Genomic DNA, 56658 nt, shown 5'->3' on the forward strand with positions numbered 1-56658 from the left:
CCTCGCCTTTCCTGAGTGTGTTCAGCTCTCCGCGTGTGGAATCGTCCGGCCGCCGCCCGACATGGAACAGGCCCGGCTCGCGTCGGGGGCGAGCCGGGCCCATTTGCGGAGAACTGCGGCCTACTACCGCCGTTCCCGGATGCGCCTGTTGGGGATCTCCAGATCTTCGGTCTCGATTCCGCCGACCTCACGGCCGTCCGGCAGGGTGACCGGCGTGGTCTTCACTCCCTTGATCTTGATTCCCTGGGCTTCGACGCTGGGTTTGCGTTGACGACCCATTTGCTCTCTCCCTTCTTGCGTTGGCGCTCGCCACGATTGATGCGCCGACGCGTACCGTCCGGAGCGCGGGGCCGTTCGCAAGTATGGGAGGCGATCCCTGCGGGCGGGCATGGGAAAGCCCGACGAAGGACTGGGCCGTTCGTCGGGCGGGATGGGTCGGTTTGTGACGGGGCGTGGCAGGCGGCGACGTCCCGTGGCGTAGGTTCCGTCAGGTCAGACGGTCTAGGTGCTCTCGTCGGCGGTGACGGGCTTGCCGCTGCGGGTGCGGCGACGGCGGCGGGTGCGGCGGGGCTCGGTGGCCACGGCCTGCACCACGTTGTCCGCGGCCTCGTCGGGTCGGTCGGACGCGGGCCGATCACTGGACGCGGGACGCTCACCGGACGGCGAGGCGTCGTCGTGCCCGCCCGCCGAGTCGACCGGCTGGCCGGCGCGGGTGCGGACGCGGTTGCGCTTGCGGCGCCGCGGGCGCGGACGCTCGCGGTCACGGTCACGGTCACGGTCACGGTCGCGGTCGCGCACCGCCGAACGGGTGCGGCCGGTCTCGCCGATGTCCTCCAGCTCCTCGGCGGCCAGCCCGGCGCGCTCGCCACGCTGCTCCTTGGGCAGCGTGCCGGTGACGCCCTTGGGGATGCCGAGGGCCTCGTAGAGGTGCTCGGAGGTGGAGTAGGTCTCCTCCGGCGCGGCGAACGGCAGGTCGAGCGTGCCGTTGATCAGCTTCCAGCGCTGCAGGTCGGCCCAGTCGACCAGGGTGACGGCCGTGCCGGTGCGGCCCGCGCGGCCGGTGCGGCCGATGCGGTGCACGTAGGTGTCGGCGCTGTCGGGGCACTCGTAGTTGACCACGTGGGTGACGTCGTCGACGTCGAGCCCGCGGGCCGCCACGTCCGTGGCCACCAGCACGTCGATCTTGCCGTTGCGGAACGCGCGCAGTGCCCGTTCCCGCTGGCCCTGGCCGAGGTCGCCGTGCACGGCGGCCGCGGCGAACCCGCGGTGCGACAGGTCGCTCGCGACGCGGTCGCAGGCCCGCTTGGTCTGGCAGAACACCATGGTGAGCCCGCGGCCCTCGGCCTGCAGCACGCGGGCCAGCACCTCGGGACGGTCCAGCTGGTGGGTCTGCCACACGTGCTGCACCACCTGCGGCGTGGCGTCCGGCTCGGAGTGCGCCTCGGCCCGCACGTTGGTGGGGCGGCGCAGGTAACGGCGCGACAGCGCGACGATCTCGCCGGGCATGGTGGCCGAGAACAGCATGGTCTGCCGCGCCTGCGGCAGCAGGTCGACGATGCGCTCGATGTCGGGCAGGAAGCCCAGATCGAGCATGCGGTCGGCCTCGTCCAGCACCAGCACGTCGATGCGGGACAGGTCCAGGTGCCGCTGCTTGACCAGGTCCAGCAGGCGTCCCGGGGTGCCGACGACGACGTCGACGCCCTCGCGCAGCGCCTCGATCTGCGGCTCGTAGGCCCGCCCGCCGTACACCGGCAGCACTCGCGTGCCCAGCTTGCCGCCGGCGACCAGCAGGTCGTCGGTGACCTGCATGGCCAGCTCGCGGGTGGGGGTCAGCACCAGCCCGCGCGGCCGGGTGCCGCCGTGCTCGATGCGCTGCAGGACCGCCACGCCGAACGCCAGCGTCTTGCCGGTGCCGGTGCGGGCCTGCCCGATGATGTCGTGCCCGCCCAGCGCGATCGGCAGGGCGAGCTCCTGGATGGGAAACGCGTCGACGATGCCCTCGGCTGCGAGGGCATCGGCTATCTCGGGGACGACCCCGAGTTCGTGGAACGTAGTCAGGGCTTCCAGCCTCCAAAGTGCGGGGTCGACGCTCGCTCGCGCGGCGCAGCTGCAGAAGCCACGATCCGCACCGGCCGGGCGGTGCCCCGCCGGTCGTGTCGCGTGGCCGCGCGCTCGCGCGGGAGGGACCAGCCGTCAGTCAAAATTTCCCCGGTGACCGCGACAGGGGTAGCGCAGTCACTCGCTGTGGCTGCGTGCGGTCACACTCCGCGACGCAGTGTACCGACCATGGTTTCTCTACACCAATAGCCGATCTGAAGTGGCAACACCGTGCACTCCCGCGAATATTCCCGGGTCGTCGGCATCGTCCAAGATCGGACGTGCCGCGGACCCGGAGTAAACCCCCGCGGACTGGCCAGGAACGGACAGTCCCGGGACGCGGGAGGAAAGGGCGAAGCCCCCGCCGGGCAGGTGCGGGGGCTTCGCCGGAACGCCGGAGGGCGGCCGTTCGCGGGGGTCGGCTGGTCCTCCGGCTCAGGTGGCTCCGGGGGGCGGCGGACCGTCAGTACGTGCGCCGCCCGGTGCGCCACCGGCCGCGGCCACCGCCGCCGGTGAAGGTTCCGCTGATCAGCGCCACCGCGATCGCGGCGATCACCACCGCGAAGATGAAGGCGATCACGGATCCGGCCCCGAGGGCGTTGGACACCATGCCGCCGAGGATCGCACCGGCGATCCCGACGAGGATCGTCAGCAGGATGCCCATCGGGTTGCGCCCGGGCACCAGCAGCCGGGCCAGGGCACCGATCACGGCACCGATGACGATGAACCAGAGAATCGTCAGCATTCTCGATCACCATTTCGTCGTCCTGGGCCGCTGCGGCGCGGCCCGCGGTCGGTGGTCGATGTGCCCGTCATGAGCGTTTCAAACAAAGCCCAGGTGACCGGGCCCAGGCGCGAGGAGGCCGGACCCCGGAAACGACGAGGCCCCTGTTCGCAAGCCGACGGCTTGCGAACAGGGGCCTCCATCTGTCGACGGCGCGCCCGGTGCGCTCAGGTGTACTGCGAGCCGAACCCGACGGCGCGGTTCTCCTCCTCGCTGATCTCCAGGTAGCCGACCCGGTCGGCCGGGACGACCACCCGCCCGCCCCGCTGGTCCGTCAGCACGAACACGCCGGCGTCGTCGGCCAGCGCGTCGGCCAGCGCCTGCTGCACCTCGTCGGCCGACTGCGCGGTCTCGACCACGAGTTCCTTGGGGACGGACTGGACACCGATGCGTACCTGCACGCGTTTCGCTCCCTCGAAGAGGTGTGTGGGGGTCAGCTGGTGCGGGGGAAGCCGGAGATGCCGCGCCAGGCCAGGCGGGCGATGATCTTCTCGGCGGTGTCCTTGGGGATGGCCCGGTGCTGCGACAGCCAGTACCGCGCGCTGACCTCGGCCATGCCGACCAGGCTCATGCCGAGCAGATGGGCCTCGTCCGGCGGCGCGTCGGTGTCCTCGGAGATCACCTGGGCGATCAACTCGGCGCACTGCTGGTTGGTGCGCTCCACCCGGGCCCGCACCGGCGCCACGTTGCGCAGGTCCGACTCGAACACCAGGCGGTACGCCTCGCCCTCGCCGGCCACGAAGTCGTAGAAGGCGGCGATGACCGCCTGCACGCGCTGCTTGTTGTCCGTGGTGGACTCCAGCGCGTCGCGCACCGTGCGCACCAGGGCCTCGGCGTGCTCGTCCAGCAGCGCCAGGTACAGCTCCAGCTTGCCGGGGAAGTGCTGGTAGAGCACGGGCTTGCTGACGCCGGCGCGCTCGGCGATCTCGTCCATCGCCGCGGCGTGGTAGCCCTGGGCGACGAACACCTCCTGGGCCGCGCCGAGCAGCTGTCTGCGGCGCGCCAGCCGCGGCAGCCGCGTGCCGCGGGGGCGGGCGTCCGGGGTCGCGGTCACCACACTCTCCGATCACCGATCGATGCGACGGCGGGGCGGTCGGCCCCTGGGTCGTCGCTGGACGTTGATCCCATCATCGTACGCGCCGGTAACCTCAGGGGTCACGGTCGACGCCAAGCACGATCGTACGCTCACGCTCAGCGGTATTCGTCCTCGTCGAACTCGACCTCCAGGCTCTGTTCGGTGGCGTCGGCCTCGTTGGCGTCCAGCGGCACCTGCGGCGGCCACTGCGGCCGCTCGTCGTCCTCGCGCAGCGCGGCGCGCTGCTCGGCGGCGTCGGCCTCCGGCTCCTCGTCGCGCAGAACCGGCTCGGGGCCGTTGGTCTCGGTCATGGCAGACTCCTTCCCATCGATCCCCATCCCGATCGACGTCCCCATCGACATCGACATCGGCGTCACAGCCGCCCCGCCAGCTCCCGCAGCGGCGCCTCCAGCGCCTCGCCGAACGTCGGAAAGGCGTGCACGACGTCGGTGAGCAGCCCCAGAGGCGTCTGCGCCCGGATGGCCAGGGCGATCTCGCTCATCCACTCCTCAGCGTAGAGCCCGACGGCGGCCGCGCCGATCAGCAGCCCGCGCGAACGGTCGGCGTACAGCTCGACCCGGCCGCGGTCGTCGGCCTCGACCGCCGCGCGGGTGGTGGCCGCGAGGTCGTACCCGGCGGTGAGCAGATCCATGCCGCGTTCCTCGGCCTGGGCGGGCGACAGGCCGACCGCGTAGACGGCCGGGGTCGTGTAGACGACGCGGGGCACCGCCCGGTAGTCGGCCTCGCGGCGCTTGCCGAGCACGTTGGACACCACCACGCGGGCCTGGTAGCGGGCGGCGTGGGCGGTGCGCGCCACGCCCGTCACGTCGCCCGCGGCCCACAGCCCGCCCGGCAGGTCCGGCGTGTCCGTCTCCTGGTCGCCGTCGCCGAGCGTGACCGCGCAGGTCTCGTCCACCGCGAGGGGCTGACCGGGCGTGACGGCGACGCCCAGGTTCTCCAGGCCGAGCCCCTCGACGCGGGGCCGCCGCCCGGACGCCAGCAGGATGCGGTCGGCCGCGAGCACGCCGCCGTCCGCCAGCCACAGCCGGGCCCCGGCGCCGCCGTCGCCGCGCGCGACGCGGACGACCTCGGACCCGAGCCGCAGGTCCACGCCGATCCGGCGCAGCGCGTCGGCCAGGATCTCGCCGGTGAACGCCGCCTCGGCGGTCAGCAGCCGCCCGGCCGGCTCGACCAGCGTGACCTGGGAGCCGAACGCCGCGTACACCTGCGCCATCTCGCAGCCGACGGGGCCGCCGCCGAGCACCACCAGGCGGCGCGGCAGGTCCGGCACGGTCAGCGCCTCGTCGCTGGTCCAGGTGGGGGCGTCGGCCAGGCCCGGCACGGCCGGGACGACCGGTTCGCTGCCGGTGCTGACCACCAGGTCGGTGTAGCCGTGCTCGGCGCCGTCCACCTCGATCGTTCCAGGACGCGTGACGCGGCCCCAGCCGCGCAGGACGGTCACGCCGTCCTCGGCCATGCGCGCCACGACGCGGTCGTCGTCGAGGTGGCCGGTGACCTCGTCGCGCCGGGCGATCGCCAGCTCCCAGGTCTCGCCCCGCCGGGCCGACAGCAGCAGCGACTTGGACGGCACGCAGGCGAAGTACGGGGACTCGCCCCCGACCAGGCGGTTCTCCACGAGCGCGACGTCGCGTCCGCTCTGGGCGAGTTCGGTGGCCACCAGCTCGCCCGCGGTGCCCCCGCCCAGCACCACGACGTCGTAGTGATGGTTGCGCTCCAACTGTCATCCCTCCACGCCGGTCACGATGTCCCCCATCGCATCCATGGTGGCGGAAGCCGGTATCCCTGCGTGCCGGTTCGAACACATAGGGCTCCGGGCAGGGGCTCCCGGCGTCCGGGCGGGGGCTCGCGGCGTTCAGGGCAGGGGCTGGCGGCGCTCCAGGAGGGGTTCGAGCAGGTCCCCGTGCTTGTCGACGCGTTCGAGGACCTCCTCGGGCGTGAACGCCAGGTCGTCGGGCTTGCGGGCGTCCTCCAGCTCGTCCCAGGTGACCGGGGCCGACACCGACGGCCGGTGCGCGGCGCGCAGCGAGTACGGGGCGACCGTGGTCTTGGCCGGGTTGTTCTGGCTCCAGTCGACGAACACCTTGCCCCCGCGCAGCCGCTTGTCCATCTTGCTCACCACCAGGTCGGGGTGGTCGGAGGCCAGGATCTGCGCGGCGCGCTTGGCGTACTCGGACGTGCGGTCGTCTTCCTTGATCGGCACGTAGAGGTGCAGCCCCTTCTTGCCGCTGGTCTTGGGGTAGGACTCCAGTTCGTCGGCGGCCAGCAGGTCGCGCAGCAGGCACGCCACCCGGCAGGCGTCGACGACCGTGGCGGGCGGGCCGGGGTCCAGGTCGAACACCATCAGGTCGGGGCTGTGCTGCCTGCCGCGCGGCCCGACCTTCCACTGCGGCACGTGCAGTTCCAGCGCGGCCAGGTTGGCGCACCACACCAGCGTGGGCAGGTCGTCGACCACCACGTAGTCGATGGTGTCGCGGCCGCGCGAGCTGCCCGGCGAGGAGATCGTGGCGGTGCGGATCCAGCCGGGCGTGTAGGACGGGGCGCTCTTCTCGAAGAACGACTCGCCGTCCACGCCGTCGGGGTACCGGATGCGGGTGAGGGGACGGTCCTTCAGATGCGGCAGCAGCACCGGCGCGACGCGCGCGTAGTAGTCGAGGACCTCGCCCTTGGTGAACTCGGGATACAGGTTCTTGTCCAGATTGGACAGCCGCAGGTCGCGGCCCTCCACGTGCACGCCGAGCTTCTTAGGGGTCACGGATCACCTCTAGTGGGTCCTTGTCGTCACGCAGCCCGCGCCAGGACGGGAAGCGCAGCCGCCCGTCACGCGTGCGCAGGCTGTAGGCCACCTCCCCGACCAGCCGCGGTTCAACCCACTGGGCGTCGCGGGCGTACTCGCGGGGAATCGCCTCGTCGAACGGGCTGGTGGGACGGCGCAGCGGCCACAGCGTCCCGTACAGCTCGTCCAGGGCCCGGTCGGTGAAACCGGTGCCGACGTGCCCGACGAAGCACAGTCGTCCCTTGCCGTCGTACTCGCCGAGCAGCAGCGACCCCAGGCCCCCCTCGCGCCGTCCCCGGCCCGGCTTCCACCCGCAGACGACGACATCGCGGGTCTGGAAGTGCTTGACCTTGCGCCAGAAGTCGACGCGGCGGCCCGGCCGGTAGGCGGAGTCGAGCCGTTTGGCCATCAGCCCTTCGAGCCGCTGCTCGCGGGTGAACTCCAGCAGCTCGGCGACCTGGGCGGCGTCGCCGCCGTGCAGGTAGGGCGGCGCCTCGACGGGGCCGGCGGTGGTCAGGTCCAGCTCGGCCAGCAGCGCGCGCCGCTCGGCGTAGGGCCGGTCGTACAGCACATGCCCGTCCAGGTACAGCAGGTCGAACACCACGTACCGGACCGGCACCTCGCGGATCAGCCGGGGGTCGGGACGGCTGACGTGCATGCGCCGCTGCAGCCGTTCGAAGCTGGGACGGCCGCGGTCGAACGCGACCACCTCGCCGTCCAGCACCACGTCGTGGTGCGGCAGCAGGTCGGCCAGCCCGGTCAGCTCGGGGTAGCGGCGGATGAGCTCGGTGGCGCGCCGTCCGGTGGCCCGCACGCCGTCGGCGGACACGTAGGCGATGACGCGGACGCCGTCCCACTTGATCTCCAGAGCCCACCGCCCGGTGTCCTCGGGCAGGTTCCCGGTCTCGGCCATCATCGGCCGGACCGGCCACGGCATCGTCATACCCGCGTCTTACCCGGGGCCGACCGGACGGAAAAGGATCAGTGCGCCGGGACGGCGGGTGTTCGGCACGCCGGAAGAAGCGGGGCGCCGGGCGCCGGACGGCACGTGCGGAGTGGAGGGGCCCTGGCGCAAACCGGGGGTCCTTGCGACGCTAGTGCGGAGATCTCGGGGTAAGGACTGGTCATGCGCAGTATCTGGAAGGGCGCCATCTCGTTCGGTCTGGTGACGATCCCGGTCAAGGTGTACTCGGCGACCGAGCAGCGGGACGTCTCCTTCCACCAGGTGCATCGCACCGACGGCGGACGCATCCGGTACCGCCGGGTGTGCACCGTCGACGGCGAGGAGGTCCCGTACGCCGACATCGCCAAGGGGTACGAGCTGCCCAGCGGAGAGATCGTCGTGCTGACCGACGAGGACTTCGCCGAGCTGCCACTGTCCACCAGCCGCCGCATCGACGTGCTGCAGTTCGTGGCGGAGGAGGAGGTGGACCCCATCTACTTCGCCAAGTCGTACTATCTGGAGCCGGACGCCCAGGGCACCAAGCCGTACGTGCTGCTGCGCGACGCGCTGGAGGAGTCGGGCCGGGTGGCGCTGGTGAAGGTGGCGCTGCGCCAGCGCGAGTCGCTGGCGACGCTGCGCGTGCGCGACGGGGTGTTCGTCCTGGAGACCATGCTGTGGCCGGACGAGATCCGCACCCCCGACTTCCCGTTCCTGGAGGAGGACATCGAGGTCCGCAAGCAGGAGCTGGCGATGGCGACGTCCCTCATCGAGACCATGGAGGGCGACTTCGACCCGACCGAGTACAAGGACGCCTACCGCGAGGCGCTGCAGGCGGTCATCGAGGCCAAGGTGGAGGGCCGTGAGGTGACGCGGCCGGAGGAGGCCGCCGAGGAGGAGCCCGCCGCCGACCTGCTCAGCGCGCTGCGCGCCAGCGTCGAGGCGGCCAAGAAGAGCCGCGGGGAGAAGAAGGCGCCCGAGCCGGGGAAGAAGGCGGCGTCGTCCGGCGGCCGGACGGCCAAGGCCGCGTCCGCCAAGAGCACGTCCGCCAAGAGCACGTCGGGCAAGAGCGCGCCGGGCAAGGGAACGGGCAAGAAGACGGCGGCCAAGCCGTCGTCGCGGAGCCGCAAGAGCGCCTAGCCGCGACGGGCCTGGCCGCCGCCGTCCGGGACGGGCCCGGTCAGATCAGAACGGGACGTTCGTGCAGACGAGCCGGTCGCCCGCGTCTCCGGTCCGGTGGTTGGTCGGCTTGGCGTGGATCACGATCGATCCGGCGTGGCCCTTGCCGACCCGCCACGGCACCCTGGCCATGGAGCGCGCCGTGCCGTCGCGCCGGACCTTGAAGTCCAGCCAGATCTCCTTGGCGCGCACCGGCGTGCCGCGCCCGGCCCTGGGGTGCTGGTAGTGCGGGCCCGCCGCGGCGGGCTTGCGGCCGCACTTGTTCTTGTGGACGTGGACGCCCAGCGTCCTGCCCACGGCCTTCCTCGGCAGCCCGGCCGCCTGGAGCCGCACGGTGGTCGAGCGCTTGCCGTACGACACCTGCGCCCAGGTCTTCGTCTTGGCGTAGCGGGGATCCTTGTAGACGTACGTCGGGCCCTGGGCCCGGATGTCTCGCACCTTCGCGTCGGCGAGGGCCGGGGCCGTCAGCAGGCCCAGCGCGACCCCCGCCGCGGTGAGCGTGACGGCCGTGCGCCGCACCAGTGTCATGGTCGTCTCCCTGTTCACCCTGTGTTGTCGTGACGTCACGCAGACGTCACACGCAGACCTGATCATGCCCCCGACGACAAGATCAATGCATGCATCCGAGGGGGTGGCGGATCGTGTCGTCCACCGAGCCGAGCTGGGAAAACGTCCTGTTTGTGGTGCGGCGTCCGGCGTATCCGGGCATGGCCCCGGGGCCGGTCAGGTGCCGGCGGGCTCCAGCGGGCGGACGGCGGGGGCCGGGCCGTCCTCCTCGCGTATGCCGTAGCGGCGGTAGACGCGGGCGAGCGGTCCGGGAGCCCACCAGTTGGCGCGGCCGAGCAGCCGCATGGCGGCCGGGACGAGCAGCCCCCGCACGATGGTGGCGTCGATGAGCACCGCGGTGACCATGCCCACGCCGGTCATCTTGATGAACGAGATGCCCGAGGTGGAGAACGCGCCCATGACCACGATGAACAGCAGCGCCGCGCCGGTGATCACCCCGGCGCTGCGCTGCAGGCCGGAGGCGACCGCGGCGGTGTTGTCGCCGGTGGCGTCGTAGCGTTCGCGGATCCGCGACAGCAGGAACACCTCGTAGTCCATGGTCAGCCCGAACAGCATGGCCAGCATGAGGATCGGCATCGCCGGGTCGAGCGCGCCGGTGGCGGTGAAGCCGAGCGGGCCGGACAGGTGCCCCTCCTGGAAGATCCACACGATGACGCCGAAGGTGGCCGACAGCGACAGCATGTTGGTGACCATCGCTTTGAGCGGTAGCACCACCGAGCCGAACGCCAGGAACAGCAGCACGAACGTGGCGCCGCCGACCGTCACCGCCAGCAGCGGCATGCGCGCGCCCAGGCCGGACAGTTGGTCGACCAGCGCGGCGGTCTGCCCGCCCACGTACACCCGCGTCCCCGGCGGGGCGGGCACGTCGCGCACCCGCTCGACCAGGTCGCGGGCCTGCGTGGACATCGGGTCGCCGGTGTAGCGCAACGAGATCTTCGCCGTGGTGCCGGCGGCGCCGGTGACGGCGGCCTGGGTCACGCCGGGAACCTGGCCGAGCCGCCGCGCGTACGCGGCCGGGTCGGTGCGTCCGGACACGACCACCTCGATGGGGGCGGTGGCGTTGCGCGGGAAGTCGCGTTCGAGCGTCTCGGTGACGACGCGCGCCTCCGTGCCCGCCGGCAGGGCCTTGCCGCCGACGCCGCCCCAGCTGATGCCGAGGAACGGGGCGCCCAGCGACAGCAGCACGACCATGGCCCCCACCAGGTACAGAACGGGACGCCGCATCACGCTCTGGGCGAGCCGGTACCAGCCGCCGCCCCCGCCGGCGGCCCGTGCCGGCGTCCGGCGGCGGCGCCGGATCGGCAGGGCGTTGACCCGGGGGCCGAGGACGGCCAGCAGCGCGGGCAGCACGGTCAGCGCGGCGACCATGCAGACCACGACGGTGGCGACGCCGCCGAAGCCCATCGAGCGCAGGAACATCTGCGGGAACAGCGTCAGCCCGGCCAGCGACACCGCGACGGTGACGCCCGAGACGGCGACGGTGCGTCCGGCGGTGGCCATCGTCCGCGCCAGCGCCTCCTCGGTGCCGCGGCCCGCGGCGAGTTCCTCGCGGAACCGGCCGACGACGAACAGCCCGTAGTCGATCGCCAGGCCGAGGCCGAGGAACGTGGTGATGTTGACCGCGAAGATCGACACGTCCGTGCCCAGGGTGAGCATCCGCAGGGCGGCGAACGAGCCCAGAATCGCGATCCCGCCGACGACCAGCGGCAGGCCTGCCGCCACCACCCCGCCGAAGATCACCGTCAGCAGGACCAGCAGCACCGGCATGGACAGCATCTCGGCGCGGGCGATGTCCTCGCTCACCCGGTCGTTGATGGCGACCTCGGTGGCGACCGCGCCGCCCAGCCGCGCGGTGCCCGCCGCGCCCGCCGGGTGGCGCAGCGCGTCCTCGACGTCGGCGAAGTTCTCGGCGCGCCGCTCGGAGTCGGCGCCCGCCAGCCGCAGCACGGCGTAGGTGGCGGTGCGGTCGCGGCTGACCAGGTCGGGCGAGCCGGTGGACCAGTGCGTGACGACGCCCGCGACCTTGTCCTTGGGAAGGACGGCCAGGGCGCCGGTCACCGCGTTCCGGAAGGCCGGATCTTCGATCGTGCGGCCTTGCGGCGCCCTGTACAGGACGACGACGTCGGCCTCGTCGCGGCCGAGGTCACGTTCGGCGATCTCCGCGGCGCGGGCGCTCTCGCTGCCGGGGGTCTCGAAGCCGCCCGCGCCGGTGAGGGCGCCGAACACGCCGGTGCCCCAGACCGCCGCGGCCACCAGGGCGAGGGCGCCCAGCACGAGCACGGGCCGCCGGCGCCGGTACGCCAGCCTGCCCCACCGTTCCAACATGGGATGCCTCCTCGCCGTGACTGAGCGTCACTTCAATGAACGGTGTTAACTAGTGAACGGCGTTAATCTTGCATACAGCGTTAACTATCGTCAAGGCTGTTCATGCGACATCATCGAAGGGACAGCGGACGGCGGGCGGAGGGAGACGAGGACAGTGGGTGAGACCCGGCGCGACCGGCTGCGCGCGGCGACCGTGGCGGAGATCTCGCAGAACGCGCGCCGCATCCTCGTCGAGCAGGGGCCGCACGCGCTGACGCTGCGCGCCATCGCCCGTGAGATGGGCATGACCGCGCCGGCGCTCTACCGCTACTTCGACAGCCGCGACGAGCTGGTCCGGCACGTCGTGGGCGACATGTTCCAGGACCTGACCGACGAGCTGCACAAGGCCATCCACTGCGCCGGCGACCTGGACGGCCAGTTCCTGGCCGCCTCCCGCGCGTTCCGCCGCTGGGCGCTGGACCACCGGCGCGAGTACGAGCTGCTGTTCGGCGCCCCCGTGCCCGGCGTGGCGCGCAGCCAGGACGCCGACTTCGCCGAGGAGTGCGCCCGGGCGTTCGGCTGGACGTTCGTCAACCTGTTCCTGGAGCTGTGGCGCAAGCGCCCGTTCCCCGTCCCGGCCGACGAGGAGGTCCGTCCCGACCTGCGCGAGCAGCTGCGCCGCTACAACGAGGAGGCGCTGGGCGGGGTGAGCCTGCCGGTCGGCGTCATCCAGCGGTTCCTGCAGTGCTGGGTCCGCCTGCAGGGCAGCGTCAGCCTGGAGGTCTTCGGCCACCTGGACTTCGCCCTGGACGACCCCGAGCCGATGTTCGAGCTGATGCTGGAGGAGCTGGCGCCCTCGCTCGGCCTGAAGTACAGCCCGCCGTCCCGTCAGTGACCGCGCGTAGCCTGCTGCGGGTGAAGTACATGTTGTTGATCTGCGGTGACGAGTCCGCGGCGGCGCACGCCGAGGAGGGCTGCGGCGGCTGGTCGGAGGAGATGCGGCGCCGCGGGGTGGTGCGCGGCGGCGCCGGGCTGCGACCGCCCGCCGAGGCCACCACGGTGCGGGTGCGCGACGAGCGGGTGCTGCTCACCGACGGCCCGTTCGCCGAGACCCGCGAGCAGGTCGGCGGCTTCTGCCTGATCGAGTGCGCCGACCTGGACGAGGCCGTGGAGATCGCCGCGAAGCATCCGGCCGCCGGGTACGGCTCGATCGAGATCCGTCCGCTCTGGCCGCAGTGAGCGCCGAGCCCGGCCCGGCCGCCGGCCCGGACCCGGCCGACCGGGGCGCCGCGGTCGTCCACGGCGCGGTCGACCGGGCGTTCCGGGACGAGTGGGGCCAGGTGGTGGCGACCCTCATCCGGCTCACCGGCGACTGGGACCTGGCCGAGGAGTGCGCCCAGGACGCCTTCGCCGCCGCCCTGCGGACCTGGCCGCGCGAGGGCGTGCCGCGCCGTCCGGGTGCCTGGCTGACCACGGCCGCGCGCAACCGCGCCGTCGACCGCCTGCGCCGCGAGGCCGTCGGCGCCGCCAAGCTGCGCCAGGTCGCCGCCGCGCCGCCGCCGGAGCCGGGACGCGACGACGGCGGCTTCCCTGACGACCGGTTGCGGCTCATGTTCACCTGCTGCCATCCCGCGCTGGCCCCGGAGGCGCGGGTGGCGCTGGCGCTGCGCACGCTGACGGGCCTGACCACCGCCGAGATCGCCCGGGCGTTCCTCGTCGCCGAGCAGACGATGGCCAAGCGCCTGGTGCGCGCCAAGCAGAAGATCCGGCACGCGGGCGTCCCGTACCGGGTCCCGCCCCCGCACCTGCTGCCCGAGCGGCTGCCCGCCGTGCTGGCCGTGCTGTACCTGCTGTTCACCGAGGGGTACGCGGCCACCGCCGGGGACGACCTGATCCGCCGGGACCTGTGCGCGGAGGCGATCCGCCTGGGCCGCCTGCTCGTCCGGCTGCTGCCCGGCGAGCCCGAGGCCGAGGGGCTGCTGGCGCTGATGCTGCTGCACGACGCCCGCCGTCCCGCCCGCCTGGACGACGCCGGGCGCCTGGTCACCCTGGAGGAGCAGGACCGCACCCGCTGGGACGCCGGCGAGATCGCCGAGGGCGTGCGCGTGCTGGACGCGGCGCTGCCGCGCGGCCGTCCCGGCCCCTACCAGGTGCAGGCCGCCATCGCCGCCTGCCACGCGACCGCCGCCACGCCCGCCGACACCGACTGGCGCCAGATCGCGGCCCTGTACGCGCGCCTGGCGCGCATGGCGCCGTCGCCGGTGGTGGAGCTCAACCGGGCCGTCGCCGTCGGCATGGCCGAGGGCCCGGCCGCCGGGCTCGCCGTGGCCGACGCGCTGGCCGCGTCCGGCCGCCTGGCCGGCTACCACCTGCTGCCCGCCACCCGCGCCGACCTGCTGCGCCGTCTCGGCCGGTCCGCCGAGGCCGCGGCCGCCTACCGCGAGGCGCTCGCCCTGGCGCCCACCGCCGCCGAACGGAACTTTCTCCAAAACCGTCTCCGCGAGGTGTCCTCCTGAGCCGTCCGCGCTCGTCGGTGGGGTGCCACCCATCGAAAGACGGAAGGAGAGCGACGGTGGACATCAGGGAACTGATCGCGGCCGAGCGCCGCGACCTGGCCGACGTCCTGGACGGGCTCGGCGACGGGCAGTGGGACGCGCCGAGCCTGTGCGCGGGCTGGCGGACGCGGGAGGTGGCGGCGCACATCACGATGCCGTTCCGGCCCGTGCCGGAGGACTTCGCGGCCGAGATGCAGCGGGCCGCCGGCGACGTAGAGCGGATCAACCGGGTGCTGGACGAGGCCGCCCGGCGGGACGCGGCCAAGGTGCCGGCCGCCGAGCTGGTCGCCGCGCTGCGCGACAACGCCGAGACCGATTGGGCGCCGCCGGGCGGCGACCTCGTGGCCGCCTTCAACCACGACGTGATCCACGGGCTGGACATCACCGTGGCGCTGGGGGTCGACCGGCGCGTTCCGCGGGACCGGATGCGCGTCATCCTGGACGGTCTCCAGCCGCACGCCGTCGCGTTCTTCGGCGTGGACCTGACCGGGATCGAGCTGCGCGCCGACGACCTGGACTGGTCGTACGGCGAGGGCGAGCCGCTGACCGGCGCGGCCCAGGACCTGCTGCTGGTGATCTGCGGCCGGCGGCTGCCCGCCGGGCACCTGCGCGGCAGGGACGCCGCCCGCTTCACCGCCTGAACCCACGAGGGCCCCGCCTGAACGCGCGAGGGCCCCGCCTGAACGCGCGAGGGCCCCGCCTGAACGCGCGAGGGCCCCGCCTGAACGCGTGCGGGCCCCGGACCGGCCGGTCCGGGGCCCTCACGTCCCGGCCGGAACCGGGCTCAGGAGTTCAGGGGGCAGGGGTCAGGCGTCAGTACGACGGCAGGCTCGGGTCGATCTGGTTGACCCAGGCCACGATGCCGCCGCCGACGTGCACCGCGTCGGCGAACCCGGCGTTCTTGACCACGGCCAGCGCCTCGGCGCTGCGCACGCCCGACTTGCAGTGCAGGACGATCTTCTTGTCCTGCGGCAGCCTCTCCAGGGCGTTGCCGTTGAGGAACTCGCCCTTGGGGATCAGCGTCGCGCCGGGGATCGAGGCGATCTCGAACTCGTTGGGCTCGCGCACGTCCACCAGGAAGATGTCGTCCCCGCGGTCCTGCATGGCCTTCAGCTCGTGCACCGAGATGGTGGAGTCCTTGGCGGCCTCGGCGGCCTCGTCGGACACCGCGCCGCAGAACGCCTCGTAGTCCTCCAGCAGCTCGGTCTGGGTCGGGTTCTTGCCGCACAGCGTGCATTCGGGGTCCTTGCGGACCTTGACCGACCGGTAGGTCATCTCCAGCGCGTCGTAGATCATCAGCCGGCCGACCAGCGGCTCGCCGATGCCCGCGATCAGCTTGATGGCCTCGTTGACCTGGATGGAGCCGATCGAGGCGCACAGCACGCCGAGCACCCCGCCCTCGGCGCAGGACGGCACCATGCCGGGCGGCGGCGGCTCGGGGTACAGGCAGCGGTAGCAGGGGCCGTGCTCGGCCCAGAACACCGCGGCCTGGCCGTCGAACCGGTAGATCGACCCCCACACGTACGGCTTGCCGAGCAGCACCGCCGCGTCGTTGACCATGTAGCGGGTGGCGAAGTTGTCCGTCCCGTCGAGGATCAGGTCGTACTGGGCGAAGATGTCCATGATGTTGTCGCGGTCCAGCGCGGTGTTGTGGACCACGACATCGATCAGCGGGTTGATCTCGCGCACGGTGGCGGCGGCCGACTCGGCCTTGGGCTGCCCGAGGCTGGACTGCCGGTGGATCACCTGCCGCTGCAGGTTGGACTCATCGACGACGTCGAAGTCGATGATGCCCAGGGTGCCCACGCCGGCGGCGGCCAGGTACATCAGGGCCGGAGAACCGAGCCCGCCCGCGCCCACGCACAGGACCTTGGCGTTCTTCAGACGCTTCTGCCCGGCCATCCCGACGTCGGGGATGATCAGGTGTCGCGAGTAACGGTTGACCTCGTCGCGGGTGAGCTCCGCTGCGGGCTCGACCAGAGGTGGCAACGACACGGTGGGTGCTCCTGTGCTGACGCTCGGCTGTACCAGGGGCGGACGTCCCGTCGCGGAACCCTGCCGTGGACCGGCCGCGAACCTCGCCGGGAACGTCCTCCCACCGCACAACCTTGCCATGTCCGTCCGAATTCCCGCACCGCGCCGCACGTCACAGCCGCCGCCCGCATGAACGGCCGCGGATCGGGGACACCGCCGTCACAAAGGAGGCGATCATGCGACTCTTGGGACGTTCGGGGCGCACGCGACAGGCGGGACGGAAGGCGGCGCGACGCCGCGCGCCCAGTTTCCGGGAAATGCGCGCGCGGCTGCGCACCGAGAAGGCCGAGGCCAGGCTGCTGGAGACGCAGGCCCGCATCCATCAGGAGGCTGCGCGCATTCGCGTGGACCTGCGTTCGCGGGGTTAGCCGCCTCTGGCTCGCGCCCGGCCGCGACACTGCCGCGCCGGTGGCGCGCATAGATCGCCATAACGCGGGCAAACGTGGCACGTACGACCCCGTACCGAAGGAGGAACCGTGGGTTTCCTCGACAAGCTCAAGAACAAGACACAGCGGGCCAAGGGCCGCGCCAAGGAAGAGGCCGGCCACCAGACCCGTGATCCCTACCTTGAGTCCGAGGGCACGAAGGACCGCGTCGCCGGTGGCGCCAAGCAGGCCGGCGAGCAGGTCAAGGACGCCGCCAAGGAAGTCCGTCGCACTATGGAGCGCTGACCACAGCGACAACTTCGTCAACACCGGCCCCGGCCGCCCTCTGTGAGGGTTGACCCGGCCAGGTAAAAAATACGATCCGTTCTCCGCGCGGCGAGTGACCGCGCGGTGGGGGAGGAAGCCGCGCCCGAAAGCCTTGCGCGGTGGGGAGAAAGGGCCTCTCGTCCGAGGGGCCCTTTTCCCTGCTCACGTGTTGCGTGCGGTAGTGGTCCCCGTCAAGACAGGGCAGAACATGGCAAAGCACAGTTAATCTGTCCGTTTGTGGCGTTCCTGCCTCCAGTCAACCGGCCGCCCGCCCAGCCCGACCCGCCGGCGGCCCCGTACAGTGATCCTCCCCGGCGGCCGACCGTGCTGGGCCTGCACGGCCGCCAGTGGATGATCGTCGCCGTGGTCGTGGGCTGCTGCTACCTGGCGATGACCTTCGCCGCGCTCGCCGGCGCCTGGGCCACGCTGAACCGCGAGCCGACCACCGCCGAGATGCAGCGGGCGGCCGGCGCCGAGGTCGCCCGCCGGTGGCAGGCATGGCCCGCGCAGCGGATCTTCCCCGAGCGGCTGCCCTACAACCCGGGCGGCGGACGCAGCGAGTACGCCTCCCTGCAGGGCATCTCCTCGGCGACCGCCTGCGACACGGCGGTGGACCAGGAGATCGCCGCGGTGCTGCGCCGCCACGGCTGCCGCGCCGTGCTGCGCGCCACCTACGCCGACCAGCTCCAGGGCGTGGTGGTGACGGTCGGCGTGGTCGCCTTCGCCGACCCCTTCAAGGCCGACCGGGCCCTGCGCGAGCTGCCCGCCACGCCGCTGCCGGACCGTTCCCACGGCGTCCGGCCCGCGCTGCGCGCCGCCGCCTTCCCCGGCACGGCCGCCGCTCGCTTCACCGACTCCGCCCGCCAGGACCGCAGCAGCGACCGGGGCGGCCCCTACGTCGTGCTCACCACCTCCGGCCAGTCCGACGGACGGCCCGCCGCCGCGATCACCAAGAAGCGCCCCGGCGCGCCGTTCGCCCTGGCCCCCCAACTCGGCCGCCACATCGCCAAGGCGCTGTCCACCCAGGCGCTGCCCGACTGCTCGTCCCGCGAGTGGCGGTGCTGAGGCGACTCACCGGAGTGCTGTGCTGATGACGCTTGTTCGGCGAACCGCCGCGATCCTCCTTGCCCTGACCCTGGGGGCCGGCCCGGCCCTCGTGCCCGCCGCCGCGCACGCCGACGGCGTCCGCGACCGGCAGCGGCCGATGATCCAGACACTGGAGCTGGAGGACGCCTGGAAGGTGACGCGCGGCCGCGGCGTGACGGTCGCCGTCGTCGACTCCGGTGTGGACCCGCGCCAGCAGGACCTCGCCGGGGCGGTCACCACCGGCCCCAACATGCTGGCCGAGGTGGACCGCGACTCCCGGCCCGCCCGCATGCACGGCACCGGCATGGCGTCGCTGATCGCCGGGCGCGGGCACGGCCCGGGCGGACGGGACGGCGTGATCGGCGTCGCGCCGGAGGCCCGCATCCTGGGGATCCGCGCGATCGGCGAGGAGGAGGACCCCAGCTACGCCCGCTACACCGAGTCGGACGAGGCCGAGGACGCGGTGGCGCGCGGCATCCGCTACGCCGCCGACCACGGCGCCGACGTGATCAACCTGTCGCTCGGCAAGGACGACGAGAACCCGAAGGAACGGGAGGCCATCGCCTACGCCATCGGCAAGGGCGTGGTGGTGGTGTCGGCCGTCGGCAACGACGGGGAGTCCAAGAAGCGCCTGGACCGCGACGGGTTCGCCCCCTACTCCTACCCGGCCGCCTACCCCGGCGTCATCGCGGTCGCCGCGACCGACCCCGACCACGGGCGCGCCGCGTACTCCAACCGCAACTACTCGGTGCTGCTGTCCGCGCCGGGCACCGCGATCCCGGTCGCGGCGCCGGGCGGCGACTACTACGTCACCGACGGCACCAGCGACTCCAGCGCGCTGGTGTCGGGCATCGCGGCGCTGATCCGCAGCCGCCATCCCAAGCTGCCCCCGGCGCTGGTCACGCAGGCGCTGCTGAACAGCGCCCGGCACGGGCCGTCCGCCACCTACGACCCCAACGTGGGGTTCGGCGAGGTCAGCGCGGCCCGCGCCGTCCGCGCGGCGGACGCGCTCGTGGCGCCGCGCCAGACGGTGGGCCAGCCGCCGTGGCAGCGGTTCGGGGCGGACGACCCCGGCCCGGTCGCGGTGATCGACCGGCCCGCCTGGGTCCGCCCGCTCATCCTGTTCGTCACGGTCCTGGGCATCGCCGGAGCGGTGATGGCGGTCGTGGTCGCGGTCACCCTGGCCCGCCGCCACCCCCGGGACCGGCCGTCGCCCGAACCGCAGGCGGCGCCCTTCGAAGCCTAGGCAGGGCACACTTCTGGGTGCATCCGCCCCTGGACACGACGGAGTCACCCTTGGCCTCTGAGAAGCCGCCCGACACGCTGGACGACTACGCCGACGCGGTGCTGGACGTGGTGGAGCGCATCCCGCCCGGCCGCGTCCTGGCGTACGGGGACGTCGCCGAGATGCTCGGCGCGGGCGGGCCGCGGCAGGTCGGCCGTGTCATGGCCCGGTACGGCGGCGGTGTGCCCTGGTGGCGGGTACTGCGCGCCGACGGCAGCCCCCCGCCCGGCCACGAGGTGCGGGCACTGGAGGAGTACCGCGTCGAGGGCACGCCCCTGCGCCCGGACGGTCGCCGCGTCGACATGCGCCGCGCCCGCTGGGACGGCCGCCCCTGAGCCCCGGCCGCGCGACCCCGCCGCGCGTGGCGGGCTGACGGAGCTGTAGCACGGCCGTAACAGTTGAGGCGTTTTCCTCGAACATCCGGTTCGTAGCATGTGCGGTGTGAGGGTCGCCGAGCTGCTCGAGGATCCGGAACTGCGGCTGCGCCCGCTCGCCTGCCGCGACCGGCTGGATCGTCCCGTGCGGCAGGTGTTCGTCACCGACCTGCCCGACCCCAGCCGCTACCTGGACGGCGGCGAGCTGGTCCTGACCGGGCTGATGTGGCGGCGCGGCCCCTACGACTCGGCGCCCTTCGTCGCCGCGCTGGTCGCCAAGCAGGTCGCCGCCCTGGGCGCGGGCGAGGCCGTGCTGCCCGTGCCGGACGACCTGGTGGCCGCCTGCGACCGCTACGGCCTGCCGCTGGTCGCGGTGCCGCGCGAGACGCCGCTGTCGCGCCTCATGGCGATCGTGGTGCGCCGCCTGGACGCCGAGGCCGGCGCCCTCGGCGACGTCCCGGCCACGCACGCGGCGCTGCTGGAGCGGCTGCCCGCCGACGCCCGCCGCGAGTTCCGCCGCCGCGTCCTCGGCGAGCTGATCAGCTACGACCGCCGCCACCGCGGCGAGCTGCTCGCCACGCTCACCGAGTTCCTGGCCTGCTCGGGCTCCTGGACGGTCTGCGCGCGCCGCCTCAACCTGCACGTCAACACGTTGCGCTACCGCATCGGCCGCATCGAGGAACTCACGGGCCGTGACCTGTCGTCACTGGACGACCGGGTCGACCTGCTCCTGGCCCTGCGCGCCGAGTAGCCGGCGGGCGGCCGACCTCCGCGTTCCGCCTTCTTTCTCACCCGCTTTCCCACCCGGCGCGTTGGCGTCATGCGGCGATTCTGGTCAGACCTGCCCCGATGATCTGCTGGAATCGTCTGTTGTGCCGTCAGCGTCCTACCGCCTCGTACGGCGCGCCGGTCCCGCGCGCGCCGTCCCACCCGTGCTCGACGAGCGGCAGCGGCAGGTCGTCGAGCACACGGGCGGGCCGCTGCTGGTGCTGGCCGGGCCGGGCACCGGCAAGACGACCACCATCGTCGAGGCCGTCGTCGACCGTATCGAGAACCGCGGCGTCGACCCCGAGCGGGTGCTGGTGCTCACGTTCAGCCGCAAGGCCGCCGGGGAGCTGCGCGAACGCATCACCGGACGGCTGCACCGCACCACGCGCACGCCGCTGGCGCTGACCTTCCACAGCTACGCCTACGCGCTGCTGCGCCGCGACGCCGTCCTGAACGAGGAGCCCCCGCCGCGCCTGCTGTCGGGGCCCGAGCAGCTGCTGGAGGTGCGCAGGCTGCTGCAGGGCGAGTTGCTGGACGGCGCGCGGGATTGGCCGGAACGGCTGCGTCCGGCCCTGGCCACCCGCGGGTTCGCCGAGGAGCTGCGCGACTTCTGCCTGCGCGCCGCCGAACGCGGCTACGGCCCCGAGGAACTCGTCGCGCTGGGCCGCACGCGGGGCCGGGAGGACTGGACGGCGATCGGCCGGTTCATGGAGCGCTACGCCGACCGGTTCGCCGTCGACCCCGTCCCCACCTACGACTACGCCGACCTGATCCAGGTGGCGGCGACGCTGCTGTCGGACGAGGACGTGCGCCTGCGCGAGCGCGACTCCTACGACGTGGTGTTCGTCGACGAGTACCAGGACACCGACCCCGCCCAGGAGTACCTGCTCCAGCAGCTGGCGGGGGACGGCCGCGACCTGGTCGTCGTCGGCGACCCCGACCAGTCGATCTACGGGTTCCGGGGCGCGGACGTCCGCAACATCCTGCAGTTCCCCACCCGGTTCCCCACGATCACCGGCGACCCGGCCCCCGTCGTGGCGCTGCGCGACTGCCGCCGCATGGGCCCGGAGGTGCTGACCGCGTCCCGCCGCATCGCGCGCCGGCTGCCCGCCGGTCCGCTGGCCGCCGAGCACCGCGACCTGCGCCCGGTGCGCGACGCCGACGGCGACGACGGCCCGGCCGACGAGGTCCGCGTGGTGATCGCCGACAGCGAGAGCCAGGAGTCCGCGCTGGTCGCCGACGAGCTGCGCCGCGCCCATCTGCTGGACGGCGTGCCGTGGTCGCGGATGGCGGTGCTGGTGCGCAGCGCCACCCGCCAGGTGCCGGTGCTGCGGCGCGCGCTCGCGCAGTCCGGGGTTCCGGTCGTCGTCGCGGGCGACGAGGTGCCGCTGATCGCCGAACCCGCCGTCCGGCCGATCCTGATGCTGCTGCGCGCCGCCCTCAAACGCGGGTTCCTGGACGAGCTCGTCGTGGAGGAGCTCCTCACCGGCCCTCTGGGACGCGCCGACGCCCTGGCCATGCGCCGCCTCAAGCGCGCGCTGCGCGACCTGGAGGATCTGTCGGGCGGGCAGCGTCCGCTGAGCGAGCTGCTGGTCGCCGCCGTGAACGACCCGCACGAGCTGATCCCCGTCCACGAGAAGGTGCGCGCCCCCGCCGAACGCGTCGCGCACCTGATCGAGGTGGCCCGCGAAAGCGCCCGCAAGGGCGGCACGGCCGAGGACGTGCTGTGGGCGGTGTGGCGGGAGAGCGGCCTGGCCGACGAGCTGCTGGAGCAGAGCGTCAGGGGCGGCTCCCGGGGCGCGTCCGCCGACCGCGACCTGGACGCCGTCGTCGCGCTGTTCGACCACGCCGCCCGGTTCGTCGACCGCATGCCGCAGGCCGGTCCCGAACTGTTCGTCGACTCGATCGCCTCCCAGGAGATCGCCGGGGACACCCTCGCCGAGCAGGCCCCGCACGGCGAGGCGGTGCGGGTGCTGACCGCGCACCGCTCCAAGGGCCTGGAGTGGGACGTGGTCGTCGTCGCCGGGGTGCAGGAGGGCGTGTGGCCGGACGTGCGGCTGCGCGGCTCCCTGCTGGGCGTCGAGGAACTGGTCGAGCACGCGGCGGGCGGCGACGTGCCGGGCGAGGAGGCCGCCGGCGCGTCCATGGCCGCCAAGATGCTGGACGAGGAGCGCCGCCTGTTCTACGTCGCCGTCACCCGGGCGCGGCGGCGGCTGGTCGTCACGGCGGTCGGCGGTGACGACACCGAGGAACGCCCGTCCCGGTTCCTCAACGAGCTGCTGCCGGGCGCCGCCGAGCAGGCCCAGCTCGACGAGAAGACCCGCTGGCTGTCGCTGCCCGCGCTGGTCGCCGACCTGCGCTCGGTCGTGGCCGACCCGTCCCGTCCCGAACCGCTGCGCCGCGCCGCCGCCGCGCACCTGGCCCGTCTGGCCCGCGCCGGGGTGCGCGGCGCCCGCCCCGACCACTGGTACGCGATCACCGCGCTGTCCGACCCCGGACCCGCGTTCGGCGACGACGAGCAGATCACCGTGTCGCCGTCGCAGGTGGAGACGTTCACCACCTGCGGCCTGCGCTGGCTGCTGGCCTCGGCGGTGGGCGCCCAGGAGGGCGGTCCCGGCGAGTTCAGCACCATGGGCAAGGTCATCCACGCGGTCGCCGAGATGGCCGGCGCCGACGACGGGATCACCGAGGTCGACGTGGCCAAGCGCCTCGACGAGATCTGGAACGAACTGGACTTCCGCAGCGCCTGGTACTCCGACAAGCAGCGCGAGCAGGCCGCCACCATGGTCGACCGGTTCCTGACCTGGCACCGCGACAACCCCAACGAGATCGTCGCGCTGGAGGAGTCGTTCAAGGTCGACCTCGGCCGCGTGGTGATCAAGGGCCGCATCGACCGGGCGGAACGCGACGCCGAGGGCCGCGCCGTGATCATCGACATCAAGACCTCCACCACCGCCGTCCCCAAGGACGAGCTGGCGCGCCACCCGCAGCTGGGCGTCTACCAGTACGCGGTGATGCTCGGCGCGTTCGAACGGCACGGCCTGATCGAGCCGGGCGGCGCCAAGCTCGTCCAGGTCGGCAAGGCCGCCTTCACCGCCCGCGCGCGCGAGCAGGAGCAGCCGCCGCCCACCGAGGACCCCGAGCCCGACTGGCCGAAGAAGCTCGTCGACCTGGTCGCCGCCGGGATGGCCAGCGACGTGTTCCAGGCCCGCGCCAACGACAAGTGTCGGACCTGCCCGGTACGGTCCTGCTGCCCGGTGCACGAGGAGGGCGGGCAGGTAGGCCCATGAAGATCGGTATCGCGGCCGGCGCCGGAGTCGGCGTCGGCGCCGGGGGTGGACCCGGGCGCACCGGTCGGCGGGGAGCGCGGGCAGGCGGGCCCGTGCGGATCGGCCCCGTGTCCGGCGATGGGAGGTGTCCTTGATCACACCGGGGGAGCTCGCCCGGCTGCTGGGGATCCCGGAGCCGACCGACGAGCAGGCCCGGGTGATCGAGGCGCCGCTGGCGCCGATGGCGGTGATCGCCGGGGCCGGGTCGGGCAAGAGCGAGACGATGGCGGCCCGTGTGGTGTGGCTGGTCGCCAACGGGTTCGTCCGGCCCGAACGGGTGCTGGGGCTGACGTTCACCCGCAAGGCCGCCGCCGAACTGGGCGCCCGCGTCCGCAAGCGGCTCGACCGGCTGCGCGAGGCGCTGCCCGCCGACGAGCTGGCCCGCCTCGGCGGCGAGTCGGTGTTCGACGGCGAGCCGATGGTGTCGACGTACCACTCCTACGCCGCCCGCCTGTTCGGCGACCACGCGCTGCGCGAGGCGCTGGAGCCCACCATGCGGCTGATCTCGCCCGCGGTCGCCTGGCAGATCTGCTCGCGCGTCGTCGACGCCTACGACGGCCCCATGGACAAGATCGAATGGTCGCCGGACACCGTCACCAAGGCCGTGATGGAGCTGTCCGGCGACCTGTCCGAGCACCTGCGCGGCCCCGACGACATCCGCAAGGTCGGGGCCTGGCTGGAGGAACGCTTCGCCGCGGTGCGCAAGCCGCTGAAGGCCCAGCGCGACATCCTCGCCAGGCAGGCCGTCCGCGAGCAGCTCATGCCGCTGGTGGAGGCGTACGGGCGGGCCAAGGCCGACCGCGAGGTGATCGACCACGGCGACCAGATGGCGCTGGCCGCCCGCATCGCCCACCGGCATCCCGAGGTCGGGATGATCGAACGGTCCCGCTTCTCGGTCGTGCTGCTGGACGAGTACCAGGACACCAGCCAGGCCCAGCTGGTCCTGCTCCGTTCGCTGTTCGGCGGCGGCCATCCCGTCACGTCCGTGGGCGACCCCTGCCAGTCGATCTACGGGTGGCGGGGCGCGTCCGCCGGCAACCTGCTGCGCTTCGCCCATGACTTCCCGCTGCGGCCCGCGCAGCGGCCCGGGGAGCGGGCGGTGCCCGCACCGGTCGTGCAGCTCAGCCGCAGCTTCCGGAACGGCGAGCGCATTCTCGAGGCGGCGGCGCGGGTCCAGGACGAGCTGCGCGCCGACACCTCGGCGGTGCCGCGTCTGGTGCCGGGTGCGGGGCGGGAGAAGCGCGGCCGGGTCGAGTGCGCGCTGTTCGAGACCGTGGAGGACGAGGCCGAGCGGATCGCCGCGCGCGTGGCCCGTCTGCTGGCCGGGGACCCGGCCATCGCGCCGGACGGCGGGGTCTGGGACGACGGCGAGCCCCTGACGTATTCGGATGTCGCGGTGCTGGCGCGCAAGCGCTCCCAGTTCCCGCTGATCCGCAAGGCGTTGGAGAGCCGGGGCATTCCGGTCGAGGTCGTGGGGCTGGGGGGCCTGCTGACCGTCCCCGAGGTGCAGGACGTGGTGGCGACGCTGCGGGTCATGCACGACCCGACCGCCGGGGCGTCCCTGGCGCGGCTGCTGACCGGGCCGCGTTGGCGACTCGGCCCGCGCGACCTCGTCGCGCTCGGACGCCGGGCCCGTGCGTTGGCGCAGGAGGCGGCCCGAGACGTCACTCCGCCTGCCGCTGAGGCTCCTGCCGATCCCGGGGCAGGGGCTGGGGCCGGTTCCGGGGCCGAGTCCGCCGCGCCGGAATTGCCCGACGACCCGTTGCGGCAGCTGGTCAGTGAGCTGAACCAGGAGACCGGCGGTCTCGTCGACGCCCTGGACGACCTCGGCCCGACCGAGCAGTACTCGCCGGAGGGGTACGCGCGGCTGCGGCGCCTGCGCGACGAACTGCGGGCCCTGCGCCGCCAGGTCGGCCTGCCGCTGCCCGACCTGGTCACCGAGGTGGAGCGCGTCCTCGGGCTCGACATCGAGGTCGCCGCGCGCGCCGGTCTCGACCCGGTCACCGCCCGCGCCGACCTGGACGCGTTCATCGACGCCGCCGCCACCTTCGCCGGGGACGCCGAGGACCCCACGCTCGGCGCGTTCCTGGCCTACCTGCAGGCCGCCGAGTCCGAGGAGTTCGGCCTGGAGGCGGGCCGGGTCGGCGAGAGCAACAGCGTCAAGCTGCTCACCGTGCACGCGTCCAAGGGCCTGGAATGGCCGGTGGTGATCGTGCCCGGCCTGTCCTTCACCCCGCAGAAGAGCGGCGGCCCCGCCAAGGGATCGATCTTCCCGTCCCCGCCGCAGAACGCCACCCGCTGGACCGCCAACCCTCGCGTCCTGCCGTTCATGCTGCGCGGCGACCGCGCCGACCTGCCCGACCTGCGCGGCCTGGAGAAGGACGACCTGGCCGCGTTCGACCGGGCGTGCGCCGAACGCGACCTGCGCGAGGAACGGCGGCTCGCCTATGTCGCGGTCACCCGCGCGTCCCACCTGCTGATCGCCACGGGCTACTGGTGGGGGTCGTCCGGCCGCCCCCTCGGCCCGTCCCCGTTCCTGGAGGAGATCCGCGAGGTGTGCGTGGCCGGCGCCGGCACGGTCGCCGTCTGGACGCCGCCGCCCGACGAGGACGCCACCAACCCGCTGCTCGAACGCGGCGAGGAGGCGCCCTGGCCGTTGTCGCCCGCCGAGCGGGCCGCCCGCGGCGACGCGTCCGCGCGCGAACGCTATGACGCGATCGTCGCGGGCGCCCGCATGGTCGAGGACGCCATGACCGGCCGCAACCTGCACTGGGCCGGCGACGACGGGCTCACCCCGGCCGACCGGTCCCGCATGACCGCCTGGGCGCGCGACGTGGAGCTGCTGCTCGCCGAACGGGACCGCGGCCGCGGCGGCGACGGCATGCAGGTCGAGCTGCCCGCGCACCTGTCGGTGTCGGCGCTGGTGTCCCTCGCCCGCGACCCCGAGGCCCTGGCCCGGCAGATCCGCCGTCCCATGCCGCGCCCGCCCGCCCCCTACGCGCGCCGCGGCACCGCCTTCCACGCCTGGCTGGAGAGCCGCTGGGGCCAGCAGCGCCTCATCGACCCCGACGAGCTGCCCGGCGCCGCCGACGAGGGCGCGGCCGACGACGCCTTCCTCGACCGGCTGCGCGAACGGTTCGAGGAGTCGCCCTGGGCCGCCCGCCGGCCCCTGGACATCGAGGTCCCGTTCGAGACCGTGATCGCCGACCGGCTGGTGCGGGGCCGCATGGACGCGGTGTTCCGCACCGCCGACGGCGGCTACGAGATCGTCGACTGGAAGACCGGCCGGCCCCCGACCGGCGCGGACGCCGACGCCGCCGCCGTGCAGCTGGCCGCCTACCGCCTGGCCTGGGCCGAGCTGGCGAACGTCCCCGTCGAGAAGGTCAGCGCCGCCTTCCACTACGTCCCCGACAACCGCACCGTCCGCCCGGCCGACCTGCTCGACGCCGCCGGCCTGGCCGCCCTGCTGGAGAAAATCCCCGTCGCCGCCAAACCACTGTGATTTGCCTCTGGTCACGGTGCGTCATTTCAGGGATGATCCGGGCAACAACGTCCAGGACGGGTATGACTCCCAGGACGGGTATGTAGGTATGCACTCACCGTGGCCGTTACCCGGCGTGGCGGGTCTGGGTTACGGCGGAGGCGATGTCGCAGAGCGGCGTCGTGGGCGAGGGGTAGGTAGGGGCTAGGCGAAGGCTGGGCGCGGCGGCTAGGTGAAGCCAGGCGGCGGCCAGGCGACGGTTGGCCACGGCCGGGTACGGCTAGGCGACGAGCGGAGGCAGGGGCTTGGCGAAGCGGCACGACGAGACGGTGGTACGGGAGTTCTCCAAGCAGGCGGCCACCTTCGGTGACACGCGCCTCAACGTGGCGTGCACGCGCCACCTGGCGCGGCTGGTCGAGTACATGGAGCCCGAACTGGACCTGGAGGACGTGGTGCTGGAGGTCGCCGCGGGCACCGGCCTGGTGTCGCGCGCGCTCGCCCACCGCGTCCGGCACGTGACGGCTCTGGACCTCACGCCCGCGATGCTCGAACAGGGCAAGCGCGAGGCCGACCGCGACGGCGTCACCAACGTGACCTTCACCCGCGGCAACGCCGCCGACCTGCCCTATCTGTCCCGCTCGTTCACCCTCGTGGTCTCCCGCTTCGCCCTGCACCAGGTCGCCGACCCCGAGGCCGTGCTGCGCGAGATGGCACGGGTCAGCCGCCCGGGCGGGGCGCTGTTCGTCCAGGACATCATCCGCCCGGAGGGCGTCACCGCCGACCCGGACCGCATCGAACGGCTGCGCGACCCCTCCCACAACACCCTGCTCACCCGGGAGCGCATAACCGAGCTGGTCGAGGCGGCGGGCGCCGAGGTCAAGCGCGCCGAGACCTTCGACTACGTCCGGCCGCTCGACCCCTGGCTGGAGCAGTCGCACACCCCGGACGACGTCGCCGTCGGCATCCGCAAGGAACTGGAGGCCGAACTGTCCGGCGGCCCCGCCACCGGCATGCGGCCCTCCATGGTCGACGGGGAGCTGTGCTTCACCCACACCAACCTGCTCGTCCACGCCTGCGCACCGTGAGCGCCCTGCGCGTGCTTCGCGCCGTACGTGCTTCCTGTGGGTTTCGTGCGGACGTGGTTCGCGTGGACGGGCGCGGAGGTGCTTCGTGCTGGGGGCGGCGCGTTCGGAGGCGGGTTCTTGCGGTGAGGGTGGATATGTGCCTGGTGACTTCGAGCAAACGTTCGACGCGTGTGACTTGAGTGCTCTATGTTGTCGAACATGAGTTCTAGCAGTGCTCTGGCCTCTTCCCCCGTACGGCGCCCGGAGCAGCACTCAGAGCAGCAGCGTTCGGAGCGGCGTCCGGAGCGTGAGCCCGCCGCGCTGGCCATGCGCATCGGCGTCGTCGCCGCCGAGGCGGCTCTGGCGACGTTCGCGCGCCACATCGACCTGGACGAACTCGCCGAGGGCGACGTCGACTTCGAAGGGGCCATCGGCCCCGCCGAATGGCCGATCTTCTCCCTGGTCATCGACACCCTGGCCGAGACGCACGCGGGTGACGGCCGCACCCTGGACGAGCGCCGCGCCGACGCACTCAACGACCTGGCCCGCATCTGCCTGGCGGCCAAAGCCCGCGCGGGAGCCGCCTGACCGAGGGACGGGGCGGTTCGGAGATCAGTCCCACCAGAACGACCATGTGCTTGCGTTGACCAGCTCCCGGGCGTACTCCTCGAAGTCCCCGGTTCCCTGGTCGATGTTGTCCGGGCAGAAGGCGTAGTGCTCGGCCGCCACGGCCCGTGCGTGCTCGCGTGTCGTGGGCGGCGCGGCCACTGACAGGCAGAGCGTGGCGAAGCCGACCATCACCACCCGGGCGCCGAACCGCTCCTCCCACGACCGCACCACCACCGAGATCTCCTCGGTGTCGTTGGTGTGGTTCAACGGCCCGTGCCAGCCCACTGCCGTCAGCGCGTCCGCGCCGCGCCTCGCGGGCGCGAGCCCCGTCAGCAGTGACTCTCCGGTTGTCAGTTGCGCCGCGACCAGGCCCGCGAACTCGTCCGGGTCTGTCCGCGCCGGATCGGAAGGTGCGGCGAGCCCCGGCCACGGTCGCGCGAGCGCCGAGTCGGCCCCATGGAACTCGCGGTTCACCTCGGGCTCCCACCAGTCGCGCAGCACGTCCTCCGCGTCCAGAGCGTCGATCGCCCTCACCGAGCGATAGGCCAGATCGCCGGTCGTCCGCCACGGTTGGTCCAGTACGCCGCTGTAAGGATCATCGAGAGTTCCCAACAGCAACGGGTACAACCCCGTCCTCTCACGTGCCGCGTACCAGCGTGTCCACCACGCGCCGGCGTCCGGCATCCGCTCGTCTGCGAGCCAGAGCACCGGCCGTGCGGTGCCGCGGCCCCGCAGGGGAGTGGCATGGACAACGTCGCCGGGAGGAAGCGGGAGATCGCCGGGTAGGGGCGGGAAGGTGAAGTCGGCCACGGGCGCAAACTAGTGCCGCATCAGAGAACCTTTGACCCGTAGTGACGTGACGCGCCGTTCGGATGCTGGTCCGTGCGGCGCGGTCTCGCCAGGCTGCCCGGGTGGCAGAACGGGTACGCGTCCGCGAGATCGATGACGACGAGGGCTGCTGCGCATTGTCCGCAGAGGCACCGGGTCGGTGGTGACCTGGCGGCGGGCCCAGATGGTGCTGCTGTCCGCGCAGGGCATGCCGGTTGGGAAGATCGCCAAGTCCGAGCCGGCCGAGCACGGCCTGCCGTTCTCGACCTGGAGCCTGGCCAAGCCGGCCGACTTCCTGGCCGCCGAGGGGGTGGTCGACGACATCAGCCACCAGGGCCTGCGGGTCCTGCTCCGAGAGGAGGGCGTGTCGTTTCAACGAATAAAGACCTGGAAGACCTCCCGCGACCCGGACTACGCCACGAAGAAGGCCCGCGTCGAGCACCTCTACGCGATCGCCGACGGCGAGGTCATGCCAGAGGAGGGTGAGCCTGAAGTCGTCTTCTGCCTGGACGAGTTCGGCCCGCTCAACCTCCAGCCCCACCCTGGGCGGCAGTGGGCCGAGCGCGGTGGACGGCACAAGGACCCCGGCTGCAACAGCTCCTGGCTCAACCGCATCGAGGCCCAGTTCACCGCCCTGCGTTACTTCACCCTGGACGGTACCGACCACGCCACCCGCAAAGAGGAGGGCAGCATGATCCGCCGCTACATCATCTGGCGGAACCAGCACGCCGCCGACGAACGCCTCCGCGAGAGGTCGTGGCCAGGGCCAACGTCGCCTGAATCGGGCTGGTCTTAACGACTGTGTCACCGGCCGCATCGATCCCCACTTCGTTCGCCGCTCATCAGGGCAGGCGGGCGTGTTCGGCTCGGGTGGCAGCGATCCGCTCACGCGCGAGCGTACGGGCCCGCCCGGTGTCGCCGGTGAGTCGGGCGAGGATCGTTGCGAGCGGCCTGATCTGGCCCCAGCCGCCCCAGTGACCCTCGGGGATCTCGGTGGGGAATACCCAGATCCGGCTGGCGTCACGTGGCCAGGCGCCGTTCTCCGCGTCGAGGATCGCCTCGGTGACCTCGGCGATGACGCTCGCACGCTTCTGCTCGTCGAGCTGGCCCTCGGGGACGGACGGGACGACCTTGTAGCGAGGTGCGTCCGCGGGTTCTCCGCCGACGTAGATGCCGGCCGGTCGGTGCAGCCAGAGCCAGGAGACGGAGCGGCTCACCGGGTCGGCGGGGTCGAATCCCTCGTTGCGGACGAGGATCTCGGTGATGCGGTTCAGCAGCGCCGCCTCGGCGTCCGGCTGGAGCGCGCCGTCGGGAATGTACACGTCGAGCATGGGCATGGTCGCTCCTTTGTGAGTTTAGATTTTCAACTCAGGCCGGATCCTATGAGGGCTAAGTACAATTTGTAAACCCAGATGGGTACACTCGTCCCATGGAGACGCGGCGAATCGACCCAGTGAACTGCTCGGTGGCGCGCGCCCTCTCGGTGGTGGGGGAGCGCTGGTCGCTGCTGATCGTTCGTGAAGCGCTGGACGGCGCGCGCCGGTTCGGAGAGTTCCACTCCCGCCTCGGGATCGCCAGAAATCTCCTGGCGACTCGGCTCGAGACCTTGGTGACCGCGGGAGTGATGCGCCGCGTGCCCTATCAGGAGCCCGGGGATCGGCAGCGCTTCGCCTACGAGCTCACCGAGCAGGGCCGGGCGTTGCGGCCCACGCTCGTGGCGCTCCTGGAATGGGGCGACACGTACCTCGCCGACCCGCAGGGCCCGTCGGTCATCGTCCGGCACCGGCCCGTCGACGATGCGAGCTCCTGCGACGAGCCGGTCAAGGTCGTCCTCGAGTGCGCTGCGGGGCACAGCCACCTCGCCCCGGAAGACGTCTGCCGCACGCCCGGGCCGGGCGCGCGCTTCGTGGAAAGCTCCTGAGATCCCAGGATCGTCCTCAGCAGCTCATATCGCGAGAAGCATGATCCAAGCAGTGGGGCCGACGCCTGGGCCATGGGGCAAACGTTGGATGCTGCGGCACCAGTACCCGACTCCGACAGTTCCGGGACGCCGGCCAGAGGCAGGTCTCGTCACGCTGCCACCGATTCCGCCGGCCCTACGCCGATCTGCTGACCTGCGCCGATCTGCTGGCCTGCGTCGACCCTGCCGGTCTGCGGCGACCTCGGCGAGTTGGGCGTTGGCCGGGGGAGGTCTCGTCGCGCTGCTGCGGCTGGTTTCGACGGTGCGGTGTCGTGTCGGGGGTGGGGCGTTGCCGGTTGGGCTGTGTCCTGGGCTGGCGGTCAGTTCGGGAGGGCGTGGGGTCTTACCTTTCCGCTGCTGGTTCGCGGAAGCTCGTCCACGAAGTACACGTCACGAGGCACCTTGTAGCGCGCGAGGTTCTCCTTGACGTACCGCTTGACGTCCTCTTCGTCGATCGACGCGCCCGGCTCACGGACCACGTAGGCGGCCAGCCGCTGCCCGAAGTCGGCGTCCTCCACCCCGACGACCGCGACCTCGGCCACGTCGGGGTGGCGGCCGAGCAGGTCCTCGACCTCTCCGGGGAAGACGTTCTCTCCGCCCGAGACGATCATGTCGTCGGCGCGCCCGTCGACGAACAGTCGTCCCGCCGAGTCGAAGTGGCCGAGGTCACCGCTGCCCGCCAGGCCTTCGTGGACCCGTTTGCCGCCGCCACCGGTGTAGCCGGCGAACCGCAACCCGCCTCCGGTGTAGATCTCCCCGATCTCTCCGGAGGGGAGTTCCCGCCCGTCCTCGTCCAGGATCTTGATGGTGAGGCGGAAGGTCGGTCGGCCCACCGTGCCAGGTGCCTCGCGCAGATCTCGCGGGGTCGCGATGGTCGCCCATCCGGTCTCGGTGGCCCCGTACACGTTGTGCAGGACGTCCCCGAAGACGTCCATGAACGCCTCCGAGAGGTGCGGATGCAGCGCCGACCCGCCGGACACCACTACCCGGAGCGAGTCCGGCAGCGGCCGCCCGCGTGAGGCGTCCAGGATCCGCTGGAGCATGACCGGGACCGCGACCAGCGCCTCCACCCGGTAGGCGTCGACGGCGTCCAGCACCTTGCCCGGATTGAACCGGCGCAGCAGCACCAGCGGCATGCCCATGCCCAGGGCGACCAGCATGTACGCCATACCGAGGACGTGGAACAACGGAGGAGCGACCAGGATCGGCGCCCCCGAACGCACCGGAACCCGCATCAGATGACTCAGTGCCGCCGGAACCACTGCCGCGAGCGAGACATCGTGACGTGCTCCCTTGGGGGTGCCGGTGGTGCCGGACGTGAGTATGACCACTCGGCTGGGGCGGGGCGGCTTGTACGCAACGGGCTCTGTGTCCGCCAGCTCCTCGATCGTGGGGAGGCGAGGGTCGCTCGGGTGATCCGTCCACGCATGGACGCGCTGACCATCGAAGGAGGACTGCTCCACCACCTCGTCGAACTCCTGGTCGTGCAGCAGCAGCCGGACGCCTTCGCGCTCGGTGACGTCCCCGAGCTGCGTTGCGGAGAAGTCGGTGTTGAGCAGGACCACGTCATTGCCCAGCCGCGACGCCGCCAGCAGTGAGATGACGAACCCGCGATGATTGCGGCACAGCACTCCTATGCGTGCCTCCGGCTTTCCGGCGTCCTGTTGGTTGGAAGTTGCTTCGCCAGGTTGTGTGGGTGTGTGGGTCGTGGCGGTGGGTTCTTCGGTGGTGGTGGGGGTGGCGGCTGACTTCTTGTTTCGGGATGGAGTGGCGTTGGTGAGGCGCTGGTGCAGGGCGGTGGCTACTGCGGCTGCTTGCTGCTCCAGCTCCACGTAGGTCAGGGCGCCGCGTTCGTCGTGCAGCGCGGTCCGGGCGGGAAACCGCAGCGCCGCCATCGCGCCCAAGGTCGCGGGCGTCGGACCGAACCGCGCACCCGCGAACACCAGCCGCACCGCCCGGTCTGGCCGGACCGGATGCAGCACGCCCACGTCCCGCACCGCGCGCGTAGCGCGCGCTCCCAGACTCGCCACCGTCCGCACCCGGTCGAGCACCACAGCCGTTCTCCTCCTGACCAACCCGTCGACAGGTCAATGACATACCCACCCACGAGCGAACATGTGGTGGCGGGCTGTGCTGTCCCAAGGCGTGCGGCGCTGCGGACCTGGTGATCCATAAGGTTCAGGGGGCACGTCACCGCAACGGTGAGCCTCGTGAGCTACGAAAGTCAAGGCAGAACCAGGGAAGCGGCCACCTGGTACACCCGCGCCGCCCGCGGCGGGCACGTCAAGGCCTACGACCGCGTCAACGTCCTCAGCCACCAGCTCGTCACCGACATCATCCGGCTCACCCAGTAGCCTTCCCCCGACGCCGTTCCCGCCGACGCCCCCCCGACGGCAGCCCGGCCGGACGACACCCCGCTTCCGCCGAACGGACACCCGCGCGTGACGGAGACGTCAAGCCCTTGACGCAATCGCCGTCCGAGGCGCGCCGACGACCCGGACGAGCCGGCGAACTGGCTTGGTGGGCGCTCGGCGGCGGCGTTTCGGGCTGATATCAAGTAGCGCATGGCGAAGTGCGCAGGCGGCGAATAAAGACTCCATGCATCAGAGCATGTCTCGCTCTACTATTGCCTTTCCAAGTCGGCCTAGCCCTGAGGTACTGAGCGCATGATAGACGTGCGCGATGTGGGGGCTCCGGGCAAAAGAAGTGCCCCACCTGCCGTCCCTTTTTCTCTGTGAAGCCTGGCCGATGCGCCCATGCCGTCGCCCCGGTCAGAGCGGGCGCCTACGGGCGCCGAGGGGCGCCGCCGCCGAATGGTTCCGCCGGCTCGCTGAGAAGCAACCCGGGCCGGCCGCCTGATGCCTCTCAGAACATGCAGCGCATGCTGAACTCGGTGACCTAGTACGGGCCGTGAGTCAAGACCTTAATCGCCCCCGCAGCCTCCGCATCCCCCCTCTCCGCCGCTGTATCCGCCATATCCTCCGCCGCCGCCACCGTATCCGCCGCCGCCACCGTTCGGTGGGTCGTCCCACCCGAAGGTGGCGGCAAGCAGGAAACCCAGGATGACAACGAGCGCGAGGGCTCCGGGGCCGTCCTTCTCCGGGTTGGCCGCCACATAAAGGAAGACAGCGGCTATCAGCGCCAGGATGACAACGCGCACGCGCATGAGCACGACGGCCTCCTTAGCTTTACGAGGGCCTCACTCGGTCGGCCCGCCGGGTGCTCTGTTCGGGGGCAGCAGGTGATGCGATAGGGAAGCTCAGGTATGTAGGTCTTCCAGCGCTCTGGACAGAGGAACGACCTCCGTGCACAGCATTTTCTTGATCGGGAGGATCCGATCAGGTGGGTGCGAAGATGGTCTTCTGTGATGCTGAGGATCGTGGATCCGTCGGGTGAGAAGGCGAGCCCTCGTACGGTTCCGGGAGAATCGGGGCCTGCCACCTGCCGCCAGGCCCAGACCTTCTGGCGGAGCTTCTCTCGATCACGGTCGCTCATGCCGTGCAGCGCCTTGACGGCCACCCGCTTGCCGTCAGGACCGCAGCCCTCGTACACCACCCCTTGTCCGCCCGCACCAAGCCATCCGTCGAGATGGAAACTTCCCAGCTGCTGTGGGTCGTCTGGAACAGGCGGTTTCACCAAGGCAAGCCTCCAAGGGGTTGCCGACCTGGCTGGTGAGGGCTTCATCGTCCCTCAAAAAGACGCTCGTGTCTGCACGATGGTTCGGTGTAGAGATAGAGACCTGGCGGCCAGGTGGGCGACGGTGCGGAAGCGGCTGCCGTCGCCGACGTCGATGAGGATGCGGGCGGCGGTGCTGACCCCATGCCGGGCATCGAGATCAGGGCCGGGGAAAGAGGGGGGTCTCCAACAGCTGCTCGATCCCGGCCCGCCGGCACGGCGCGCTGGTCGTGAACGGTGCTGAGCGAACGTGCCGGGCTGGGGGTGATCAGTGCGGCGGCGTCCGTGCCGGGCATCGTCACGGTCTGCTCGTCCAGCGCGGACGTCGTCGACCTCGACGGTGAGACGTCGGCGCCGAGGTCGGTCAGTAGCGCGGCGGTTCACCCGGTTCCGGTGCCGAGCTCCAGCACCTTGTACCCGGGGCCCGCCTCCAGCAGTTCGAGCATCCGCTGCACGAGGCTGGGGGCCGAGCAGGAGCAGATGGGCATGGCGGCCGGGTCGGCGGTCCGATCGATCCAGGAGTCGGGGTCGTCTACGACCGCGCCGACCATGGCGACGGGCGGGATGAACAGGTGCCGGGCAACGGCTGTGGTGCGTCCGGATTCGTACCGGTGGACGGAGCGTAGGGCTGCTACTGGTCGAGGTAGTGGAACTCGGGTTTCGGGTGCATCAGGAAATCGTGGTGGGAGATGTTCCAGGCGTAGGCGCCCGCCATGGCGAATGCCACCACGTCCCCTGGTTGGAGTGGGGGGACGGGGACGTCGCGTGCGAAGACGTCTTTTGGCGTGCACAACTGGCCCACCAGCGTCGCTCGCTGCGTCGGCTCCGGGGTGGCTCTGGACAGGAGGGGGACGAACGGCTGGTTGTGGCCCTTGGTGACGGGCGTGCGCATGTGATGTGTGCCGCCGCGTAGCACCACGTAGGTCTCGCCACGTGTGGTCTTCACGTCCAGCACATCGGTGACGTACCAGCCGTGGTAGGCGGTGACGGCGCGGCCCGGTTCGATGCGTAGGCGGACGTTGGGGGCGGTCAGGGAGGCAAGCCCCTCGGCGTAGGAATCCCAGTCGAAGAGCTGGCCGGGGGTCGTGTAGTCCACCGCCATGCCGCCACCGACGTTCACCTCGGGGTGGGTGATGCCGCAGACGTCGCGTAGCCAGGGGACGGCCCAGCCCTGGATGTGGGAGGCCAGGTCGAGCATGGCTGGGGCGTCCAGGCCGGAGGCCAGGTGTGCGTGGATGCCGCGCAGGTGCAGCCAGGGGCGGTCGGCGATGAGTTTGGCGCAGGTGTCCAGGGCGTCTTCGTCCATGCCGAAGGGGCCGCTCATCGAGAGGGCGGCGCCGGATGTCGCGACCGGCAGGTTGGCGCGTAGCAGGATCTCGGCCGGGCGCTTCAGGGAGGCCAGGCGGTGGAGTTCGTGGGGGCTTTCGACGTGCAGGCGGTGGACGTCGAGGTCGAGGGCCAGGCGCAGTTCTTCGTCGGTTTTACCGGGGCCGCCGAAGGCCAGCCGCGCGTGCGGCAGCACCTGGCGCACGTGGACGAGTTCGCCTCCTGAGGAGACCTCGATGCCGTCCACGAACGGGTCCAGGGCGCGCAGGAGGGGCGCGTCGGGGTTGGCCTTGGCCGCGTAGTAGAACTCCGGGCCGCGGCCTGCTGACGGCGATTTCAGGGCGCTGTGGAGGGCTTCGGCGTGCGAGCGCAGGCCGGGGAGGTCGTACACGTAGGCCGGGAACCGTTCGAGCCGGCGGACGTACGACAGCACGTGCGGTGGGATCTTCATCCGATGTGCCTTCCGATGGGCGTCCGGCTCACGTACAGAGCGGCGCCTGGGTGGCCAGGGGGTTGGGGGCCGTCACGTATCCGGCGCCGCGATCAGCGGTGCGGGCCCAGCGTGCCCGCAGGTTCGCCTTGGCCGGGAGCGGTACGCCTGCGAGCAGTGCCCTGAGTTCCGGGCGGCGTGCGCCTTCGTAGGCGGAGAGCAGGCTGCGGGCGGTCGTCCACAGTTCGGGGTCGAGTTCGGGATGCAGGTCGGCGACGGCTGCGGCGATCTCCGCCAGGTGGTTGACGAGCAGGCAGTAGACGACGCGGTTCCAGCCGCGTTCGGGGTCGTAGGTGAGGGATTGGCGGATGCGTGGAGGCAGGTCCGCCAGTTCGTCGAGGAGGCCGTGGCGGGGGACGAGCTTGGTGCCCTCCAGGTCGCGGAAGACCGCGCGGACGGGCATGCCTTCGTCGTTCACGGTGATGAGGACGTTCTGTAGGTGCGGCTCCAGGACAACGCCGTGGTCCAGGTAGGCGTGTAGGACGGGGAGTGCGACCCGTTTCACGTACTGCTGCCACCAGGTGAGGGCGCTGTCTGGGGAGGCCATCGCGGGGAGTTGGGCCAGAAGCGTTCCGTAGGGGTCCGCCAGGGCGCCTGCGAGGAGCGGGGTGCCGGGCAGGTCGCCTACGCCCTGCCGGAGGATGACGCCCAGGCCCTCGTAGAGGTGGCGGTCGGCGAGTGCCACGGTGCGGTAGGCGGGTTCGGCGAGCAGGACGCAGGCGTCGAAGCGGGCGCTGAGGGTGGCGAAGACGGGGCGCAGCAGGCGGTTGAGGACGGTGGCGCCGGTCAGTTCGTACCAGGCGTTCTTGCGGACGCAGTTGGTGATGCGCACGTCCAGGCTGAATTTGCAGAACAGGTCGGCGGCCGGGACGTACACGGTGCGGACGGAGGAGGTCGGTATGGCCTCCGGGCCGCAGAGGCCCAGGTCACGGACGAGGCCCTTGCGCAGGGCCCGCTGGAGTGCGGGGTGGTCGCCGAGCAGGGACAGTTGCCAGGGGTGGGCGGGGAGTGCCCGGTAGCCGGGGGGAGCGGCGGGGCCTAGGGCCTCCAGAGGGTCGAAGGCGTTCGGTTCTCCTTCTTCTGCGAGGAGTTCCTCTCGGACCGCCAGCCAGTGGGGTTGGAAGCGGGCGCGGGTTTCGGGGGTGTAGGGCAGCCACTGCTCCGGGGCGCCCTGGCGTGCCTTGGGGGAGGGGTGGAAGCGGTGTCCGGCGACAAGGGATTGCTCCGACTCCACATAGCGGCGGACGGCCTCGGATGGCAGTTCGCCGGGGGAGGAGTCGCCTCGGGTCTTGAGGATGGCGGTCAGGGCGGTGTGACTGTTGGCGACCTGGGCGGTGAATTCGGGGTTGGCCTGGCCGGTGGCGAGTTCCAGTTCTCCAGCGACGAGGTTGCTGAGCCGGTCCCAGGGTGCCGCGATCCAGTCGTCGTCGCGTCGTTCCTCGTACGGGGGGAGGAGCCGGTATGTGGGTCCGGCCGGGGGACGTGCCAGGCGTGCGCGCAGGACGACCCCGACCCGGGGGAGGCGGACGATCAGGTGCGCGCCGTCCGGCCATATCTGTTGCTCGGGCGCGCAGACCTCCCGCACCAGGCAGTTGAGCAGTGCGGTCGCCGTGGCGTCGTCGGCGGTGAACGTCGTCGTTCGTGTCAGGAGCACGGTTCGTTGTCCCGGAGGTAGTTGGGCCCGGGCGGGCCGTAGTGCTTGTTGATGTCGGCGGCCCCCGTACGGGCCTTGTCCACGAGCGTCCCTGCGGTGACCATCGCCTTGGTGGGCAGCCGGTCGGCGTCGAGCGTGCGGGAGCGCAGGAACGCGTCGTCCGGGCCCAGAGCGGCGTCCAGCCGGTCCCGGATCATGGCCAGGCCGGTCCGCAGCGGCAGCAGCCCCCGTTCGGCCAGCCCGAAGGCGGGGGCGGCGGCGCACAGGTGCAGGGTGATCGTGACGAAGACGCGGGCGAGGGCCTCGGGGTCGCGCGTGGTCATGCGCGGGTCGGCGAAACCGGAAGCCGCGTCGGCAGCGGCGGGGCCGAGGGTGCCCGCCAGCCGGTCGGGGTCGAAGAGAGCCCCGTCGTTGTCCTTGAGCAGCAGGGACGGTTGGTCGTCCCCGGTGATGACCAAGGACACGTTCTGTTGGTGCGCCTCAAGGGCGATGCCGTAGCGGAAGAGGGTGACGTTCCAGCGCAGGAGCACGTCCAGGTAGGCGCCGAACAGCGTTGCGACGTCCCAGCGTTCGATGACGTTTTCGCCGTTGGGTGTCCTGGCCAGCAGGGCCGCCACGGGCACCACGTGTGCGCTCGCTGTGGCTTCGGGGAAGCGGCGGACCAGGTAGCCGAGCATGGGGGAGCCGGCGTGACCGAACGTCTGCTCGTCGGCCAGCAGCACCGGTAGGTCGGGTTCGTGGTCGAGCACTCGGCGCAGCAGGCGTTCGGCCAGTGCCCCGTCCGGCAACGTTCGGGGGACGATGGTGCGCCGGTTGCGCAGGCCCAGCGTGCTGGTCGGCAGCGGCATCTTCACGTGGGTGAGCGGGCCGACGGCGACCGTGCGCATCGAGAGGGTGGGGGCGGCCTCTATCCGGGGGTGGGGGGCGATGGTCACGTCCTTGTGGTCGGAGAGGTGGCCTACCGAGAGGGGGTGTACGGGGAAGAGGGCAGTGTCCGCGTTGAGGCCCACTTCCTCCGGGGTCGGCCACCATGGGGGGTGCGGTCCCGTGGTTGTGGTGAGTTCGTGGGGGATCGCGGCCCAACGCAGGGGGAAGGACGGGGCGAATTCGGGGGCGTACCGGCGTTGCTGCTCTTCGGTCAGGCCCGTCCGGGCCAGACCCGTGGGGTAGACGGGGTGGTCGTTGTAGGCGGCCAGCGTGTCGTAATACGTGCCGGGGCCCCGGCGTTGCTCGTCGGGCACACGGGACAGCCGGGCCATGACTTCGGGGCGTGCGCGCTTGTGCAGGCGCAGGGTGGCGAGTGCCTCGCGGCACTCGCGCTCGAAGGCGGAGATGTCGTCGCGTGGGTCCGCCACGTGGCGAGCTATGCGCAGGACGTCGTCGAGCTTCAGGGGCTGGCCTGGTTCCACGGCCAGGTCGTGGAGGAAGCGGTCGCGGCGCAGTCTTATGACCGGTGCGCCTGGCAGCGCCAGGGTCCGTTGTCCGGTGTCTATGAAGCGGCGCAGGTTGCCGTAGTCCTCGCGCAGCAGGGTGTCCAGGACGCGTGTGGCGAGTGCCTGTTCGGTCACGTGATCGTCCACGTGTGGGCGGCGCGGAAACGGGCTATGGCGGCTTCGACGTCGTCCTGGGCGGGTCCGATGGCCCGGATGGTGCCCAGGTAGTCGCGGTTGGTGCGGGTCAGCTCGAACGTCTCGCCCACGGCGCGCTGAGGCAGGTAGGACAGGCGTACCGCGCCGTCGGTCAGTTCGACGGCGCTGGGGGCGGCCGTGAGCGTGCCGGCGCGTTCGGCGATGACGACGTCCGCCACGGCGTGGCCGCCCGTGGTCGCCGGGGTGGCGGGCAGGGATTCGCCCAGGTGCACCCGGAGGATCAGTTCGTGCAGGGGGACGCCCAGCAGGTCCGCCAGCAGGAAGTCGCAGTGGTCGCCGATGAGCCGGTAGTTCACCTCGATCAGGCGGGCTCGGCCCTTGTGCACGACGAACTCGGTGTGGCAGGCCCCGAAGCCGATGCCCAGGGCGTCCAGTTGCGCGAGAACCTGGTCGGTCTCAGGGGGCGGCGGGGCCCATTCCAGGCGTTCCTCGATGAAGTGCGGGGGCGGGGAGAGCCGTGTGCGGAACGACCCCAGCACTCGGATTTCGCGGCCGTCGCCGAGGGTTTCCAGGGTGTGCAGCCGTCCCGGCAGGTACTCCTCGGCCACCAGGGGGCCGGAACGGCGTGCCCGTATCTGTGCACGGCGTGCCGCCAGTTCCTCGGGGCCGTCCACGAGGTAGACGTCCTCGCTGGCCACGCCTTCGCGCGGCTTGAGGACGAGCGGGTAGGGGGCGTCCGGGGGGACGTGGTCGGCGTCGGCGGAGAACACCGGGTCCACCCCGGCCAGGTGGTGGCGCATGAGCGCCTTGTTCTTGGCGCGGGTCGCGGCGCGCCAGTCCTTGCCGGGGAGTCCGAAGTAGGCCGCGGCCAAGGCGGTGGGGGCCTGCAGGAAGTCGCTGTTGGAGAAGACCGCGCGAGGTGTGCCGTCCAGGGCGGCCATGCGGGCGACGATGTCCCGGTAGTCGGTGACGTCGCACTCCACGATCCGGCCCGGGTGGACGCCGGCGTGCTCGGCGGGACGGTCGGTGAGCAGCACGACGTCCAGGTCGTACGCGTTCGCCAGGTGTACGGCCGCGGGCAGGAACCCGTGGGTGACCGAGTCGGTCGTCTTGCCGGCGACGAGGTAGAGCGAGGCGGCCACGGCGCCCCTTCCAGGTGAGGTAAGCCTTGCCTAACTCGTTGATCACCATAGCGGCGGGGCCGTACCCCGCGTGCGAGAAACGCCGTCACGGCCCCAAGATGGGCGCATGGAACTCCTGGACCGGTGGACCGCGCTGGCCGGGCCGCAGACCCGCACGATCGGGGAACGGCTGGCCGCCCGCTACGCGGAGGAGCACCGCCGCTACCACACCCGCGACCACCTCACCGCCGTCCTCGACCTGGTCGACGAGCTGGCGCCCTACGCGGCCGACCCCGACCTGGTACGGCTCGCGGCGTGGTTCCACGACGCCGTCTACGACCCCGCCCGCGCCGACAACGAGAAGCGCAGCGCGCGTCTGGCCCGTCGCATGCTCGCCGACACCGACCTCGCGCCGGACGCCGTCGCCGAGGTGGCCCGTCTCGTGGAGCTGACCGAGTCGCACGCCCCCGATGAGGACGACCGCAACGGCCAGGTCCTGTGCGACGCGGACCTGGCCGTGCTGGGGTCGGATCCCGAGCGCTACGCCGCCTACGCCGCCGCCGTACGCGAGGAGTACGCCTTCGTCCCGGAGGAGCTGTTCAAGGCGGGCCGCGCCGAGGTGCTACGGAGCCTGCTCGACCTGCCCGCGCTGTTCCACACCCCGGAGGCGCGCGGACGGTTCGAGGACCGTGCCCGGCAGAACATCAGGACGGAACTGATGCTGCTGAACGGGTGAGGGGGTTCTCAGGTGCGGGCGGTCTTGCGGCGGCGCAGGCCCGCGCGGGTGAGGCGCAGCAGGAGTTCCTGGCAGCCCACGGGGCTGGCTCCCATGGCGACCGCGGCCTCGTAGAGTTCGGACGGGACGTCATAGTGGTCGCGTTCGAACGCCCTGGGCGGGAGGCCCAGGTCCGCGGCGAACGTGTGCAGTTCCTCGAAGGACACGTCGCTGACCATGTGGGACCACACCCGGCCCCGGGCGGGCCACAACGGCGGGTCGATGAGGATCAAAACACCTCCACGGTGTGCCGGCGGGCGGATCCCCTACAGTGCCAGACGGAACAACCTGCAAGGGAGCATGGCCCATGGACGTAGCCGCGTACATCCAGGCCAACAAGGCCGAATTCTTCGCCGACCTCAAGGAGTGGCTGGCGATCCCCTCCATCTCGGGGCACCCGGGCCACACGGGGGACGTGCGGCGCTCGGCGCACTGGTTCGCCACGTATCTGCGCACCATGGGGTTCCCCACCGTGGAGGTGTGGGAGACCAAGGGCCTTCCCGCGGTGTTCGCGGAGTGGCCGGCGGCCGATCCGGACGCTCCCGCCGTCGTCGTCTACGGGCACCACGACGTCCAGCCGGTCGAGCCCCTGGACGAGTGGGAGACCGACCCGTTCACCCCTGTGGAGAAGGGCGACCAGCTCATCGCGCGAGGGGCCTCCGACGACAAGGGGCAGGTGTTCTTCCACACCCTGGGCCTGCGCGCGCTGATGGCCGCCGGGGACGCCACGGCCCCGCCCGTGACGATCAAGCTTCTGGTGGAGGGGGAGGAGGAGTCGGGCTCGGTGCACTTCGCCGAGCTGCTGCGCGAGCACCGCGACCGGCTCGCCTGCGACGCCATCGTCATCAGCGACACCACCATGTGGTCGGCCGACGTGCCGTCCATCTGCACGGGCATGCGGGGGCTCACCGAGGCGGAGCTGTCGCTGTACGGGCCGGACACCGACCTGCACTCCGGGTCGTTCGGCGGCGCCGTGCCCAACCCCCTGCACGCGCTGGCGGACCTTCTGGCGGCCCTGCACGACGAGGACGGGCGCGTCACCCTGCCCGGGTTCTACGACGACGTCGTCCCCGTCACCGACGAGGAACGGGAGCTGTTCGCCCAGCTCCCGTTCGACGAGGCCGCCTGGCTGCGCACCGCCGGAAGCAGCCGCGCCGCCCACGGGGAGAAGGGCTACACCACCCTGGAGCGCGTGTGGGCGCGTCCGACGGCCGAGGTCAACGGCATGTGGGGCGGGCACACCGGTCACGGCGGCAAGACCATCGTGCCGCGCGAGGCGCACGCCAAGATCTCGTTCCGCCTGGTGGCGCACCAGGAGCCGCGCAAGGTGCAGGAGGCGTTCCGCGCGTGGGTCGCCGAGCGCACCCCGCCCGGCATCAAGGCCGAGGTGACGATCCCCGGCGGCGGAGTGCGGCCCTGCTTCTCCCCGATCGACTCCGCCGGAGTGCGGGCGGCGCGGCGCGCCATGGAACGGGCCTTCGGGAAGCCGATCCTGTTCACCCGGGAGGGCGGCAGCGGCCCTGAGGCGGACCTGGCCGACATCCTGGGGGCGCCGCTGATTTTCCTGGCGGTCGGCCTGGATGAGGACCGCATCCACGCCCCCAATGAGAAGGTGGAGATGCCGCTGTTGCTCAAGGGGGCGGAGGCGTCCGCCTACCTGTGGGAAGAGCTGGCCACCGCCCTGCGTTAGCGCTGCCATCGGGGCCCCTGGCCCCGGCCGACCTGTCTGCTGGAAGGACGCACTCGTTGCCGGAGCCGTACGAAACCCTGGAGTGGCTGGCGCTGGCGCGCGGTGACGTCGACCGCGTGGCCGAACGGCGCCGCGACGATGCCTGGTTGCGGGAGGTGTGGGCCGACCCGGGGACGCGCGTGCTCGTCGTGGAACGTGGCAAGACGCTCGTACGGGACGACGGGGAACCGCGGCTGCTGCTGCTCACCCCGGAGGCGGCGCCCGAGGGGGACCGCTACCTGCTGGGGGTCGATGACGACGGCGTCGCCTACTTCGCCGTGGCCGCACCCCTGCCCGTCGTGGAAGGCGCCCGGCCGGCGGGGCTGCGGCACGTGGGGGCCGTGCTCGAAGACCGCGACTCCGGGCTGCTCACCCACGCCGTCGCGTTGGAGCACTGGCATGCCACGCACCGGTACTGCCCCGGCTGCGGCGGCCCCACCGAACTGGCCGCCGCCGGTCACGTCCGCGTGTGCCCCGCCGACGGCAGCGAGCACTTCCCCCGGGTCGACCCCGCCGTCATCATGCTGCTGCGGGACGAACGGGACCGCGTGCTGCTGGCCCGCGCCCCCGCATGGCCGCAGGACCGGCGCTCGATCCTCGCCGGATTCGTCGAACCCGGGGAGTCCCTGGAGCAGGCCGTGGCCCGCGAGGTGCGCGAGGAGGTCGGCCTGCCCGTCTGGGACGTGCGCTACCTGGGCAGCCAGCCGTGGCCGCTGCCGCGCAGCCTCATGGTCGGGTTCTTCGCGCGCACGGACGGCGACCGTCCGCTGCGCCCCGACCCGGAGGAGATCCTGGACGCCGCCTGGTACACGCGCGACGAGCTGCGGACGGCGATAGAGGCGGGCGAGGTGGTGCCGCCCGGCCCGCTGTCCATCGCCGCGCAGCTCATCATGCGCTGGTACGGCGGGCCGCTGCCCAGGACGCCGGAGTTCTGACGCCCCGGGGCGCAGCACGCCTCAGGGGCCCGGCGCCCGGTCAGGGGCGGGCGCTCACTGGCCGTTGAGCTCGGCCAGGTGGCGCTTGACCTCCTTGGCGCTGGGGTTGGTCAGCACGACGCTGTCGCCGATGGTCACGGTCGGGACGGTCTGGTTGCCGCCGTTGACGCTCATCACGAACTCGGCGGCCGCCGGGTCGCGCTCGATGTCGATCTCGACCATTTCGATGCCGTCCCGGGCGAGCTGGCTCTTCAGCCGCCGGCAGAAGCCGCACCACGACGTGGTGTACATGGTCAGCTGCCCGGTGGACCGGGGGGCCTGGTCGGCGGTCGGGGTGGCCATCGGTGCTTCCGTCTCCTTCGGTCGGCTTGTCCGGGCTCGTCCGGACGCGGTGCCCGCGCCGGACGCCCTTACTGCGAACACCGCGCTCCGGCGCCGCATTCCGGAGGTTATCCACAGGCCGCGCGGAAGGGCCATCCGGTCCCCCGCGGCTGTCACGATGGAAGGCATGTTGGCAGACGGGGTTCTGGAAGGGCTCGATCCGGAGCAGCGCGCCGTGGCCGAGGCGGTGCGCGGCCCGGTGTGCGTGCTGGCGGGCGCGGGCACCGGCAAGACCAGGGCGATCACCCATCGGATCGCCTACGCCACGCTCACCGGCGTGGTGACGCCGCAGCGGGTGCTGGCGGTGACGTTCACCACCCGCGCCGCCGGCGAGCTGCGCTCGCGGCTGCGGCGGCTCGGCGCGCCGGGCGTGCAGGCCCGCACCTTCCACGCCGCGGCGCTGCGCCAGCTGTCGTACTTCTGGCCGCGGGTGGTCGGCGGCGAACCACCCAAGATCATCGAGTCGAAGATCGCGCTGGTGGCGGACGCGGCGCGGGCCCTGCGGCTGTCCTACGGCCGCACCGAGCTGCGCGACGTGGCCGGCGAGATCGAGTGGGCCAAGGTGACCCAGACCCGTCCCGAGGACTACGCCGCCGCGGTGGCCGCCGCGTCGCGCCGTCCCCCCGCCGACGTGGCCGACATCGCCGGCGTCTACGACATGTACGAGACGCTGCGCCGCGAACGCAACCTCCTGGACTTCGAGGGCATGCTGGAGCTGACCGCCGCGGTGCTCACCGAGCATCCCGAGGTGGCCCGGCAGGTCCGCGACCAGTACCGGTACTTCGTGGTCGACGAGTTCCAGGACGTCAACCCGCTGCAGATGCTGCTGCTGGAGGCGTGGCTGGGCGAGCGCGACGACCTGTGCGTGGTCGGCGACCCCAACCAGACGATCTACTCGTTCACCGGCGCCACCCCCTCCTACCTGCTCGACTTCACCAGGCGCTTCCCGGGCGCCAAGGTGGTCAAGCTGGTGCGCGACTACCGGTCCACGCCCCAGGTGGTGCGGCTGGCCAACGGCGTCATCGGGCGGGCGTCGGGCGAGGCGGCCAAGCGGTACCGGCTGGAGCTGGTCGCGCAGCGTCCCGACGGGCCCGACCCGGTCTTCGTGTCCTACGACGACGAGGTCGCCGAGGCCGACGACGTGGCCCGCCGCGCCCGCAAGCTCATCGACGAGGGCGTGCCCGCCCGCGAGATCGCCGTCCTGTACCGGGTGAACGCCCAGTCGGAGACCTACGAGGCGGCGTTCGCCGCGGCGGGCGTGCCGTACGTGCTGCGCGGCGCCGAGCGGTTCTTCGAACGGCCCGTGGTCCGCGAGGCGGTGATCCGGCTGCGCGGCGCGGCCCGGGCCGGGGCCGACGCCGAGACCGACGGCATGGGCCTGGTCGCGACCGTGCGGCACGTGCTGACCGGCGCGGGCTTCAGCGAACGGCCGCCCGAGGGCACCGGCGCGGCCCGCGAGCGCTGGGAGTCGCTGGCCGCGCTCGCCCAGCTCGCCGAGGACATGGCGGCCGCCGATCCGTCCGCCGGGCTGCCCCAGTTCGTGGCCGAGCTGGAGGAACGCGCCGCGGCCCAGCACGCCCCGGCGCTGGAGGGCGTCACGCTGGCCTCCCTGCACGCCGCCAAGGGCCTGGAGTGGGACGCGGTGTTCCTGGTGGGCCTGGTCGAGGGCACGCTGCCGATCGTCTACGCCGAGACCCCCGAGCAGATCGAGGAGGAGCGCCGCCTGCTGTACGTGGGGGTGACCCGCGCCCGCGAGCACCTCACCCTGTCCTGGGCGCTGGCGCGTTCCCCCGGCGGCGCGCGACGCCGCCGGGTGTCCCGCTTCCTGGACGGCCTGACGCCCAGCACCCAGACGCCGACCCCGGCGCGCGCCGACCGCTCCAAACGGCGCGGCGGCCGGGGCCCGCAACCGTGCCGGGTGTGCGGCCGTCCGCTGACCGCCGCGATCGAACGCAAGCTCGGCCGCTGCGAGGACTGCCCCGTAGAGATCAACGAGGAACTCCTGCTCGCCCTGCGCGACTGGCGCGCCCGCACCGCCGGCGAGCAGCGCGTCCCGCCGTACGTGGTGTTCACCGACGCCACCCTGCAGGCCATCGCCGAACACGACCCCGAGTCCCTGGAGGACCTCGCCCGCATCCCCGGCGTCGGCCGGGTGAAGCTCCAGCGCTACGGCTCCGACGTCCTGGCCCTCTGCCAGGGCGCCCCGCCGTCCGGGGGTGATCCGGCCGGTACGGGGTGAGATCCCTGCCACACCGGGTGGTTTGGGAGACTATCCGCCGTGAAGGAGTCCCTGAAGGAGCTGCTCGACCTGCTGGATCTCGAGCAGATCGAGAACGACATCTTCCGCGGCCGCAGTCCCGAGGAGCGCCAGCAGCGGGTGTTCGGCGGGCAGGTCGCGGGCCAGGCGCTGGTCGCGGCGGGACGGACCGTCCCGGTCAACCGGCCGGTGCACTCGCTGCACGCCTACTTCATCCGGCCCGGCGACCCGCTGGTGCCCATCGTCTACACCGTGGACCGGGTCCGGGACGGACGGTCCTTCACCACCCGCAGGGTGCTGGCCATCCAGCACGGCAAGGCGATCTTCAGCCTGTCGGCGTCGTTCCAGATCGTCGAGGACGGCCCGGCCCACCAGGCGGCCATGCCCGAGGCGCCCGACCCGGAGACGCTGCCGCACGCGCTGGACCGGCTCACCCCGATCTTCGGTGAGCGGGCCGCCGCCGAGTTCGTCGGCCGGCGCCCGTTCGACGTCCGGCACGCCACGCCGCTCACCTGGGAGGCGGCCAAGGACCCGGCGCTGGCCACCCCCGAGTCCAAGGTCTGGCTGCGCGTCGACGGCGAGCTGCCCGACGACCCGATGCTGCACGTGTGCCTGATGACCTACGCCTCGGACATGACGCTGCTGGACACCGTCCTGCTCAACCACGGCCTGGCCTGGGGCGACAAGCGCACCATGGGCGCCAGCCTGGACCACGCCATGTGGTTCCACCGCCCGTTCCGGGCCGACGACTGGCTGCTGTACTACCAGGACACCCCGTTCGCCGGCGGCGCGCGCGGCCTGGCCCGCGGGCAGGTCTTCACCCGCTCCGGGGAACTGGTCGTGTCGGTGATGCAGGAGGGGCTGGTCCGGGTCAGCGACTTCTGACCAGGACCGCCCCCTGTCGTCCTGTCATCGCCCTCAGCTGCGGGACATGTACTGCGCCGTGTAGTCGATCATTTCCTGGACGTACGCGGCTACGCGGCGCGGGCATCGTTCGCCGTTGTCGTCGGCATCCTCCGGCGGGAAGGCCAGGGCGCGCGCATGGCGCGGGGTGTCCCGGATCTGGACGGAATGGCCATCGGTATGCGGGCACGGCCGGTCGAGGGCGGCGAGGTCGAACGTCCTGAGGGCCTCGTTGTAGAGGGCGGCCACGGACGGCGCGGCAGACCCCCAGTAGCAGTGCTGGGCCAGGTGGGCCACGGCCAGGGCCAGTGGCGCGCGTTCCTCGGGACGCGCGTCCCCCAGCAACCTGCGGGACGCCCAGACGGCGGCCTTCTCGGCGGCGGGATCGATGCTGCTGTATTTCTGCCGTTCGATGTCGGAGAGCAGCGCGTCGAGGTCGGTCCGGCCGTCCTCGGTCAGGTAGCGCTCGTCCAGCTCGGCATCGGCGGGCGGGACCTCGAACCGTTCCCGCCGGGCCTGGGTGAGGTCCCGCACCGTCTCGGCGGCCAGTTCCCGCAGGTAGCCGGGGCAGTTCATGGCGTCGAGGTCCAGGTGCTCCGCGTCGCGGAACGAGTCGGCGGCCGACCCCTCCGGGTCGCCGATCAACACCATGATCTCGGCCGCGCCCTCGGGGTCGGCCGCGTCGATCTTGGGGTGCTCGTGCTCGCCGGGAGCCGGGCAGACCGCCGTCCCGTAGAACTCCCCGGCCCGGGTCGCGGCCTCGATCAGGTCGTCGAAGACGGAGACGTCGGTGATCTGCCACTTGGCGTACCAGCGGCTGGCGTACGCCGCGACCAGCATGGCGTGCCCGTGCCGGCCGCCGGGGTCGGTCCTCAGCTCGTCGGCGATCATCCCCAGCGTCTCCGGCGGCTCGCCGTACGGGTAGCCGTGGAGCATGTTGGCCAGTTCGTTCGCCAGGTCCTTGTAGTCGATCGAGCCGTCGTCCTTGTAGTACACCGAAGCTCCGAGTCGTGCGGGGATTGGGCGATCTTCAGACGAACGGCGCCCGTGTGCCGGTTCCACGACGGAACGACCAGGTCAGGGCCGAGTATCGCGGCCGGGTCGCTGGGGCGGGGATGCCGGCGCATGAGGTCCCCGGCCAGGGGGAACAATGATCGCGCCAGTGGCGGAGACTGGGGACGGGGCAGGGACCACGCCCCGCCCGTGCGGTGCCTTCGGCTTCCCTTAGACGACCGCCGTCCCGCGCTGGTTCTGTCCGGATCGGGTGAATTCACCCACAAAACCGCAGGTCAAAAATACCTTGATTGGTTCGAGCGAGTACCCGTACGCTCGAACGCGAGCATTCAGACGGCCCTGCCGACCGGATCGTGTTCCGGGTCGGGGCCCCGAGGAGCCAGAGAGGTGGTGTGCAGTCCGGTGATCTCGACGACTTCCCGCATCGCGAAGCCGAACACCCGGGCCACGCTGCGTCCTGGCGCCGTGCCGGCGTATTCCGGCGTGTTCGCCGGCGCCGCCTCGGGGTCCGTCCTCGGCGGCAAAGCGGCTCTGATCAACGGTGGCACGTGGTCCCTGCGACTGCGTGCGTTCGCCGATCCGCGTGATCTGTGCCGCGCGCAGCGTGTCCAGAACGAGCAGGGGCGGAGTGTCTTCGGACGGCTCTTCGAAGGCAACGACCTCATGGCTCCGGCCACGGCCCACGTGGGCGCCTCCCTCATCGAGATGAAGGGTGGCGTGTCGGGTCCGTACCCCTGGAGGCGACCGGTCTAGAAGCACCGGCAAGCCCCCAGGGCCGCGGATCCACACACCGGATCCGCGGCCCTTCTCTTTTGCCCAGACAACCCACCGACACGACCGTTGAGATCCAACGAGAGGAAGCAAGGGTGACCGTGATGCAGGGGGCGCTCGCGATGAGCGAGGAGGACCTCACGCTTCCGTGCCGGACCGACCCGGAGCTGTTCTTCGCCGAGGACCCCGCCGACGTCGAACTGGCCAAGTCGCTCTGCCTGGAGTGCCCGCTCCGCAAGGCGTGCCTGGCCGGAGCCCTGGAGCGTAAGGAGCCCTGGGGCGTGTGGGGCGGCGAGCTGTTCGTCCGCGGTGTCGTCGTGCCGCGCAAGCGGCCGCGGGGACGTCCGCGCAAGAACCCGCTGCCGGACGGCGCCGGGGTGTGACGCCTGAGGCGTCACGCATCGGGCCAACGAAGATCGCAATGCCGACACTCAGCCGCGCGGACCGGGGGAGTGCGGCTCCCGCCCGGGGGCCGCACCCCCGGCCGTCAGGGAGAACATCATGACCATGGACGGCCGGGAGCGGACCCCCGCTCCCGCGCTGCGGGACCGGACCCTCGCCCTCGACGAGGCGGCCCGCCGCCAGACCGCCGCCCGCGTGCGGGCCATGCGCCGCGCCCGCCGCGACGCCCGCGTCCGGGCGGCCCGCGTCCGCCGAGCCCTGCTCGGCTGACCGCGTCAGCCGATGCCCGCGGCTCCGGCCGGCCCCTGGCTCCGGCCGCCCGTGTGCGCGCGGCGCGACCCGGCTCATCCGGCGCGATACGCGCCGGTGACGGCCTCGGCGTGGACCGGCTCGGCGTACCGGTCCACGACCTGGGCGACGATGACAGCACAATGCGTTTCGGGAGCCCGCCGGTGGCAGGCGCTCGACCGCCCGTTCTTCTTGGATGGTTTGACGGGCGGCGCGCCTCCCGGCGGGTGAGGGAGCGTCCGGCGGCCCTACGCCTCCGCCGGGCGTTCCGCGAAGCGGGGCCCCGCGCATCTCATCAGTGCGCGGGGCCCCGCTTCTGCGTCTGCGGGGAGAGCGGCTCCCGTCGAAGAATCCTCGCGAGCCGCTCGCGCGTTCGCAGAGTCTCGGTGTTCGGAGGGCAGGGGGCGGTCAGCCGGCGAGTTCGTCGTCGTCCAGCCGGTCTTCGTCCGCCGCGTCGGGGGCGTCCGGCGTGTCGGGGTCGTCGGCGAAGCCGGAGATCCAGCGCAGGGACTCGGCGCGGGCGGGGATCTCGCATTCCAGCTGGCACAGCACGCCGGTGCCCGCCGACAGGACGCGGTGCACGATCACGTACTCGGGCGGCAGGTTCAGCTGGCGCACCACGTTGGTCGGCCGCAGGTCGGTGACGCGGGCGGCCATGTCGCGCAGCCACTCGCGGGTGAACTTGAAGGTGTCGGTGACGAACGGCTCGGTGATCGGGGCCAGGAACGCGTGCAGCGCCTCGGCGTCGATGGTGACGCCCTCGCGGATGAAGTCCTCCCGGCGCAGCGCGTCCTCGATCTCGTCGATCTCGGCCATGGTGCCGATGCGCAGCAGCCGCCCCATCCGGTACTGGAACTCCGGCGCGATGCGGTCGACGGCGCCGAAGTCCATCACGCCGAGCCGGCCGTCGTCCAGGACGCGGAAGTTGCCCGGGTGCGGGTCGCCGTGCAGCAGGCCGCAGCGGCGCGGGCCCGACAGCAGGAAACGGCAGTACAGCAGGGCCGCGTGGTCGCGTTCCTCCTGGTCGCCGTCCGTGATGATCTTCGAGAGGGGGACGCCGTCCATCCACTCGGTCACCAGCACGTCACCGGCCTGCGCGACCACGGCGGGTATATAGAAGTCGGGGTCGCCGGCGTACGCCTCGTGCACGATGCGCTGCGACTCGGCCTCGACGGTGTAGTCGAGCTCCTCGGCGACGCGTTCGCGCAGCTCGGCCAGCATCGACTTGACGTCCAGGCCCGGCATCAGCACGGCGAACAGCTTGGCCAGCCGCGACAGCTGGTTGAAGTCGCTGAGCAGCGCCTTGCCCGCCCCCGGATACTGCACCTTGACGGCGACCGCGCGGCCGTCCTCCCACACGCCGCGGTGCACCTGCCCGATGGACGCGGCGGCCGCGGGGGTGTCGTCGAACTCCTGGAAGCGGTCGCGCCAGTCCTCGCCGAGGGCGTTCGCCAGCACCTGGTGGACGGTGGCGGCGGGCAGCGGCGGCGCGGCCTCCTGCAGCCGGGTCAGCGTGGCCCGGTAGGGACCGGCGATCTCCGGCGGCAGCGCCGCCTCGAAGATCGACAGCATCTGGCCGAGCTTCATCGCCCCGCCCTTGAGCTCCCCGAGCACCTTGAACAGCTGCTCGGCGGTGCGCTGCTGGATCTCGACGGCCACCGCCTCGGCGGGCTTGCCGAAGGTGCGCTTGCCCACCCCGAGCGCGGTGCGTCCCGCGAAGCCGAGGGGCAGGGTCGCGAGTTTTGCGGACCGCGTCACCGCGCGGCGGGGGAGATCGCTCACGGTGACCATTGTCAGGGATGGCGGTCGTTCGCGCCACAACGATTGGCGGGCCGAACGCCCACCGGAACCACTCACCCCCGCGCGAGCTGCGCCGATGAAGTAAGTGTGCGCTTTCTCACCTTGGCGGCCCAGGTGCGGTGGCGACCGCCCCGGGACGGGTCACCGTGACCGCTGAGACGGACGGGGCCGGGCGGCTCGCCACCGCGCCGCGGCCCGTGCCCCGCCCCGGCGCGGGACCTGTGGTGACGATGGCCCGTCCCGTGCCGTGGCGCCGCGCGTCCACCGGGGGAACGGCCCGCGTCGCGGCCGCGGAGGCTCCTGCGGACGGCCATGCGCTCGGCCGCCAGGGACGCCACCACCGGCGCCGCCGTCTGCATCAGCCACGTGACGGCCTCGGGCGGCAGCCCCAGGCGCCGGGCCGTCCTGCGCGACAGCGGAGCGAGCATCCGGCCCGCCACCTTGCCCAGCGCCGCCCCGGCGACGCCGCCCCCGATCCGCGCCACCGTCCCCCGCGCGCCCGTAGTCCGCGTGTCCGTCGCCCGCGTGTCCGTGCGCCGCGCGCTCGTCGGCCGGGCGTCCGTGTGCCGCGCGCCCTTACGGGCGGACGCGTGCGAACCGTTGGCCCCGTGCCGCGGCATTCTCGCCGTCCCGGGCACGTCGCGCCCGGCGGCCGTCCGTTTTCTTCGCCTGTACCTGATCACTGTGCCCCCCGAAGTCCGGTCCGGTGGAAGGATCCGCACGACCGGGACCCCTACCGTCTGCGACCGTTCCGTTACGTACCCAGTCGATCACGGCGGAATGCCCCGGCCGCGGCGGACGGCTCGCCTTCCCCGTCGAGCGGCCCGCGGCGGCTCGGGGCGTCCTGATCTCCGACGGTAGGAGTGAGGTTCGTCACGGTCAACACCGCCCGCGCGACCCTGGGGGAAGGCTGTGGAACCTCGTGGGGACCATGCGGCGCGGCCCTGTGGACAAGATCGTCTTCCGCTGTGGATACACGGCGTGGTTTGTTAAAAACAAGGGCTCTGACCTGCGGCGTTGTCAAACACCCCCTGTGGAGGACGCAAAAACTTAGGTACCGTTCTGGCGTGCCGCCAAATGTTGAGGTCCGCCGCAGCAGCCGACGCCGGCGGACGGTGTCCGCCTACCGTGACGGGGACAAGGTCGTGGTGATGCTCCCCTCGCGGCTCTCCAAGGCGGAGGAGGAACAGTGGATCGCCACGATTCTGGAACGGCTGGCGGAGAAGGAACGCCGCCGCCGTCCCACCGACGCCGACCTCCAGACGCGCGCCCGTGAACTGTCCCGCCGCTACCTCGGCGGACGCGTCGAGCCCGTCAGCGTGCGGTGGGTCGGCAACCAGCGCACCCGCTGGGGCTCCTGCACGCCGGACGACGGCACCATCCGCCTGTCCACGCGGCTGCGCGGCATGCCCGGCTGGGTCGTCGACTACGTCCTGGTGCACGAGCTGGCCCATCTGATCGTCCCCGGGCACGGCCCCGGCTTCTGGGAGCTGGTGGCCAACTACCCCAAGGCGGAACGGGCACGCGGCTACCTGGAGGGCGTCGCGGCGGCCGCCCACCTGCCGCTGGAGGCCGAGGACGAGGAGCTTCGCGAGGTCGCCGGGTGAGCGAGGCGACCGTGACGCGGCGCAGCCTGTACGTGGCGGTGCTGGCCGCGCGGAAGGACGACGACGGAGACGACGCCGCCGCGGTCCCGCCGGGCGTTGACCCCGACGAGTTCCGGCTGGCGCTGCTGGAGGACACCTACGAGATCGCGGCCGGGCTCGACCTGGTCACCCCCGCGCTGGTCCTCGATCCGCCCGACCAGCCCGACGCCGAGGCGATCACCTGGCCCGGCACGCCGGTCGTCCGCGAGACCACCCTGACCGGCGCGTTCGCGGCGCTGCACGCGCTCGGCGCCACCGAGGCGGTGCTGCTGGCCGCCGACGCCCCCGACCTTCCCGGGCTGCACATCGGCAAGCTGTTCCGCGCCCTCGGGCACGCCCCGGCCTCCGCCTGCCAGGCCGACGGCGGCGGGCTCGTCGCGCTGGCCGCCCGGCTGCCGCTGCCGGACTGGCTGGACGGCGCCCTGCGCGAGGTCGGCCTCGACACCCCCGACGCGCTGGCCCGGCTGCGCGCCGCCGCGCCGCGTCCCGGCCTGGTCCCGCAGGGGCCCGCCTGGCACCGCCTGCGCACCCTCGACGACCTGGGTTTCCTCGACCCCGGCCTGGAAGGCTGGGAGAACACCCGCGCCCTGCTCGAAGGCCGCCCCCTCAGAACCTGAGAGCTTTGGCGACCAGACGGCGGACGACGTCGTCGGCCGACTCGGGCAGCGCGTCCGGCGGGAACCACCGCAGATCCGCCGACTCCTCGCTGATCCTGTGCCGCGCGCCCGGCGGGGCGACCGCCGCGTACTGCACGTCCAGATGCCACGAACCCTGCCGATGGCAGCGCACCGCGTGCCGGTCGAGCTGGACGGGCCAGGGCCGCGACAGCCGCAGCCCGGCGATGCCCGACTCCTCCGTCGCCTCGCGCAGCGCCGCGTCCGCCACCGTCGCGTCCCCCGGCTCGCAGTGCCCGCCGAGCTGCAGCCACCCGCCGATCTTGCGGTGCAGGGTCAGCAGCACGCGCGTGGCCGTGGCGTCCAGCACGATCGTGCTGGCGGTGAGGTGACCGGCCGCGCACTCACGCCACATGCCGTCGGGGTGGCTCTCCAGGTGCCGCAGGAACTCGCGCCGCAACCGGTCCTGCTGGGGGTCGGGCGCCCGCCAGGCGTCCAGCATCCGCATCGCGTCGGCGCGCAACGCGGTGCCCGGGGAGACGGAGGTCATGGGGCGCCGGTCACGTCCTGCCCACGCGCGGGTACCGGGAGTTGGCCGGGTGCCGCCGCCGTCGCTCCTGGTCGAGCGGCCGCTGCCAGCACAGCCCGGCGGCCCGCGCCGCCCGGCGCCTGATCATGGCCGTGGACGATCCCGGCGCGTACACGCATCCGTTGACCCGCTGACCGCCGCCGAAGCCGTGGCCGAACCCGAACCTCACGAGCCGGACCCGGAGCCGTCGTCGCCGGAGCCCGTGCCGCCGGGGCCTCCGTCGTCCTTGTCCTCGTCCTTCTCGTCGGCCTTCTCGGCGTCGGCCCGGCCCTCCGGCCCCTCGGGCGCGTCCTTCGGCAGGTGCTTGGTGAAGGCCGAGATGTCCAGGTCGGACAGGCCCTCCACCTCCGGACGGCCGTGCACGTAGCCCTGGGGGTCGTCCAGGTCGTCGGCGGTCGGCAGCAGGTCGGGGTGCTCCCACACCGCGTCGCGGCCCTGCACCCCGCGCACCTCGGTGAGCGTCCGCCACAGCGCCCCCGCCTCGCGCAGCCGCCGCGGCCGCAGCTCCAGACCGACCAGCGTGGCGAACGTCCGCTCGGCCGGGCCGCCGGTGGCGCGGCGCCGCCGCACCGCCTCGGCCAGCTTGACCGCGTTCGGCAGCCGTCCCCCGGCCACCTCGTTGACCACCGTGTCGACCCAGCCCTCGACCAGCGCCAGCGTGGTCTCCAGCCGGGCCAGCGCCGCCTTCTGCCGCGGCGTCTCCTCCGGCTGCAGCTGGAGCTCGCCGCCCAGCGCCCGCTGGATCGCCTCCGGATCGCTCAGGTCGAGGCCCTGCACGGCCTGCTCGATGCCCGACAGGTCGACGGTGATGCCCCGCGCGTACTCCTCGACCGCGCCCAGCAGGTGCGACCGCAGCCACGGGACGTGCACGAACAGCCGCTGGTGCGCGGCCTC

The 56658-nt window shown here is 72.3% G+C and carries 57 protein-coding genes and 1 pseudogene (1 of these 58 cut by a window edge); 28 read left to right on the forward strand and 30 right to left on the reverse strand.

The features are described 5' to 3' along the window. Positions 1–123: 123 nt before the first annotated feature. The 9 genes from ABD811_RS28735 to ligD (ABD811_RS28775) all read right to left on the reverse strand — a co-directional run bounded on the left by ABD811_RS28735 (position 124) and on the right by ligD (ABD811_RS28775) (position 7693). On the reverse strand, positions 124–279 hold the full coding sequence (locus tag ABD811_RS28735; protein ID WP_344954007.1) for a hypothetical protein: 156 nt from the start codon (positions 277–279) through the stop codon (positions 124–126). 222 nt (positions 280–501) lie between these two features. After that, entirely contained in the window at positions 502–2058 is a 1557-nt protein-coding gene (locus ABD811_RS28740; protein ID WP_425549472.1) for a DEAD/DEAH box helicase, read from the reverse strand. A gap of 502 nt (positions 2059–2560) precedes the next feature. After that, complete coding sequence (locus tag ABD811_RS28745) at positions 2561–2842, reverse strand: GlsB/YeaQ/YmgE family stress response membrane protein (RefSeq protein ID WP_344954009.1); 282 nt, start codon at positions 2840–2842, stop codon at positions 2561–2563. 206 nt (positions 2843–3048) lie between these two features. After that, positions 3049–3282, reverse strand: a complete 234-nt coding sequence (locus ABD811_RS28750; protein ID WP_344954011.1) for a DUF3107 domain-containing protein — start codon at positions 3280–3282, stop codon at positions 3049–3051. 32 nt (positions 3283–3314) lie between these two features. Beyond that, on the reverse strand, positions 3315–3935 hold the full coding sequence (locus tag ABD811_RS28755; RefSeq protein ID WP_344954013.1) for a TetR/AcrR family transcriptional regulator: 621 nt from the start codon (positions 3933–3935) through the stop codon (positions 3315–3317). 137 nt (positions 3936–4072) lie between these two features. Then, a complete protein-coding gene (locus tag ABD811_RS28760) occupies positions 4073–4267 on the reverse strand; it encodes a hypothetical protein (RefSeq protein ID WP_344954015.1) in 195 nt (64 codons plus the stop codon). Between the two features lie 62 nt (positions 4268–4329). After that, the gene (locus ABD811_RS28765; RefSeq protein WP_344954017.1) at positions 4330–5694 is read right to left on the reverse strand and encodes a dihydrolipoyl dehydrogenase family protein; all 1365 of its coding nucleotides are present in this window, start codon (positions 5692–5694) and stop codon (positions 4330–4332) included. Between the two features lie 135 nt (positions 5695–5829). After that, on the reverse strand, positions 5830–6729 hold the full coding sequence (ligD, locus tag ABD811_RS28770) for a non-homologous end-joining DNA ligase (RefSeq protein WP_344954019.1): 900 nt from the start codon (positions 6727–6729) through the stop codon (positions 5830–5832). Beyond that, on the reverse strand, positions 6719–7693 hold the full coding sequence (gene ligD / locus ABD811_RS28775) for a non-homologous end-joining DNA ligase (protein WP_344954021.1): 975 nt from the start codon (positions 7691–7693) through the stop codon (positions 6719–6721). The genes ligD (ABD811_RS28770) and ligD (ABD811_RS28775) overlap by 11 nt, the downstream gene beginning before the upstream one ends. A 183-nt stretch (positions 7694–7876) precedes the next feature. On the opposite strand from ligD (ABD811_RS28775), the gene ku reads away from it, so the two are divergent. After that, positions 7877–8830 carry a non-homologous end joining protein Ku gene (gene ku / locus ABD811_RS28780; protein ID WP_344954023.1) on the forward strand — a complete coding sequence of 318 codons (954 nt, stop codon included), beginning with the start codon at positions 7877–7879 and terminating at the stop codon, positions 8828–8830. Positions 8831–8875: 45 nt separating this feature from the next. On the opposite strand, the gene ABD811_RS28785 is transcribed toward ku, so the two are convergent. Together ABD811_RS28785 and ABD811_RS28790 are read right to left on the reverse strand one after the other, a co-directional pair. After that, positions 8876–9397, reverse strand: coding sequence for a superoxide dismutase family protein (locus tag ABD811_RS28785; RefSeq protein ID WP_344954025.1), 522 nt, complete (start codon positions 9395–9397; stop codon positions 8876–8878). A 195-nt stretch (positions 9398–9592) separates the two neighbouring features. Next, positions 9593–11761, reverse strand: coding sequence for an MMPL family transporter (locus ABD811_RS28790; RefSeq protein WP_344954027.1), 2169 nt, complete (start codon positions 11759–11761; stop codon positions 9593–9595). Between the two features lie 154 nt (positions 11762–11915). Between ABD811_RS28790 and ABD811_RS28795 the strand changes: the two genes are divergently transcribed. The 4 genes from ABD811_RS28795 to ABD811_RS28810 are packed head-to-tail and all read left to right on the forward strand — an operon-like array spanning position 11916 to position 14936. Then, positions 11916–12635: a TetR/AcrR family transcriptional regulator gene (locus ABD811_RS28795; protein ID WP_344954029.1), complete on the forward strand. Its 720-nt coding sequence runs from the start codon at positions 11916–11918 to the stop codon at positions 12633–12635. After that, positions 12632–12979, forward strand: coding sequence for a YciI family protein (locus ABD811_RS28800; protein WP_344954031.1), 348 nt, complete (start codon positions 12632–12634; stop codon positions 12977–12979). The genes ABD811_RS28795 and ABD811_RS28800 overlap by 4 nt, the downstream gene beginning before the upstream one ends. Beyond that, entirely contained in the window at positions 12976–14256 is a 1281-nt protein-coding gene (locus tag ABD811_RS28805) for an RNA polymerase sigma factor (RefSeq protein ID WP_344954033.1), read from the forward strand. The genes ABD811_RS28800 and ABD811_RS28805 overlap by 4 nt, the downstream gene beginning before the upstream one ends. A 56-nt stretch (positions 14257–14312) precedes the next feature. Continuing rightward, a complete protein-coding gene (locus ABD811_RS28810; protein WP_344954035.1) occupies positions 14313–14936 on the forward strand; it encodes a maleylpyruvate isomerase family mycothiol-dependent enzyme in 624 nt (207 codons plus the stop codon). A 172-nt stretch (positions 14937–15108) separates the two neighbouring features. Here the strand turns inward: ABD811_RS28810 and moeZ are convergent, their stop codons facing one another. After that, complete coding sequence (gene moeZ, locus ABD811_RS28815; protein ID WP_344954037.1) at positions 15109–16290, reverse strand: adenylyltransferase/sulfurtransferase MoeZ; 1182 nt, start codon at positions 16288–16290, stop codon at positions 15109–15111. A 215-nt stretch (positions 16291–16505) separates the two neighbouring features. On the opposite strand from moeZ, the gene ABD811_RS28820 reads away from it, so the two are divergent. The 10 genes from ABD811_RS28820 (at position 16506) to ABD811_RS28865 (ending at position 28996) form a co-directional block, all read left to right on the forward strand. Next, a complete protein-coding gene (locus tag ABD811_RS28820; RefSeq protein WP_344954039.1) occupies positions 16506–16697 on the forward strand; it encodes a hypothetical protein in 192 nt (63 codons plus the stop codon). A gap of 108 nt (positions 16698–16805) precedes the next feature. Beyond that, positions 16806–17000 (forward strand): CsbD family protein, encoded by a 195-nt coding sequence (locus ABD811_RS28825; protein WP_344954041.1) that lies wholly within the window; start codon positions 16806–16808, stop codon positions 16998–17000. Positions 17001–17258: 258 nt separating this feature from the next. After that, positions 17259–18086, forward strand: a complete 828-nt coding sequence (locus ABD811_RS28830; RefSeq protein ID WP_344954043.1) for a hypothetical protein — start codon at positions 17259–17261, stop codon at positions 18084–18086. Positions 18087–18111: 25 nt separating this feature from the next. Further along, a complete protein-coding gene (locus ABD811_RS28835) occupies positions 18112–19353 on the forward strand; it encodes a S8 family serine peptidase (RefSeq protein WP_344954045.1) in 1242 nt (413 codons plus the stop codon). A gap of 50 nt (positions 19354–19403) precedes the next feature. Continuing rightward, the gene (locus ABD811_RS28840) at positions 19404–19727 is read left to right on the forward strand and encodes an MGMT family protein (protein ID WP_344954047.1); all 324 of its coding nucleotides are present in this window, start codon (positions 19404–19406) and stop codon (positions 19725–19727) included. A 97-nt stretch (positions 19728–19824) separates the two neighbouring features. Next, entirely contained in the window at positions 19825–20517 is a 693-nt protein-coding gene (locus ABD811_RS28845) for a PucR family transcriptional regulator (RefSeq protein WP_425549471.1), read from the forward strand. A 121-nt stretch (positions 20518–20638) separates the two neighbouring features. Continuing rightward, positions 20639–23824 carry an ATP-dependent helicase gene (locus ABD811_RS28850; protein WP_344954051.1) on the forward strand — a complete coding sequence of 1062 codons (3186 nt, stop codon included), beginning with the start codon at positions 20639–20641 and terminating at the stop codon, positions 23822–23824. 130 nt (positions 23825–23954) lie between these two features. Then, positions 23955–27365 carry an ATP-dependent helicase gene (locus tag ABD811_RS28855; RefSeq protein WP_344954053.1) on the forward strand — a complete coding sequence of 1137 codons (3411 nt, stop codon included), beginning with the start codon at positions 23955–23957 and terminating at the stop codon, positions 27363–27365. 284 nt (positions 27366–27649) lie between these two features. After that, complete coding sequence (locus tag ABD811_RS28860; RefSeq protein WP_344954055.1) at positions 27650–28429, forward strand: class I SAM-dependent methyltransferase; 780 nt, start codon at positions 27650–27652, stop codon at positions 28427–28429. A gap of 198 nt (positions 28430–28627) precedes the next feature. Continuing rightward, complete coding sequence (locus ABD811_RS28865; RefSeq protein WP_344954057.1) at positions 28628–28996, forward strand: hypothetical protein; 369 nt, start codon at positions 28628–28630, stop codon at positions 28994–28996. A gap of 24 nt (positions 28997–29020) precedes the next feature. Here ABD811_RS28865 and ABD811_RS28870 read toward each other — a convergent pair whose 3' ends face one another. After that, positions 29021–29827: a DUF4253 domain-containing protein gene (locus ABD811_RS28870; protein ID WP_344954059.1), complete on the reverse strand. Its 807-nt coding sequence runs from the start codon at positions 29825–29827 to the stop codon at positions 29021–29023. Between the two features lie 181 nt (positions 29828–30008). Between ABD811_RS28870 and ABD811_RS28875 the strand changes: the two genes are divergently transcribed. Then, positions 30009–30641: a hypothetical protein gene (locus tag ABD811_RS28875; RefSeq protein ID WP_344954061.1), complete on the forward strand. Its 633-nt coding sequence runs from the start codon at positions 30009–30011 to the stop codon at positions 30639–30641. A gap of 46 nt (positions 30642–30687) precedes the next feature. Here ABD811_RS28875 and ABD811_RS28880 read toward each other — a convergent pair whose 3' ends face one another. After that, entirely contained in the window at positions 30688–31182 is a 495-nt protein-coding gene (locus tag ABD811_RS28880; protein ID WP_344954063.1) for a tautomerase family protein, read from the reverse strand. A 92-nt stretch (positions 31183–31274) separates the two neighbouring features. On the opposite strand from ABD811_RS28880, the gene ABD811_RS28885 reads away from it, so the two are divergent. Continuing rightward, positions 31275–31766 (forward strand): winged helix-turn-helix transcriptional regulator, encoded by a 492-nt coding sequence (locus ABD811_RS28885; protein ID WP_139578314.1) that lies wholly within the window; start codon positions 31275–31277, stop codon positions 31764–31766. A 359-nt stretch (positions 31767–32125) separates the two neighbouring features. On the opposite strand, the gene ABD811_RS28890 is transcribed toward ABD811_RS28885, so the two are convergent. Continuing rightward, complete coding sequence (locus ABD811_RS28890) at positions 32126–33859, reverse strand: AMP-binding protein (protein ID WP_344954068.1); 1734 nt, start codon at positions 33857–33859, stop codon at positions 32126–32128. A gap of 156 nt (positions 33860–34015) precedes the next feature. Between ABD811_RS28890 and ABD811_RS28895 the strand changes: the two genes are divergently transcribed. Then, a complete protein-coding gene (locus ABD811_RS28895) occupies positions 34016–34159 on the forward strand; it encodes a hypothetical protein (protein ID WP_344954070.1) in 144 nt (47 codons plus the stop codon). 569 nt (positions 34160–34728) lie between these two features. On the opposite strand, the gene ABD811_RS28900 is transcribed toward ABD811_RS28895, so the two are convergent. From ABD811_RS28900 to ABD811_RS28925, 7 genes and pseudogenes are all read right to left on the reverse strand, one after another. After that, a complete protein-coding gene (locus tag ABD811_RS28900; RefSeq protein ID WP_344954072.1) occupies positions 34729–34977 on the reverse strand; it encodes a hypothetical protein in 249 nt (82 codons plus the stop codon). Between the two features lie 569 nt (positions 34978–35546). Further along, positions 35547–35665: pseudogene (locus ABD811_RS44050) on the reverse strand (transposase); the annotation flags it as partial. Between the two features lie 195 nt (positions 35666–35860). Beyond that, positions 35861–36031, reverse strand: a complete 171-nt coding sequence (locus ABD811_RS28905; protein ID WP_344954074.1) for a hypothetical protein — start codon at positions 36029–36031, stop codon at positions 35861–35863. 80 nt (positions 36032–36111) lie between these two features. After that, the gene (locus ABD811_RS28910; protein WP_344954076.1) at positions 36112–37257 is read right to left on the reverse strand and encodes a type III PLP-dependent enzyme domain-containing protein; all 1146 of its coding nucleotides are present in this window, start codon (positions 37255–37257) and stop codon (positions 36112–36114) included. Positions 37258–37285: 28 nt separating this feature from the next. Next, positions 37286–38950 carry an IucA/IucC family protein gene (locus tag ABD811_RS28915; RefSeq protein ID WP_344954078.1) on the reverse strand — a complete coding sequence of 555 codons (1665 nt, stop codon included), beginning with the start codon at positions 38948–38950 and terminating at the stop codon, positions 37286–37288. Beyond that, positions 38941–40518 (reverse strand): IucA/IucC family protein, encoded by a 1578-nt coding sequence (locus tag ABD811_RS28920; protein WP_344954080.1) that lies wholly within the window; start codon positions 40516–40518, stop codon positions 38941–38943. The genes ABD811_RS28915 and ABD811_RS28920 overlap by 10 nt, the downstream gene beginning before the upstream one ends. Further along, positions 40515–41681, reverse strand: coding sequence for an ATP-grasp domain-containing protein (locus ABD811_RS28925; RefSeq protein WP_344954082.1), 1167 nt, complete (start codon positions 41679–41681; stop codon positions 40515–40517). Before ABD811_RS28925 ends, ABD811_RS28920 begins: the two co-directional genes overlap by 4 nt. A gap of 106 nt (positions 41682–41787) precedes the next feature. On the opposite strand from ABD811_RS28925, the gene ABD811_RS28930 reads away from it, so the two are divergent. Next, positions 41788–42396: an HD domain-containing protein gene (locus tag ABD811_RS28930; RefSeq protein WP_344954084.1), complete on the forward strand. Its 609-nt coding sequence runs from the start codon at positions 41788–41790 to the stop codon at positions 42394–42396. Positions 42397–42404: 8 nt separating this feature from the next. On the opposite strand, the gene ABD811_RS28935 is transcribed toward ABD811_RS28930, so the two are convergent. Then, positions 42405–42668, reverse strand: coding sequence for a DUF4031 domain-containing protein (locus tag ABD811_RS28935; RefSeq protein ID WP_344954086.1), 264 nt, complete (start codon positions 42666–42668; stop codon positions 42405–42407). A gap of 74 nt (positions 42669–42742) precedes the next feature. On the opposite strand from ABD811_RS28935, the gene ABD811_RS28940 reads away from it, so the two are divergent. Continuing rightward, positions 42743–44125: a dipeptidase gene (locus ABD811_RS28940; RefSeq protein ID WP_344954088.1), complete on the forward strand. Its 1383-nt coding sequence runs from the start codon at positions 42743–42745 to the stop codon at positions 44123–44125. 56 nt (positions 44126–44181) lie between these two features. After that, the gene (nudC, locus tag ABD811_RS28945) at positions 44182–45099 is read left to right on the forward strand and encodes an NAD(+) diphosphatase (RefSeq protein ID WP_344954090.1); all 918 of its coding nucleotides are present in this window, start codon (positions 44182–44184) and stop codon (positions 45097–45099) included. Positions 45100–45153: 54 nt separating this feature from the next. Here nudC and ABD811_RS28950 read toward each other — a convergent pair whose 3' ends face one another. Beyond that, positions 45154–45441, reverse strand: a complete 288-nt coding sequence (locus ABD811_RS28950) for a mycoredoxin (RefSeq protein WP_344954092.1) — start codon at positions 45439–45441, stop codon at positions 45154–45156. A 166-nt stretch (positions 45442–45607) separates the two neighbouring features. Here ABD811_RS28950 and ABD811_RS28955 point away from each other — a divergent pair, with 166 nt between their 5' ends. Together ABD811_RS28955 and tesB are read left to right on the forward strand one after the other, a co-directional pair. Then, positions 45608–47719 (forward strand): ATP-dependent DNA helicase UvrD2, encoded by a 2112-nt coding sequence (locus ABD811_RS28955; RefSeq protein ID WP_344954094.1) that lies wholly within the window; start codon positions 45608–45610, stop codon positions 47717–47719. Positions 47720–47758: 39 nt separating this feature from the next. Further along, positions 47759–48622, forward strand: a complete 864-nt coding sequence (gene tesB, locus ABD811_RS28960) for an acyl-CoA thioesterase II (RefSeq protein WP_344954096.1) — start codon at positions 47759–47761, stop codon at positions 48620–48622. A 33-nt stretch (positions 48623–48655) separates the two neighbouring features. Here tesB and ABD811_RS28965 read toward each other — a convergent pair whose 3' ends face one another. Further along, on the reverse strand, positions 48656–49636 hold the full coding sequence (locus ABD811_RS28965) for a hypothetical protein (protein WP_344954097.1): 981 nt from the start codon (positions 49634–49636) through the stop codon (positions 48656–48658). 420 nt (positions 49637–50056) lie between these two features. Between ABD811_RS28965 and ABD811_RS28970 the strand changes: the two genes are divergently transcribed. The 3 genes from ABD811_RS28970 (at position 50057) to ABD811_RS28980 (ending at position 51097) form a co-directional block, all read left to right on the forward strand. Continuing rightward, positions 50057–50407 carry a hypothetical protein gene (locus tag ABD811_RS28970; protein WP_344954099.1) on the forward strand — a complete coding sequence of 117 codons (351 nt, stop codon included), beginning with the start codon at positions 50057–50059 and terminating at the stop codon, positions 50405–50407. A 122-nt stretch (positions 50408–50529) separates the two neighbouring features. After that, the gene (locus ABD811_RS28975) at positions 50530–50808 is read left to right on the forward strand and encodes a WhiB family transcriptional regulator (protein WP_285492367.1); all 279 of its coding nucleotides are present in this window, start codon (positions 50530–50532) and stop codon (positions 50806–50808) included. A 118-nt stretch (positions 50809–50926) separates the two neighbouring features. Then, positions 50927–51097, forward strand: a complete 171-nt coding sequence (locus ABD811_RS28980) for a hypothetical protein (protein ID WP_344954101.1) — start codon at positions 50927–50929, stop codon at positions 51095–51097. Between the two features lie 426 nt (positions 51098–51523). On the opposite strand, the gene ABD811_RS28985 is transcribed toward ABD811_RS28980, so the two are convergent. Both ABD811_RS28985 and ABD811_RS28990 read right to left on the reverse strand, forming a co-directional pair. After that, positions 51524–52897, reverse strand: a complete 1374-nt coding sequence (locus tag ABD811_RS28985) for an ABC1 kinase family protein (protein WP_344954103.1) — start codon at positions 52895–52897, stop codon at positions 51524–51526. 71 nt (positions 52898–52968) lie between these two features. Further along, complete coding sequence (locus ABD811_RS28990; RefSeq protein ID WP_344954105.1) at positions 52969–53400, reverse strand: hypothetical protein; 432 nt, start codon at positions 53398–53400, stop codon at positions 52969–52971. A gap of 630 nt (positions 53401–54030) precedes the next feature. On the opposite strand from ABD811_RS28990, the gene ABD811_RS28995 reads away from it, so the two are divergent. Together ABD811_RS28995 and ABD811_RS29000 are read left to right on the forward strand one after the other, a co-directional pair. Next, positions 54031–54522, forward strand: coding sequence for a M48 metallopeptidase family protein (locus ABD811_RS28995; RefSeq protein ID WP_344954182.1), 492 nt, complete (start codon positions 54031–54033; stop codon positions 54520–54522). Next, positions 54519–55178, forward strand: coding sequence for a hypothetical protein (locus ABD811_RS29000; RefSeq protein WP_344954107.1), 660 nt, complete (start codon positions 54519–54521; stop codon positions 55176–55178). The genes ABD811_RS28995 and ABD811_RS29000 overlap by 4 nt, the downstream gene beginning before the upstream one ends. Here ABD811_RS29000 and ABD811_RS29005 read toward each other — a convergent pair. The 3 genes in view from ABD811_RS29005 to ABD811_RS29015 are tightly spaced (at most 10 nt apart) and all read right to left on the reverse strand, a layout consistent with a single transcriptional unit that may run on beyond the window. Beyond that, a complete protein-coding gene (locus tag ABD811_RS29005) occupies positions 55168–55725 on the reverse strand; it encodes an NUDIX hydrolase (RefSeq protein ID WP_344954109.1) in 558 nt (185 codons plus the stop codon). The genes ABD811_RS29000 and ABD811_RS29005 overlap by 11 nt on opposite strands. Before the next feature lie 10 nt (positions 55726–55735). Continuing rightward, the gene (locus ABD811_RS29010) at positions 55736–55933 is read right to left on the reverse strand and encodes a hypothetical protein (protein WP_344954111.1); all 198 of its coding nucleotides are present in this window, start codon (positions 55931–55933) and stop codon (positions 55736–55738) included. Beyond that, positions 55930–56658: the 3' portion of a zinc-dependent metalloprotease gene (locus ABD811_RS29015; RefSeq protein WP_344954113.1), read on the reverse strand. The gene runs 708 nt beyond the window's last position; 729 of the gene's 1437 nt are visible here — the last part of the coding sequence; its start codon lies off the right edge, out of view; it ends in the stop codon at positions 55930–55932. The genes ABD811_RS29010 and ABD811_RS29015 overlap by 4 nt, the downstream gene beginning before the upstream one ends.

Origin of the sequence: Actinomadura miaoliensis, from assembly GCF_039536785.1 — a bacterium.
Classification (GTDB): Bacteria; Actinomycetota; Actinomycetes; order Streptosporangiales; family Streptosporangiaceae; genus Spirillospora; species Spirillospora miaoliensis.

Bases quoted from the DNA above. Each gene is read 5' to 3' on its own strand.
- ABD811_RS28865 (WP_344954057.1), top strand. From the start codon at position 28,628: ATGAGTTCTAGCAGTGCTCTGGCCTCTTCCCCCGTACGGCGCCCGGAG.
- ABD811_RS28735 (WP_344954007.1), bottom strand. From the start codon at position 279: ATGGGTCGTCAACGCAAACCCAGCGTCGAAGCCCAGGGAATCAAGATC.
- ABD811_RS28790 (WP_344954027.1), bottom strand. From the start codon at position 11,761: ATGTTGGAACGGTGGGGCAGGCTGGCGTACCGGCGCCGGCGGCCCGTG.
- ABD811_RS28975 (WP_285492367.1), top strand. From the start codon at position 50,530: ATGCAGGGGGCGCTCGCGATGAGCGAGGAGGACCTCACGCTTCCGTGC.
- ABD811_RS28760 (WP_344954015.1), bottom strand. From the start codon at position 4,267: ATGACCGAGACCAACGGCCCCGAGCCGGTTCTGCGCGACGAGGAGCCG.
- ABD811_RS28980 (WP_344954101.1), top strand. From the start codon at position 50,927: ATGACCATGGACGGCCGGGAGCGGACCCCCGCTCCCGCGCTGCGGGAC.
- ABD811_RS28930 (WP_344954084.1), top strand. From the start codon at position 41,788: ATGGAACTCCTGGACCGGTGGACCGCGCTGGCCGGGCCGCAGACCCGC.
- ABD811_RS28845 (WP_425549471.1), top strand. From the start codon at position 19,825: ATGTGCGGTGTGAGGGTCGCCGAGCTGCTCGAGGATCCGGAACTGCGG.
- ABD811_RS28785 (WP_344954025.1), bottom strand. From the start codon at position 9,397: ATGACACTGGTGCGGCGCACGGCCGTCACGCTCACCGCGGCGGGGGTC.
- ABD811_RS28880 (WP_344954063.1), bottom strand. From the start codon at position 31,182: ATGCCCATGCTCGACGTGTACATTCCCGACGGCGCGCTCCAGCCGGAC.
- ABD811_RS28820 (WP_344954039.1), top strand. From the start codon at position 16,506: ATGCGACTCTTGGGACGTTCGGGGCGCACGCGACAGGCGGGACGGAAG.
- ABD811_RS28950 (WP_344954092.1), bottom strand. From the start codon at position 45,441: ATGGCCACCCCGACCGCCGACCAGGCCCCCCGGTCCACCGGGCAGCTG.
- ABD811_RS28940 (WP_344954088.1), top strand. From the start codon at position 42,743: ATGGACGTAGCCGCGTACATCCAGGCCAACAAGGCCGAATTCTTCGCC.
- ku (WP_344954023.1), top strand. From the start codon at position 7,877: ATGCGCAGTATCTGGAAGGGCGCCATCTCGTTCGGTCTGGTGACGATC.
- ABD811_RS29005 (WP_344954109.1), bottom strand. From the start codon at position 55,725: ATGACCTCCGTCTCCCCGGGCACCGCGTTGCGCGCCGACGCGATGCGG.
- ABD811_RS28885 (WP_139578314.1), top strand. From the start codon at position 31,275: ATGGAGACGCGGCGAATCGACCCAGTGAACTGCTCGGTGGCGCGCGCC.
- ABD811_RS28745 (WP_344954009.1), bottom strand. From the start codon at position 2,842: ATGCTGACGATTCTCTGGTTCATCGTCATCGGTGCCGTGATCGGTGCC.
- ABD811_RS28905 (WP_344954074.1), bottom strand. From the start codon at position 36,031: ATGGTCGGCGCGGTCGTAGACGACCCCGACTCCTGGATCGATCGGACC.
- ligD (WP_344954021.1), bottom strand. From the start codon at position 7,693: ATGACGATGCCGTGGCCGGTCCGGCCGATGATGGCCGAGACCGGGAAC.
- ABD811_RS28910 (WP_344954076.1), bottom strand. From the start codon at position 37,257: ATGAAGATCCCACCGCACGTGCTGTCGTACGTCCGCCGGCTCGAACGG.
- ABD811_RS28955 (WP_344954094.1), top strand. From the start codon at position 45,608: ATGTTGGCAGACGGGGTTCTGGAAGGGCTCGATCCGGAGCAGCGCGCC.
- ABD811_RS28835 (WP_344954045.1), top strand. From the start codon at position 18,112: ATGACGCTTGTTCGGCGAACCGCCGCGATCCTCCTTGCCCTGACCCTG.